The organism is Rhodanobacter sp. DHG33 (genome assembly GCF_014843005.1).
Classification (GTDB): Bacteria; Pseudomonadota; Gammaproteobacteria; order Xanthomonadales; family Rhodanobacteraceae; genus Rhodanobacter_A.
In genome coordinates, this window is the sequence record NZ_JACYXM010000007.1 from 57672 (window position 1) to 115342 (window position 57671).

General features: G+C 61.8%; 57 protein-coding genes and 1 pseudogene (2 of these 58 cut by a window edge). 19 read left to right on the forward strand and 39 right to left on the reverse strand.

All coding sequences use genetic code 11. The annotated features are described in order from the left end of the window. From IHE46_RS14350 to IHE46_RS14360, 3 genes are all read left to right on the forward strand, one after another. Nucleotides 1-1225, forward strand: partial view of a penicillin acylase family protein gene (locus tag IHE46_RS14350; protein WP_192165419.1) — the 3' portion only. Its footprint begins 980 nt before the window's first position; the window shows 1225 of its 2205 coding nt (coding positions 981-2205); its start codon lies off the left edge, out of view; it ends in the stop codon at nt 1223-1225. An 871-nt stretch (nt 1226-2096) separates the two neighbouring features. Then, nucleotides 2097-2948 carry an SPFH domain-containing protein gene (locus IHE46_RS14355; protein WP_192165344.1) on the forward strand — a complete coding sequence of 284 codons (852 nt, stop codon included), beginning with the start codon at nt 2097-2099 and terminating at the stop codon, nt 2946-2948. 6 nt (nt 2949-2954) lie between these two features. Next, complete coding sequence (locus IHE46_RS14360) at nt 2955-3140, forward strand: Arc family DNA binding domain-containing protein (RefSeq protein ID WP_192165345.1); 186 nt, start codon at nt 2955-2957, stop codon at nt 3138-3140. A gap of 134 nt (nt 3141-3274) precedes the next feature. Here the strand turns inward: IHE46_RS14360 and IHE46_RS14365 are convergent, their stop codons facing one another. From IHE46_RS14365 to IHE46_RS14385, 5 genes are all read right to left on the reverse strand, one after another. Next, nucleotides 3275-3703 carry a nuclear transport factor 2 family protein gene (locus tag IHE46_RS14365; RefSeq protein WP_192165346.1) on the reverse strand — a complete coding sequence of 143 codons (429 nt, stop codon included), beginning with the start codon at nt 3701-3703 and terminating at the stop codon, nt 3275-3277. A 123-nt stretch (nt 3704-3826) separates the two neighbouring features. Next, entirely contained in the window at nt 3827-4246 is a 420-nt protein-coding gene (locus tag IHE46_RS14370; protein ID WP_192165347.1) for a DUF6188 family protein, read from the reverse strand. Between the two features lie 142 nt (nt 4247-4388). Beyond that, complete coding sequence (bla, locus tag IHE46_RS14375) at nt 4389-5261, reverse strand: class A beta-lactamase (protein WP_192165348.1); 873 nt, start codon at nt 5259-5261, stop codon at nt 4389-4391. A gap of 102 nt (nt 5262-5363) precedes the next feature. Continuing rightward, nucleotides 5364-6197, reverse strand: coding sequence for a methyltransferase domain-containing protein (locus IHE46_RS14380; RefSeq protein ID WP_192165349.1), 834 nt, complete (start codon nt 6195-6197; stop codon nt 5364-5366). Between the two features lie 22 nt (nt 6198-6219). Continuing rightward, nucleotides 6220-6921 carry a glutathione binding-like protein gene (locus IHE46_RS14385; RefSeq protein WP_192165350.1) on the reverse strand — a complete coding sequence of 234 codons (702 nt, stop codon included), beginning with the start codon at nt 6919-6921 and terminating at the stop codon, nt 6220-6222. A 126-nt stretch (nt 6922-7047) separates the two neighbouring features. Here IHE46_RS14385 and IHE46_RS14390 point away from each other — a divergent pair, with 126 nt between their 5' ends. Next, nucleotides 7048-8115 (forward strand): NAD(P)-dependent alcohol dehydrogenase, encoded by a 1068-nt coding sequence (locus tag IHE46_RS14390; RefSeq protein ID WP_192165351.1) that lies wholly within the window; start codon nt 7048-7050, stop codon nt 8113-8115. Nucleotides 8116-8303: 188 nt separating this feature from the next. Then, nucleotides 8304-9173: pseudogene (locus tag IHE46_RS14395) on the forward strand (NAD-dependent protein deacetylase); the annotation flags it as partial. Between the two features lie 79 nt (nt 9174-9252). Here the strand turns inward: IHE46_RS14395 and IHE46_RS14400 are convergent. Further along, the gene (locus IHE46_RS14400) at nt 9253-10218 is read right to left on the reverse strand and encodes an alcohol dehydrogenase catalytic domain-containing protein (protein WP_192165353.1); all 966 of its coding nucleotides are present in this window, start codon (nt 10216-10218) and stop codon (nt 9253-9255) included. 275 nt (nt 10219-10493) lie between these two features. Then, nucleotides 10494-10883: a carboxypeptidase-like regulatory domain-containing protein gene (locus IHE46_RS14405; RefSeq protein ID WP_192165354.1), complete on the reverse strand. Its 390-nt coding sequence runs from the start codon at nt 10881-10883 to the stop codon at nt 10494-10496. Between the two features lie 653 nt (nt 10884-11536). Here IHE46_RS14405 and IHE46_RS14410 point away from each other — a divergent pair. The 8 genes from IHE46_RS14410 (at nt 11537) to IHE46_RS14445 (ending at nt 18154) form a co-directional block, all read left to right on the forward strand. Beyond that, nucleotides 11537-11980: an SRPBCC family protein gene (locus IHE46_RS14410; RefSeq protein WP_225563073.1), complete on the forward strand. Its 444-nt coding sequence runs from the start codon at nt 11537-11539 to the stop codon at nt 11978-11980. Nucleotides 11981-12072: 92 nt separating this feature from the next. After that, a complete protein-coding gene (locus IHE46_RS14415) occupies nt 12073-12552 on the forward strand; it encodes a VOC family protein (RefSeq protein WP_192165355.1) in 480 nt (159 codons plus the stop codon). A 182-nt stretch (nt 12553-12734) separates the two neighbouring features. Beyond that, the gene (locus IHE46_RS14420; RefSeq protein WP_192165356.1) at nt 12735-13454 is read left to right on the forward strand and encodes a hypothetical protein; all 720 of its coding nucleotides are present in this window, start codon (nt 12735-12737) and stop codon (nt 13452-13454) included. A gap of 202 nt (nt 13455-13656) precedes the next feature. Continuing rightward, nucleotides 13657-14061 (forward strand): GFA family protein, encoded by a 405-nt coding sequence (locus tag IHE46_RS14425; protein WP_192165357.1) that lies wholly within the window; start codon nt 13657-13659, stop codon nt 14059-14061. Nucleotides 14062-14220: 159 nt separating this feature from the next. Further along, nucleotides 14221-15051 carry an AraC family transcriptional regulator gene (locus tag IHE46_RS14430; RefSeq protein WP_192165358.1) on the forward strand — a complete coding sequence of 277 codons (831 nt, stop codon included), beginning with the start codon at nt 14221-14223 and terminating at the stop codon, nt 15049-15051. A gap of 31 nt (nt 15052-15082) precedes the next feature. Next, a complete protein-coding gene (locus IHE46_RS14435; RefSeq protein ID WP_225563074.1) occupies nt 15083-16174 on the forward strand; it encodes an alpha/beta hydrolase in 1092 nt (363 codons plus the stop codon). Nucleotides 16175-16344: 170 nt separating this feature from the next. Continuing rightward, a complete protein-coding gene (locus tag IHE46_RS14440) occupies nt 16345-16572 on the forward strand; it encodes a hypothetical protein (protein WP_192165359.1) in 228 nt (75 codons plus the stop codon). Between the two features lie 346 nt (nt 16573-16918). After that, nucleotides 16919-18154, forward strand: coding sequence for an amidohydrolase family protein (locus IHE46_RS14445; protein WP_343230039.1), 1236 nt, complete (start codon nt 16919-16921; stop codon nt 18152-18154). A 78-nt stretch (nt 18155-18232) separates the two neighbouring features. Here IHE46_RS14445 and IHE46_RS14450 read toward each other — a convergent pair whose 3' ends face one another. Then, complete coding sequence (locus IHE46_RS14450) at nt 18233-20443, reverse strand: prolyl oligopeptidase family serine peptidase (RefSeq protein WP_192165360.1); 2211 nt, start codon at nt 20441-20443, stop codon at nt 18233-18235. A gap of 302 nt (nt 20444-20745) precedes the next feature. Between IHE46_RS14450 and IHE46_RS14455 the strand changes: the two genes are divergently transcribed. Beyond that, nucleotides 20746-21498, forward strand: a complete 753-nt coding sequence (locus tag IHE46_RS14455) for a nuclear transport factor 2 family protein (protein WP_192165361.1) — start codon at nt 20746-20748, stop codon at nt 21496-21498. Nucleotides 21499-21681: 183 nt separating this feature from the next. After that, entirely contained in the window at nt 21682-22236 is a 555-nt protein-coding gene (locus IHE46_RS14460) for a YaeQ family protein (RefSeq protein WP_192165362.1), read from the forward strand. A 307-nt stretch (nt 22237-22543) separates the two neighbouring features. Here IHE46_RS14460 and IHE46_RS14465 read toward each other — a convergent pair whose 3' ends face one another. The 6 genes from IHE46_RS14465 to IHE46_RS14490 form a co-directional block, all read right to left on the reverse strand. Beyond that, nucleotides 22544-23323, reverse strand: coding sequence for an alpha/beta hydrolase (locus tag IHE46_RS14465; protein ID WP_343230040.1), 780 nt, complete (start codon nt 23321-23323; stop codon nt 22544-22546). A gap of 387 nt (nt 23324-23710) precedes the next feature. Next, nucleotides 23711-24676, reverse strand: coding sequence for a PD40 domain-containing protein (locus IHE46_RS14470; RefSeq protein ID WP_192165364.1), 966 nt, complete (start codon nt 24674-24676; stop codon nt 23711-23713). A 195-nt stretch (nt 24677-24871) separates the two neighbouring features. Continuing rightward, nucleotides 24872-26416, reverse strand: a complete 1545-nt coding sequence (locus tag IHE46_RS14475) for a serine hydrolase domain-containing protein (protein WP_192165365.1) — start codon at nt 26414-26416, stop codon at nt 24872-24874. A gap of 429 nt (nt 26417-26845) precedes the next feature. Beyond that, entirely contained in the window at nt 26846-27448 is a 603-nt protein-coding gene (locus IHE46_RS14480) for a peroxiredoxin (RefSeq protein ID WP_225563076.1), read from the reverse strand. 266 nt (nt 27449-27714) lie between these two features. Beyond that, complete coding sequence (locus tag IHE46_RS14485) at nt 27715-28785, reverse strand: alpha/beta hydrolase (protein WP_192165367.1); 1071 nt, start codon at nt 28783-28785, stop codon at nt 27715-27717. 178 nt (nt 28786-28963) lie between these two features. After that, entirely contained in the window at nt 28964-29653 is a 690-nt protein-coding gene (locus IHE46_RS14490) for a hypothetical protein (RefSeq protein ID WP_192165368.1), read from the reverse strand. 242 nt (nt 29654-29895) lie between these two features. On the opposite strand from IHE46_RS14490, the gene IHE46_RS14495 reads away from it, so the two are divergent. Next, nucleotides 29896-30255 carry a transcriptional regulator gene (locus tag IHE46_RS14495; RefSeq protein ID WP_192165369.1) on the forward strand — a complete coding sequence of 120 codons (360 nt, stop codon included), beginning with the start codon at nt 29896-29898 and terminating at the stop codon, nt 30253-30255. Nucleotides 30256-30398: 143 nt separating this feature from the next. Here the strand turns inward: IHE46_RS14495 and IHE46_RS14500 are convergent, their stop codons facing one another. The 18 genes from IHE46_RS14500 to IHE46_RS14585 all read right to left on the reverse strand — a co-directional run bounded on the left by IHE46_RS14500 (nt 30399) and on the right by IHE46_RS14585 (nt 47240). Further along, complete coding sequence (locus IHE46_RS14500) at nt 30399-31115, reverse strand: DUF4386 domain-containing protein (RefSeq protein WP_192165370.1); 717 nt, start codon at nt 31113-31115, stop codon at nt 30399-30401. Between the two features lie 37 nt (nt 31116-31152). Beyond that, nucleotides 31153-31602 carry a hypothetical protein gene (locus IHE46_RS14505; protein ID WP_192165371.1) on the reverse strand — a complete coding sequence of 150 codons (450 nt, stop codon included), beginning with the start codon at nt 31600-31602 and terminating at the stop codon, nt 31153-31155. A gap of 51 nt (nt 31603-31653) precedes the next feature. Then, on the reverse strand, nt 31654-32475 hold the full coding sequence (locus IHE46_RS14510) for a hypothetical protein (protein WP_192165372.1): 822 nt from the start codon (nt 32473-32475) through the stop codon (nt 31654-31656). Between the two features lie 353 nt (nt 32476-32828). Next, on the reverse strand, nt 32829-33878 hold the full coding sequence (locus IHE46_RS14515) for a serine hydrolase domain-containing protein (protein ID WP_192165373.1): 1050 nt from the start codon (nt 33876-33878) through the stop codon (nt 32829-32831). Nucleotides 33879-34199: 321 nt separating this feature from the next. Beyond that, nucleotides 34200-34640 carry a nuclear transport factor 2 family protein gene (locus tag IHE46_RS14520; RefSeq protein WP_192165374.1) on the reverse strand — a complete coding sequence of 147 codons (441 nt, stop codon included), beginning with the start codon at nt 34638-34640 and terminating at the stop codon, nt 34200-34202. Nucleotides 34641-35233: 593 nt separating this feature from the next. Continuing rightward, entirely contained in the window at nt 35234-35668 is a 435-nt protein-coding gene (locus IHE46_RS14525; RefSeq protein WP_192165375.1) for a VOC family protein, read from the reverse strand. A gap of 54 nt (nt 35669-35722) precedes the next feature. Next, entirely contained in the window at nt 35723-35929 is a 207-nt protein-coding gene (locus IHE46_RS14530) for a hypothetical protein (RefSeq protein ID WP_225563077.1), read from the reverse strand. A gap of 723 nt (nt 35930-36652) precedes the next feature. Beyond that, the gene (locus IHE46_RS14535) at nt 36653-37180 is read right to left on the reverse strand and encodes a Rossmann fold nucleotide-binding protein (protein WP_192165377.1); all 528 of its coding nucleotides are present in this window, start codon (nt 37178-37180) and stop codon (nt 36653-36655) included. Nucleotides 37181-37247: 67 nt separating this feature from the next. Continuing rightward, nucleotides 37248-37652, reverse strand: coding sequence for a hypothetical protein (locus IHE46_RS14540; protein WP_192165378.1), 405 nt, complete (start codon nt 37650-37652; stop codon nt 37248-37250). An 829-nt stretch (nt 37653-38481) separates the two neighbouring features. Beyond that, the gene (locus IHE46_RS14545) at nt 38482-38895 is read right to left on the reverse strand and encodes a hypothetical protein (RefSeq protein WP_192165379.1); all 414 of its coding nucleotides are present in this window, start codon (nt 38893-38895) and stop codon (nt 38482-38484) included. 654 nt (nt 38896-39549) lie between these two features. Further along, nucleotides 39550-40050, reverse strand: coding sequence for a hypothetical protein (locus IHE46_RS14550; protein WP_192165380.1), 501 nt, complete (start codon nt 40048-40050; stop codon nt 39550-39552). Between the two features lie 1211 nt (nt 40051-41261). Continuing rightward, nucleotides 41262-41618 carry a hypothetical protein gene (locus tag IHE46_RS14555; protein WP_192165381.1) on the reverse strand — a complete coding sequence of 119 codons (357 nt, stop codon included), beginning with the start codon at nt 41616-41618 and terminating at the stop codon, nt 41262-41264. Between the two features lie 89 nt (nt 41619-41707). Continuing rightward, nucleotides 41708-42091 carry a hypothetical protein gene (locus tag IHE46_RS14560; RefSeq protein WP_192165382.1) on the reverse strand — a complete coding sequence of 128 codons (384 nt, stop codon included), beginning with the start codon at nt 42089-42091 and terminating at the stop codon, nt 41708-41710. Nucleotides 42092-42141: 50 nt separating this feature from the next. Next, nucleotides 42142-42651: a hypothetical protein gene (locus IHE46_RS14565; RefSeq protein ID WP_192165383.1), complete on the reverse strand. Its 510-nt coding sequence runs from the start codon at nt 42649-42651 to the stop codon at nt 42142-42144. A 72-nt stretch (nt 42652-42723) separates the two neighbouring features. Continuing rightward, on the reverse strand, nt 42724-42897 hold the full coding sequence (locus IHE46_RS14570; RefSeq protein ID WP_192165384.1) for a hypothetical protein: 174 nt from the start codon (nt 42895-42897) through the stop codon (nt 42724-42726). 659 nt (nt 42898-43556) lie between these two features. Then, entirely contained in the window at nt 43557-44042 is a 486-nt protein-coding gene (locus IHE46_RS14575; protein ID WP_192165385.1) for a hypothetical protein, read from the reverse strand. A gap of 488 nt (nt 44043-44530) precedes the next feature. Next, entirely contained in the window at nt 44531-45844 is a 1314-nt protein-coding gene (locus IHE46_RS14580; protein ID WP_192165386.1) for a retropepsin-like aspartic protease, read from the reverse strand. Between the two features lie 658 nt (nt 45845-46502). After that, on the reverse strand, nt 46503-47240 hold the full coding sequence (locus tag IHE46_RS14585; protein WP_192165387.1) for a hypothetical protein: 738 nt from the start codon (nt 47238-47240) through the stop codon (nt 46503-46505). A 408-nt stretch (nt 47241-47648) separates the two neighbouring features. Here IHE46_RS14585 and IHE46_RS14590 point away from each other — a divergent pair, with 408 nt between their 5' ends. Further along, complete coding sequence (locus IHE46_RS14590) at nt 47649-47993, forward strand: hypothetical protein (protein ID WP_192165388.1); 345 nt, start codon at nt 47649-47651, stop codon at nt 47991-47993. A gap of 430 nt (nt 47994-48423) precedes the next feature. Here IHE46_RS14590 and IHE46_RS14595 read toward each other — a convergent pair whose 3' ends face one another. The 6 genes from IHE46_RS14595 to IHE46_RS14620 form a co-directional block, all read right to left on the reverse strand. Further along, nucleotides 48424-48909 (reverse strand): hypothetical protein, encoded by a 486-nt coding sequence (locus tag IHE46_RS14595; protein WP_192165389.1) that lies wholly within the window; start codon nt 48907-48909, stop codon nt 48424-48426. A 270-nt stretch (nt 48910-49179) separates the two neighbouring features. Further along, nucleotides 49180-49866, reverse strand: a complete 687-nt coding sequence (locus IHE46_RS14600; protein WP_192165390.1) for a hypothetical protein — start codon at nt 49864-49866, stop codon at nt 49180-49182. 193 nt (nt 49867-50059) lie between these two features. Then, nucleotides 50060-50695 (reverse strand): hypothetical protein, encoded by a 636-nt coding sequence (locus IHE46_RS14605; protein ID WP_192165391.1) that lies wholly within the window; start codon nt 50693-50695, stop codon nt 50060-50062. A gap of 114 nt (nt 50696-50809) precedes the next feature. Then, entirely contained in the window at nt 50810-52114 is a 1305-nt protein-coding gene (locus IHE46_RS17235; protein WP_192165392.1) for a DUF4325 domain-containing protein, read from the reverse strand. 84 nt (nt 52115-52198) lie between these two features. Beyond that, a complete protein-coding gene (gene hutU, locus IHE46_RS14615) occupies nt 52199-53869 on the reverse strand; it encodes a urocanate hydratase (protein WP_192165393.1) in 1671 nt (556 codons plus the stop codon). A 124-nt stretch (nt 53870-53993) separates the two neighbouring features. Continuing rightward, nucleotides 53994-55640 (reverse strand): DUF4034 domain-containing protein, encoded by a 1647-nt coding sequence (locus IHE46_RS14620; RefSeq protein ID WP_192165394.1) that lies wholly within the window; start codon nt 55638-55640, stop codon nt 53994-53996. A gap of 218 nt (nt 55641-55858) precedes the next feature. On the opposite strand from IHE46_RS14620, the gene IHE46_RS14625 reads away from it, so the two are divergent. Next, on the forward strand, nt 55859-56953 hold the full coding sequence (locus IHE46_RS14625; RefSeq protein ID WP_192165395.1) for a catalase family peroxidase: 1095 nt from the start codon (nt 55859-55861) through the stop codon (nt 56951-56953). Continuing rightward, complete coding sequence (locus IHE46_RS14630; RefSeq protein ID WP_192165396.1) at nt 56950-57495, forward strand: cytochrome b; 546 nt, start codon at nt 56950-56952, stop codon at nt 57493-57495. The genes IHE46_RS14625 and IHE46_RS14630 overlap by 4 nt, the downstream gene beginning before the upstream one ends. 37 nt (nt 57496-57532) lie before the next feature. Here the strand turns inward: IHE46_RS14630 and IHE46_RS17240 are convergent, their stop codons facing one another. Further along, nucleotides 57533-57671 carry the end of a S41 family peptidase gene (locus IHE46_RS17240; RefSeq protein ID WP_192165397.1) on the reverse strand. It continues 1223 nt past the right edge of the window, so 139 of the gene's 1362 nt are visible here — the last part of the coding sequence; its start codon lies off the right edge, out of view; the stop codon is at nt 57533-57535.

Below are 57671 nucleotides of genomic sequence, written 5' to 3' on the forward strand. Positions count from 1 at the left end.
CTTCACCCACCACGGCCCCATCGTGGAAAGCGACGGCGACAAGTGGATCGCCGAAGCGCTGATGGACAAACCCGTCGCCGCGCTCGAACAAAGCTGGCTGCGCACCAAGACGCACGACTACGCCAGCTACATGAAAGTGGCCGAGCTCAAGGCCAATTCTTCCAACAACACGCTATTCGCCGACGACAAGGGCGAGATCGCCTTCCTGATGCCGCAGTTCGTGCCGAAGCGCGACAACCGCTTCGACTACACCAAGCCCGTGGACGGTAGCGACCCGGCCACCGACTGGCACGGCCTCACGCCGCTGAGCGAACTGCCCCAGGCGGTGAACCCGCCGAACGGCTGGGCGATGAACACCAACGACTGGCCGTATTCCTCCGCCGGCGAATACAGCCCGAAGCAGGCCGATTTTCCGCGCTACATGGACACTGCCGGCGAGAATCCGCGCGGCATCCACGCCACCAGCATGCTCACCGGTGCCAGCGGCTTCAGTATGCCCAAGCTGATCAGCGACGCCTTCGACTCGTACCTTCCCGAGTTCGCCAAGCTCGTCCCGATCCTAGCGAAGGACTACGACGCCCTGCCCGCCAACGATCCGCTGAAAGCGAAACTCGCCGGCCCGGTCGAACTGCTGCGCCACTGGGACTACCGCTGGGGCATCGCCTCCATGCCCACCTCGCTGGCAGTGTTCTGGGGCGACACGCTATGGGACGAAAGCGTGGCCAAGGCGAAGGCCGCCGGCATCCCGACCTACGACTACATGGCGCGCGACGGCGGCACGCAGGAGCGCCTGCATGCACTGGACGAGGCGGTGGACCGCCTCGAAAGCGACTTCGGCAGCTGGGGCGTGGCCTGGGGCGCGATCAACCGCTTCCAGCGGCTGGACGATGCCATCGCGCCACACTTCGACGACGCCAGACCCAGCCTTCCGGTGCCCTTCGTATCCTCGCGTTGGGGTTCGTTGGCCTCGTTCGGTGCGCACCGCTGGCCGAGCACGAAGAAGTATTACGGCAGCAGCGGCAACAGTTTCGTGGCCGTGGTGGAATTCGGCCCGCGCGTGAGCGCGCGTGCCGTCACCGCTGGCGGCGAAAGCGGCCTTCCCGCTTCGAAACATTTCGACGACGAAGCCGAACGCTACGCCAGCGGCAATCTGCGCACGGTGTATTTCTGGCCCGACCAGCTCGAGGGGCACACCGAGCGTGTGTACCACCCCGGCGATGAATGAGTGCATGAAGCCGTTGCCTCATCCCGACTCCTCGTCGCCGGGCTTCTGGTGCCCCTCTCTTCCTCCTGCGACTTTCAGATCGGCGAGCCGAGCCTTGCTCGCTGCCTGTGTCACCGATCCGGAGCGCGCACGGCATGGCAGACCGTCCATGGTCTGCGAGCCAGCTTCGAGACTTTCGAGATATCCCTAGTGCTGCGGGTTCGCCCCGCTCCCGGCCGTCGCTGCCGACGCCGGCGCCGGGCTGGTCGCCGCAGCTTTCGGAGTGGCCGCTGGTGGCGGTGGTGTCGCAGCCGGTGCCTGCGTGCTCGCCGCACTATTGGGAGTCCCGGGAGCGGGTGTCATCTCGCCGCTCCTGCCGCACGCCGACATGGTCAGCGTAGCGGCAATCAACAGCCCTGCCGTGATTGAACCTTTCATATGGAGGTCTCCGTTGCGGGATTGAGTGCGAGCGCGGCTCTGTTGCAGCTTCACGTTTCACTTCCACGGCGAAACCATGACACCGCGCTCGCATCTCGACCCTACTCAAGCGTTTGTCGATATTTCAGAGTCGTCGCGTAAAGACCCGCTTAACATCCATGCGGTCGAGGCAACGGCAGACGCCATGCTCGCCAGCATGAGCGCGCTGTCCACTGGAGTCGTGGGCGAAGCACGAACCGTGTGCATGAAGCTTTCGACAGCGCCAGCCGTGCAAGCGAGGCTTTCGACACCCGGCAACCCCAGCCCGCCCAAGATCGCGGAACAGCCTGGCCACGGCCTTGCGCCACGGTTTGTCTGGCTTCAACCGATTGCAGCTGGTGTGGTGTCCTCGAGCATATGTTGAATTAGATATCATTTTGATATCTAATCCTCCCATTCGTAGGGAGGATGACCCATGAACGAACGCAAGGGTTTTTCGATCGCCGGCATTCCGTTTGTCGGCCTCTGTGTACCGGTGGCCATCGTCGGCCTCGTCCTGCTGCTCTCGCGCGGCCCGTACGCCTCGCTCGGCATCCTGCTGGAAGTGCTCGGGATCTTCCTGATCAAGGGCTTTTTCCAGGTCGCGCCCAATACCGGGCAGGTCATGCAGCTGTTCGGCAAGTACGCCGGCACCGTCCGCGACGAAGGCCTGCGCTGGACCAATCCGTTCTATGCCAAGCGCCTCGTCTCGCTGCGCGTGCGCAACTTCGAAAGCGGCAAGCTGAAGGTCAACGACAGCGACGGCAATCCGATCGAGATTGCCGCCGTCGTCGTGTGGCAGGTGGTGGATACCGCCGAGGCCGTGTTCTGCGTGGAGGACTACGAAAACTACGTGCACATCCAGAGCGAATCCGCGCTCCGGCAGATGGCGCAGAGCTATCCCTACGATGCGCACGACAACGGCCAGCCCTCGCTGCGCAGCCACGGCGACGACATCAACACGCACCTGCGCGACGAGATCCAGGCGCGGCTTGGCAAGGCCGGTGTCGAGGTCACCGAAGCGCGCATCAGCCACCTCGCCTATGCGCAGGAGATCGCCCAGGCCATGCTGCAGCGGCAGCAGGCCAGCGCCATCATCGCCGCACGTACGCGCATCGTGGAAGGCGCGGTAGGCATGGTCGGCATGGCGCTGGAGGAGCTGCGCAAACAAGGCGTGGTGGAGCTGGACGAAGAGCGCAAGGCCGCCATGGTCAGCAACCTTCTCGTGGTGCTGTGCGGCGAGCGCGGCACCCAGCCCGTGCTCAACACCGGCACGCTGTACAACTGACGGCAGATGGCCGGCGAGAAAAAAGCCTATCCGCTGCGCATCAGCGCTGCTGTCCTGGAGGCCATGCAGCGCTGGTCGGACGACGAGCTGCGCAGCCTGAACGCGCAGATCGAGTACGTGCTGCGCGATGCGCTGCGCAAGTCGGGACGGCTGAAGCCGGGCAAGTCCGCAGCGGTCGAAGACGACGACTGATTCATCGCGATTCGTCCAGCAGGGAATATCGGGAGCGCCGTCGACGCTCTCGCTCTGTTACATGGCGCCGCGTGAACTCGGGCGGCGCCACTGATCAATGGCTGGCGCCATCGCATCCCGCGCCCTTCGCCGGATCAATCGCGCGGCGGAAACCACACATGCTGGATCTTGCCGTCACGCACCTCGTACACCGCGATCGCCTCGGGCTGCCCCTTGTCCGCCGGAAGACCCATCACCCGCTCCTGGTCGACGACGATGGGGCCGTTGACGACACGTTGGACGATCGCCACGTGGAACTCCTTCGGCACAGTCGCAAGAAAGGCGTAACCGTGCTTCAGCGCCTCCACGCCGGCAATCACCGGGCGCTTGCCGCTCAGATCGGTGACGGTAACGTTGTCGGCATAGCAGGAAGCAAACGCGGCGACGTCGTGCGCGTTGTAGGCATCGACCTGGGCCTGGACGACTTCCGCCGGATCATTCGACTTGTTCGCGCATGCAGCCGCGGACAATGGATACAGCATGGCGAGCAGGGGTACCGAAAGAATCCGGGCAAGTGCAGGCATGTTCTTCTCCGATGTAGTCAAGATTGACCATCGCTTGCTAAGGATAGGCACGAGCCCATAAGTGGCTCAGCGTTACACAACGTTGGATCGAAAGCGCGCATCCCAAGCACGCGAAGCGATGGCTTACTTGTTCCAGACACAAAGCTCCCCACCACCCTGTGCGATCACTTGAATCCCGGATGGCCCGAAGATGTTCCAGCTCTCGTAGCCACTGGAAATAGGAAGGACCTCAAACTGAAGGCCGCCAGTGAGCCCAATAAGCAAATCCGTAGAGCCGTCGCAAATATCAACCCGCACGATCAAACTCGCGGCAAATAAATCACCAGCCACTGCGACAGCATCCAGAGGTTTTGGCAGTCCATATTTCTGCATATGATCCTCGCTGCTGATCGCTATGCGGCCGTCTTTACGAAGGCGCCATGGACATTCGACTCCGATGCCAATCTCAGCGCCAAGTCCAAAGCGCCACTGAGAAGGCTCGAAGAGCTCGACACGCTCAATACGGCGACCAACCATCCATGAAGCATCGTATGCATGGGTCATCGCTACTAGCCCGTCAATTCGATATCAACAATTATGGAATATGGCCGCCATAGGTAAGAATTTAGCTCAGCAGATCACCAACTCACCTGCAGCGGCAAGACAATAGCGCGGGCATAGCTAGCGAAACCCTGACCGCGCGGACTCAGACCGACGCGGCAATCCTCCCCACTTCGGCCAGCATGGCACTGCGCTGCGCCGCATCCACGGTCGAACCTGCCAGGTACGCCGTCACCAGCAACGGTTTGCGGTGCGGGGGCCAGAAGATCGCGACATCGTTGGTTTCGTTGTGGGCGCCGCTGCCGGTCTTGTCACCGGCCTGCCAGTCGGCCGGCACGCCGGCGCGTAGCTTGTCGAGGCCGGTGCTGCTAGCGCGCATCCAGGCCGCAAGTTGATCGCGCGATGCGGCGGAAAGCGCATCGCCGAGCAAGAGTGCGCGCAGGTCGCCGAGCATGGCGTTCGGCGTGGTGGTGTCGCGCATGTCGCCCGGGGCGCCGTCGTTCAACGTGGGTTCGGTGCGATCGAGCCGGGTCAGCGGATCGCCCAGCCGCCGCACCAAGGCCGTCACCGCCGACGGTCCGCCCATGCTGGCCAGCAGCAGGTTGGCCGCCGTGTTGTCGCTCACGGTGATCGCCGCCTGGCACAGCTCGGCCACGCTCATGCCCGGTGCGCCCACGTGGTGACCGGTCACTGGCGCCCAGGACAGCACCACGTCCTGGCCATACACCACGCGCCGGTCCAGTCGTTCGGCGCCCTGGTCCACGCGCGCCAATATCGCGCTCACCGCCAGTACCTTGAACGTACTGCACATCAGGAAGCGTTCGTCCGCACGGTGTCCGTAGCGGCGCCCGTTGCCGGTATCGAGGATGGCCGCGCCCAGCCGCACGCCGTGCTTCCGTTCCAGCGCGGCCAGCCGGGCTTCGACATCTGCCTCGAGAGAAGTGCGTGCAAAGACGGGGCGAAGGGCGAGCGCGGAGGCGCCCAGCATGGCTGTCTTCAACAGGGTTCTGCGGTCCATGGGATTCCTTATCGTGCAGAAGGGCGAGCATATCCGGCATCCCACCCTGCTCCCGTGTGCGGGCTTTTCGAGGCAACGCAGATGGCAAAACCGAGGCGCCGCTCACTCTCGCGTGCGGAAGATCGCGATGCGGTCGGGCGCGGGCGCACCCTCGCCCATCAGCCAGGGCTCGGCAGCCAGCACGGTCGTGCAAGGTCCGAAGCTGCATACGCGGAACGCGCGCCGCCCGGCCTCGGCGCGCAATGCGTCCAGCACGCTACGCAGAATGCTGCCGGTGAATGGCGTGTAGAGGTAGAACACGCTGCCGATGGCGAAATCCGTTTCGCGGGCATCGCCCTGCACGAAGTCCGCGTTTGTCAGTTGCAGCGCCTGTGCGCAGGCGCGTGCGCTCTGCACGTAGACCGGCTCGATCTCGACACCCATGCCGTGCGCTTTCGTGCAGATCGCCGCGAGCAGTGGCACATGGCCAAGGCCCGAGCCCAGGTCGACCAGTACGTCGCTCACGCCAAGCGCCAGGCGATCGAGCAGGTCGAAGACATGCCGCGCCGGCGTGGGCTGATAGAACACCATCTCCGGCGCCAGTGCGGCGACATCGTCCGGCTCTCCGAACGGCAGCACGCCGCTGACCAGTTCGTCGCGCCAGCCGTAGGCATCGCCAGCCTGGCTCGCGTCGTCGTCCGCGGACCATCCGTGCCACAGCAGGTCGCCACCCTCGCCCCGGCGTATCGCCTGGCGGATGGCTTCGAACTGCACGGCATTGGCCGCCTCCAGTCGCTGCCGCACCGCCTGTGCGCGCGACAGCAAAGCGCCGGCGTCCATGGCTGGCATCAATGCATCGAGGCGATCGAGCGCTTCGATGCGCTCGCGCAAGTCCTCGGTCTCCGGCGAATGCTCGTGCTCCAATGCCTCGATCAGTCGCTGCAGCGTGTCGCCCATCGGCCGCGACTCCGTGTGCGCGTCAACGCGAAGGAATCTTCAAGCCGCGCTGCACCGCCGGCCGCGCCAGGCCGCGTTGCAACCACGCATCGACATGCTTGAAGCGGTCGTACTCCACCAGCTCGCGCGCGTCGTACCAGGTGATCAGATTGTTCACCCAGCCCAGCGTGGCGATGTCGGCGATGGTGTACTCGTCGCCCATGATCCAGGTGCGTCCCGCGAGGCGCTCGTCCAGCACGCCGAGCAGGCGCTTCGATTCGTTGACGTAGCGCGCCAGCGGCCGCTTGTCCTCGTACTCGCGGCCGGCGTATTTGTGGAAGAACCCCACCTGGCCGAACATCGGTCCGATCGACGCCATCTGGAAGAACACCCACTGGATCGTCTCCCAGCGCTGCGCCATGTCGGCAGGCAGGAACTGGCCGCTCTTCTCCGCGAGATACATCAGGATCGCGCCCGACTCGAACAGGCCCAGCGGTTTTCCGCCCGGGCCGTGCGGGTCGATGATCGCGGGAATCTTGCCGTTCGGGTTCAGCGCCACGAATTCCGGCAGGTGGCTCTCGTCGTTGCCGATGTCGACCAGGTGCGCTTCGTAGGACAGACCGGTCTCCTCCAGCATGATCGACACCTTCACGCCGTTCGGCGTGTTGAGCGAATAGAGCTGGATGCGGTCGGGATGCTGCGCGGGCCAGCGGCGTTCGATCGGGAAGACGGACAGGTCGGACATGGCAACCTCGCAACGAAGACGATCCCCCGCATATGGGTATCGCGTTGCCGTTCTTCAATGGCTTTGTTTTCACATCGCGAAGCGTAGACTCATGGGCTTGCGTCACCCCATCCCCGGAGAATCCGCATGACCCAGACCCGCGCCTATGGAGCCACGTCCGCCAGCCAGCCGCTGGCACCGCTCAGCATCGAACGTCGCGAGCCCGGCCCGCACGACGTGAAGATCGACATCCTGTATTGCGGCGTCTGCCACTCCGACCTGCATACCGCGCGCAACGAATGGCAGAACACGCTCTACCCCTCCGTGCCCGGCCACGAGATCGTGGGCACCGTGTCCGCGGTCGGCGCGAAGGTGACCAAGTTCAAGCCCGGCGACACCGTGGGCGTGGGCTGCATGGTGGACAGCTGCCAGCACTGCGCCTCCTGCGCCGACGGCGAAGAGCAGTACTGCGAGAACGGCTTCACCGGCACCTACAACGGCCCCATGTTCGGCGGCGAGAACACCTGGGGCGGCTATTCCGAAAGCGTCGTGGTGAGCGAGAAGTTCGTGCTGAACATCGCCCATAAGGCGGACCAGCTCGCCGCCGTGGCGCCGCTGCTGTGCGCGGGCATCACCACGTATTCGCCGCTGCGCCACTGGAACGTCGGCCCCGGCAAGAAGGTGGGCATCGTCGGTCTGGGCGGCCTCGGCCACATGGGCGTGAAGCTGGCGCATGCGATGGGCGCGCACGTGGTGCTGTTCACCACCTCGCCCGGCAAGCAGGACGACGCCAAGCGCCTCGGCGCCGACGAGGTGGTGGTGTCGAAGGACCAGGCGCAGATGGCGCAGCACACCGGCAGCTTCGATTTCATCCTCAGCACCGTGGCCGCTTCGCACAACCTCGACCCCTTCCTCGCCCTGCTCAAGCGCGACGGCACGCTGTGCCTCGTCGGCGCGCCGGAGCATCCGCATCCGTCACCCACCGTGTTCAACCTGATCCTCAAGCGCCGCCAGCTCGCCGGCTCGCTGATCGGCGGCATCCGCGAGACGCAGGAGATGCTGGATTTCTGCGCCAAGCACGGCATCGTGTCCGACATCGAGATGATCGCAATGAAGGACATCAACGGCGCTTACGAGCGCATGCTCAAGGGCGACGTGAAGTACCGCTTCGTGATCGACATGGCCACGCTGAAGCAGGAGGCGAAAGCCGCCTGAGGCCGCGCAACCCCTCAAACGTGGAAAGGCGCCATGGATGGCGCCGTTTTTGAGCACAGGAAGGGCGGCGCGCAGTACCCGGCGAAGACGCACGGACAGCGGACTGCCTCGCCTAACCCGCATGGACATCACGACGACACGCGCTTCGTCCACTCACCTGCTTCGATCCCTTTCTCACCAGTAAGAGCGCAGCACAACCGCCCGCGATGAGCCCGCTGCAAGCCTTCATTGAAGCCCACCCGCGCCTGTTCGTGCTGACCGGCGCCGGTTGCAGCACTGCGTCCGGCATTCCCGATTACCGCGACCGCGACGGCCAGTGGAAGCGCACGCCGCCCGTCACCTTTGCGGCCTTCATGCAGGAACCGCACACCCGCCACCGCTACTGGGCGCGCAGCCTGGTCGGCTGGCGCCGCTTCGGACACGCGCAACCGAACGCCACGCACCGCGCGCTGGCCGAACTGGAGCGGCAGGGCCGGATCGAACTGCTGGTGACGCAGAACGTGGACGGCCTGCACCAGCGCGCCGGTCACGCCAGTGTCATCGACCTGCACGGCCGGCTCGACACCGTGCGCTGCATGACCTGCGACTGGCGCGGATCGCGCCACGACTTCCAGTCCGCGCTGGTCGAACGCAATCCCGCCTGGGCGCAGCTCGATGCCACCGACGCACCGGATGGCGACGCCGACCTCGACGGCCACGACTTCAGCCGTTTCGACGTGCCGGCCTGCCCGCACTGCCACGGCATCGTGAAACCCGACGTAGTGTTCTTCGGCGAAAACGTGCCGCGCGAACGCGTGACCGCCGCGATGAACGCCTGCCGCCATGCCGATGCGATGCTGGTGGTCGGCTCCTCGCTGATGGTGTACTCCGGCTACCGCTTCGCGCACGCCGCCGCGCAGGCCGGCAAGCCCGTCGCCGCCGTCACGCTGGGTCGCACCCGCGCCGACGCGCTGCTCGCGCTGAAAGTGGATGCACCCTGCGAGGAGGCGCTGGGTTTCCTTCTAGCACCTGCATCGCCGAACACAGCCAGTCACGGTATCGCGGCAACCATCGCCTGAGGGCCATTGGCGCGATTGCCGGCAACGATCTCGCCGCCGCGCTAAGGGAGCGACACGCATGGCGTGCCGCCCCTTCCCATCACATCAGCAGGACCTTGCCACCCTTGCCGGTACTCGCCGCCGCCAGCGCCGCGTCGAAATCGCGCAGGGGATAACGCGCGGCGACGGGAACCAGCTCGGGGTGGCGCGACAGCAGCTCCCAGCATTCGCGCTGCGCCCGCGCCAACGTCGCGGCTTCGCACTGGTTCAACCAGCCGTCGATGCCGAAGCCCTGCCAGGAAAGATTGCGGTACACCATCGTGGCCGCATGCATTTCGAACGGCCGGTCGTCGAGCACGCCGTAGGACAGCAGCCGCGCGCCAGGCACAGTCGCGGCGATCAGCGCAGGCACACCCGGGCCGCCCACTGCATCCAGCACGGCATCGTAGGGCGCGACGGCAGCCAGCGTCTGCGCCACGTCACCCGCCTGCGCCAGGGTCTGCACGCCCGAGGCATCCAGCAGGCGATAGCCGTCGCCTTCGCGCACCAGTCGCTCGGCCACCACTCCGTGCTGCAACGCGAGATGTCCCAGCAGGCCGGCGACCGCCGAACGTCCCGCCGTGACGAGCACACGGGCGCCCTGCGGCAAACGCGCCATATCGAGCAGGCCCCACGCGGTCAGCGGATTCAGGCCAAACTGGCACACCGCTCCATCGTCCAACTGCGCCGAAAGATCGTCGGGCACCGGATAGACGCGTGCCGCCGGTGCCACGGCAAAATCCGCCCAGGCGCCCGGATAGCGAAAGCCGACGCGCTGCCCCACGCGCATGTGCTTCACTTCCGCACCGACACTTTCGACCACACCGGCCGCATCGAAACCGGCCACTTGCGGAAAGCTCGGCTTCACGCGGTAGCGCCCGGCAACGAACATGCCGTCGGCCGGCTGGATCACGCGCGCGCGCACCGCAATCAGTACCTCATGGGGGCCCGGCTGCGGTTGCGGCACGTCTGCGAGACGAAGCACTTCGCGCGGCTCGCCGGCCCGGTCAAACACAAGTGCAAGCATGGTGATCCTTTCTTGAGCAGGGGAATGCGCATTTGCTGCTGCATGACTCGGCAGCCAACGGCTGCGCATCATGAAGCAAACGCCCCGGGAAAAGGCGTGTCCTGGCTCACGCAAAGATGGGCAGCGGCAAAGCGCCGAAAGCGGGTGTGCCGCGCAAGGAGGCGTTGGCCTTCCTGCGTGCCAATGTGCCTGCCGCTTCATCGCACGAAAAAGCCCGGCGGGTTTCCCCGCCGGGCTTTGTTCCACTCACAACATGCGCATCCATGCGCCACGGCTCACTTCGTGTTGGCAACCTCGTCGCACTTGACCTCGTCGCCGCACTTGAAGTCCACCTCGACGCCGCGACCCACCGTCACCGGCACGTTGAGATGCTTGGCAATGTCCTGATCGTTCTGTTTCAGCGTGACGGTGTAGGGCCCCATCGGCAGTGCGTGTGCGAAGTAACGGCCCGTGGAATCCACCGTTACCGTCCGGCCCGCGCCAGTCATGTCGCTACGCACGGTAACGCTGTCACCTGCCGGTGCCTTGCCGAAGATCGAGCCCGAAGTTTCCTGTGCACTGACAGTGGAAATACCGGCCACGGCGAACGCGCCGACGACCCCGGCCAGGACCAGGCCACGCGTGAGGCGGCGGGAGAAGGAACGGTTCGAGAGAATCTTGTTCATGAGTCGCTTCCTTGGTTTATCGATGTGGGGAAAAAGCGCGGGCCTGCCAGGGGTTTGGCGATTGGCCCGCACAACATGCACGGGCGATGCGCTCGGTGCCGGCGAGGCCCGGCAATCGATACACATCGTCCGCTGCCATCCGGCGAACAGCCCCACCGGATGGCGACGCTCAGGCTGAGAGCCTGTTCAAGATCTCCTCATGACTCCGGGAGACCTTGAACAGGCTCCTAGACCCGCAACATCTGCCCGCATAGGCAAGAAGTCATGCGGTCAGGCCAGCAGCATGCCGCCGATGCTCAGCGCGCAAATCAGCACGCACACGCCGAACAGGCTCTGCAACATCAGGGTTTCGACTTTGGATTTCATGACGGCTCTCCGTTGAGTGAGGAATGAAGCTTTCGAGGTATGTATGGCAAGGGCCGTGCCAACGCCCGCATGCCCTGCAAACCCGCATTCCCAAGCCGTTTCTCGCTGCCCTTCAAAAACCGGATATCCGTCCGCGGACACTCGCGGCGGACAACGGACGGTGCACGGACACGTCCGCATCGCGGACACCTGCGCGATCGGAAATAAACCTATGGCACTGTCGATCTGCGGGTTGTCCATTCGTCATCATCATGAGGACTCGCCTCGCCAACCCACGGAGACCCATCATGTCCGGCACCGTCCGCCTGCTTCGCGTGTTCACCGCACCGCCCGAACGCGTCTATCGCGCCTTCCTCGATCCCGCCGCACTGGCCAAGTGGCTGCCGCCGGACGGCTTCACCTGCACCGTGCACGAGCTCGACGCGCGCGTGGGCGGCCGTTACCGCATGAGCTTCACCAACTTCAGCGGCGGCAACGCGCACAGCTTCGGCGGCACCTATCTGGAGCTGGTGCCGGATCGGCGCATCGTCCACGACGACCGCTTCGACGATCCCAACCTGCCGGGCACCATGGTCACCACCATCACGCTGCGCGGCGTAAGTTGCGGCACCGAAGTGCAGATCGAACAGGCCGGCATCCCCGACATGATCCCCGCCGAACAGTGCCACCTCGGCTGGCAGGAATCGTTGACCCTGCTGGAACGATTGGTGGAACCGACGATTCCGGGCTGAGCCCGTGCGCGACATCCATGGCGACATCGCGCCAACCGCATTTCATCCGTTCCGAATGAAAGGGCCATGCTGCCCACACCAGGAGAATCCCTATGATGAGCAAGAACACGATCTGTCTCTGGTACGACGGCGCCGCGCTGGAAGCCGCCACCTTCTACGCCAAGACCTTTCCGGACAGCGCCGTGGGCGCCGTCTATCGCGCGCCCGGCGACTATCCCGCAGGCAAGCAGGGCGACGTGCTGACGGTGGAGTTCACGGTCATGGGCATCCCGTGCCTGGGCCTCAACGGCGGCTCCGGGGTCGCGCACACCCATGCGTTCTCGTTCCAGGTGGCCACCGACGATCAGGCCGAGACCGACCGCCTGTGGAACGCGATCATCGACAACGGCGGCCAGCCCAACGCCTGCGGCTGGTGCCAGGACAAGTGGGGGCTGTCGTGGCAGATCACGCCGCGCGCACTGAGCGCGGCGATCACCGACGCCGATACCGCCGCAGCCAAGCGCGCGTTCGAGGCGATGATGACGATGACGAAGATCGACATCGCGGCGATCGAGGCGGCAAGACGCGGGTAATCGCCACCGCGCCGATTCCCGCAGCAGATAGCCTCAGGGGCGGCGGCTTTGCCTCCGCCCCTTTCGCCGAATGGGTGACCGGGTTCGGAATTTTCCCTGCCGCCTTACTTATGTCCGTTTCGCCGTCGAGCGGCCCGTGTGACCATGCCGGGCATCCCGTCCGACAACGAAGAGGCAAGCCCATGAAACCCATCGGCCAGCGTTTCCTGACGATCTATGCCGGCGTGCTCACGCTGGTATTCGCCGCCACGGTGTTGAGCGGCTTTGCGCAGGCGCCAAAGAAACTGTCGCTCGACGAGCTGGACGTGCATCGCATCAACGTGCGCGAACCCGACGGCACGCTGCGGCTGGTGATCTCCGATGCCGCCACTGAGCCGGGCATCATCATCAAGGGCAAGGAATACCCGCACCCCAGCCGCAAGGCTGCGGGCATGATCTTCTACAACGCCGAAGGCACCGAGAACGGCGGCCTGATCTTCGGCGGCGAGAAGGACAAGGACGGCACCCATGAAACCTATGGCCACCTCTCCTTCGACGCCTACGAGCAGGACCAGACCATGGCGCTGGAATCCGAGCAGGAAAAGGACGGCCGCCACACCAAGCTGCAGTTCAACGACTATCCCGACTATTCGATCCTGGAGGAAGTCCAGCTCATGGACTCCATCAAGAACCTGCCGGTGGATCAGCAGAAGGTGCGGGTGAAGGCCTTCTTCGCCGAACACGGTGGCCCGACCAAGCGCATGGTGCTCGGCCGCGACACCGACGGCAGCGTGCAGCTCGCCATGGACGACCTGCAGGGCCATCCGCGCATCGTGATGAAGGTCGCGAAGGACGGCTCTCCGTCGCTGCAGATGCTGGACGCCAACGGCAAGGTGACCGGCGAATTGGTGCCCAAGCAGTAGCACTCCATGGCACAACCGCCGAAGCGATCGTGACGCCGCTCGCCTTTGGCGTGTGCCAGGGCATTCGGCGCGGCCTCGTGCGGCCGCGCCAGCCCAAGATGCCTTCCGGCCCTGTCGGCCGCGCAGTAGCAAAGCTATAAAGTGGCAGCCCCGCACCGTTCGCGGTGCATGGGGCATCCCGAAGCCGTCGCCGAGGTATCCCATGGAAAGCCGCACCGCATCCTGCTATTGCGGGCAACTGCGCATCGAGGTCCAGGGCCCGACTCTCGGCGCCGGCGTCTGCCATTGCCTGGCCTGCCAGCAACGCACCGGCAGCGTCTTCGCTGCGCTGGCCGGCTATGCGGCACCGTGGAAGGTCGAAGGCACGGCCACCGAGTTCGTACGCACCGGCGATCAGGGCGAGAGCTTCCGTTTCCGCTTCTGCCCGGTGTGCGGCAGCCCGGTGTTCCATACCGCCGAAGGCGACGATGCCTTCGTGATGGTGGCGGTGGGCGCCTTCGCCGATCCCAGCTTTCCGCCGCCCCAGGATTCGGTCTACGAATGTCGCCGGCACTCGTGGGTGCAGTTGCCCGAAGGCATCGCGCGCTACGACAAGAACCCGGACTGAGCTCGGCTTCGCCGCGGCGGAACACGGCAGCACCGCCGAATCGACGAAAACGTGACGCAGGCGGAAACTTCGGACCGAGTCCCCCGCAAGAACGATCAAACGCCGTCGCCGAAGCTGCAGTTACCCTGCACCACTCGATTCCATCGCCGGGTTTCAGAGATGGCCGCAGCCGAAAAAGCACTCTGGTTCATCGAAAGCCATTACAGCGAGGACCTGTCGCTGGGCCGCATCGCCGAGGTGGCCGGGGTCTCGCCCTTCCACCTGGCGCGGCTGTTCCCGGCGATGACCGGCTGCTCGGTGGTGCGCTACCTGCGCGGCCGCCGCATGACCGAAGCCGCGCGCCGCCTGGCCGGTGGCGCACCGGACATCCTCGAGGTGGCGATGGCCAGCGGCTACGGTTCGCACGAAGCCTTCACGCGCGCCTTCGGCGAACAGTTCGGCCTGAGCCCGGCCAGCGTACGCGAGCGCGGTTCGGTGGCCGGCCTGGCGCTGGTCGAACCCTGGCGCACTGCCGATGGCGTGCACGTGACGCTGAACGAACCGCGCCTTGCCCACGACGACACGCGCTTGATCGCCGGACTCGGCTGCCGCTACACATCCGACACCACCCAGGGCATTCCCGCGCAATGGCAGCGCTTGTCACTGCATTTCGCGGGCGCCCTGCCGAAGCGGCATACCGCGTTCGGCGTGTGCTGCAACAGCGACGACGAAGGCAACTTCGAGTACATCGCCGGCGTGGACGTACCGGGTTTCGGCGGTCTGGACCCAGCGCTCAGCACTTTGCGGTTGCCGGCGCGCGAGTACGTGGTGGCCACCCATCACGGCCATATTTCGGACATCCGCCGCACCTGGCAGACCTTCGTCAACGACTGGCTGCCGCGCTCCGGTCTGCAGGTCGCCGACGCGCCCGATTTCGAGAAATACGGCATCGATTTCGACGATATCACCGGCAGCGGCGACGTCGAGATCTGGCTGCCGCTGCAATCCTGACTTCCCCAACATCGCCATCGACGAGGACCGCATGACCGCACGCACTCTTTTCATTGCCCTGGCCACCGTATCGCTGGGCGTCTGCACCCTGGTCCGCGCCGGCACGGTGGGCGAAATCCACCGCGTGGCGCACACGCCGAGCGCCGCGCTGCGCGACGCGCAGCATCGCGACGAACTGCGCATCACCGTGTGGTATCCCGCCGCCGGCAACGTCGCCGAGACGCCGCTGCAGATCGGGCCGCCGGACCATCCGGTGTTCGACGCCGGCAGCGCTGCCGCCGATGCGCCCTTCGCGCCGGGGCGGCATCCGGTGATCCTGCTCTCGCACGGCTTCGGCGGCACCGCGCGGATCATGGCCTGGTTCGGCACTGCGCTGGCGCGCGCCGGCGACGTGGTGATCGCGGTGGACCACCCCGGCACCAACGGGCGCGACCCGATGACCATGACCGGCGGCCTGCTGGTATGGGATCGCGCGGTGGATCTGCGCGTGGCCCTCGACACGGCCAAGGACGACGCCCTCATCGGTCCGCATATCGATGCGCAGCGCGTGGGCGTGGCGGGCTTCTCGATGGGGGGCCTGGCAGCCCTGGTGAGCGCCGGCGCGCGGGTCGACATCGACCACTACATCCAGTTCTGCCGCTCCCATCCCACCGATGCCACGTGCGCTGCGCAGGCCGAGGCACCCGACCAGACCCTGGCCGCCCGCGAGCAGGCACTGAAGGCGCCGGCGATGGCGGCGCTGGCGAAACACGCCGGCGACGATTACGCGATCCCCGGTGTCCGCGCGGTATTCGCAATGGCGCCGGGCGGCATCGAGGCGCTGGCCCCCGCCAGCCTGCACACGCTGAACACCCCGGTGAGCATCCTGCTCGGCGAGGCCGACTCCGTAGCTCCGCCGGACAGCAACGGCAAGCTCGCCGCGACACTGCTGCCCCACGCCACCCTGAAAACCCTGCCCGGCGTCGGCCATTACGACTTCCTTGCCGACTGCACGACAGAGGGCCTGCAGCACGAGCCGATCTGCCAGCACATCCGCGTGCCGCAGCAACAGACCCATGCCGTCGCGATCGCCAGGGCGGAAGAGTTCTTCGCCAGCCATCTCACGCAGGCGCCGGCGAAATGAACCCCGCACCGGCAGGTTGCAACCGGCCAGCGTGCGGATCGGACCCGGAAGCCGCGCCTGGCACTTCCTCCGATCGGGGACGGGTGCGTTATCGATAGCATCACTGCCGGATAACGATCCCTGGCGCAGATTCGCTATTCCGGCTGTGACATGCAAAGAGGTCCCTGGCCATGAAACCCGAATCGCAACCCCCATCGCCGCAGCGCTTCCGCGCATGGGTCAACTACTTCACGCACATCGTGCATCCGTCGTCGTCGGCAACGCCGGACCGGACATCGCGGCCGTTGACGAAGCGGCAGCAATTGCTTGAAGCGCAAGAGCTCAAGCGACGCGCCCACCGGGAACATATGCTCGAGCTTCTTCGCGAGGTAAAGGAGAGGCATCGGCCCGGCGCTTGAGGCAGCCGCATGCAGCCGTCCAGAGGCCCGCAGCGATGCGGGCCTTTGCTTTTGCGAACCGAACTGGCGGCGGCGCCCGGCCGAGATTTCGTCCGCGCCGAGCCCAGCCTGCAAGAGCAAGCGAATTCGAGGCGCTCATCGCACCCCCTTCGACGCCCCATCCCGCGTCCAAGGCAAGCGATGGAAGATTGCCGTTATGCTCGCCGGCACAGGCGCCATTGGCGAACGATGAAACCGTAGCGAGGAGGCCCACGTGCCCGTGCATCGATTCCAGCGTGCAGCTATCGCTTTATTTGCAGCGACCCTCGGGTTCGCGAGCATCCCCCAGGCGTGCCGGGCCGACAGCGTGCCGAAGCCGGCCGATCATCCCTGGCTGATCAAGGCCGACCGCGTCTTCGACGCACGCGGCGAACAGACGCATGCCGGCTGGGTGGTGCTGGTGCAAGGCGACAAGATCGCCGCGGTGGGGCCGGCTTCCCAAGTAAGCGTACCCGCCGGCACGCAAACGATCGCCCTGCCGGGCACCACCCTGATGCCCGGCCTGATCGACGCGCATTCGCACATCTTCCTGCACCCGTACAACGAAACCCTGTGGAACGACCAGGTGCTGAAGGAAACGCTGCCCTACCGCACCATCGAAGCCGTGCAGCACGTGCATGACACGCTGATGGCCGGTTTCACCGCCTTGCGCGACCTGGGCACAGAGGGTGCCGGCTACGCGGACGTCGACGTGCAGCGCGCGATCGACCAGGGCCTGATTCCGGGCCCGCACCTGTTTGTCGCCACGCGCGCGACCATCGCCACGCATTGCTACGGGCCTGGCCCCTTGGGTTTCCGCGCCGACCTGGATCTTCCGCAAGGCGGCATACCGGTCAGCGGCGTCGAGCAGATGATCGACGCGGTGCGAGACCAGGCCGGTCACGGCGCCGACTGGATCAAGCTCTACGCCGACTATCACTGCGGCAAGAGCAAAGGCGCCGTGCCCACGTTCACCCAGGAAGAATTGGACGCCGCGGTGAAAACCGCGCACTCGATGAACCTGCCGATCGCGGTGCATTCCACCACGCCCGAAGGCATGCGCCGGTCGGTGCTTGCCGGCGTCGACACCATCGAGCATGCCTACGGCGGCACACGCGAAGTGTTCGAGCTCATGAAGCAGCACGGCGTCGCCTATATGCCCACGCTCGAGGCGGAAGCCGCCTATGCCGAATACTTCCACGGCTGGAAGCCCGGCCTGCCTCCCACCGCGGACATGCAACAGGCGGCCAGCGCCTTCAAGCTGGCCATGCAGGCGGGCGTCACCATTGGCTCGGGCAGCGACGTGGGCGTGTTCGCACACGGCACCAACTACAAGGAACTGGAGTGGATGGTGCGCGACGGCATGTCACCGGCGCGCGCGCTGCTTGCCGCCACCGCAGTGGACGCGAAGGTCCTGCGTCAACAGGATCAATTCGGGCAACTGAAGGCGGGGCTAGCCGCCGACATCATCGCTGTCCAGGGCGATCCGACGACGGACATAAGCGCCATCGAACACGTGCCGTTCGTGATGAAGGGCGGCGCCATCTACAAACAGCCGCTATAGAAAGGCGCCAGGGACTATTCCGCAGAGGGCCATGCGCCACCTGGTACTTGTCCCTGGCACCTTCCCGCAGCCCGTTGCTCACTGCACCGGAAGCTGCGCATCCAGGAAGGCATAGATGTCGGCAAACTCCGCGGCCTCGGCGCCCAGCGAGGTCTGCATGCCGTGGCCACCGTTGGCGTCGGTGCGGATCCACACCGGCCGCCCGCTGGTGTCGGCGGTGCGCAAGCGCGCCGCGAACTTGCCGGTCTGCCAGGTGGACACGCGGTTGTCGTTGAGGCCCACGCTCAGCAGCACCGCGGGGTATGCCGTGTGCGGCTTGATCTGCTGGTAGGGGTCCATCGCCAGCATCCACGGGAAGTCCGAGGCCTTGCGCGGGTCGCCCATCTCGACGATCTGGTTGGCGCCGTTGCGCGCGTGCAGCAGGCGAATCGGGTTGAGTTCGCCCACCATGCACACGGCCGCACCGAACTTGCCCGGGTCCTGCACGATCGCGCCGCCGACCACCAGGCCGCCGGCGCTGCCGGAGATCAGCGCGGTGCGCTGCGGGCGGCTGTAGCCGAGGTCGCTCAGGCGCTGCACGGCGGCGACGAAATCCTCCACGCCCTTGTGCTTGTTCGGCCCCCTGCCCGCCTGGTGCCAGGCCTCGCCCTTCTCGCCACCGCCGCGTATGTGCACGTAGGCAAAGATGTTGCCCTGCTTCACCCATTCCAGCCGGGTGGGCTTGAACGAAGGCAGCACGGAGATGCCGTAGCTGCCGTACGCGAACACGATGGCGCGGTGCGAGCCGTCCAGCGCGGCATCCTTGCGGTGCAGGATGGTGAGCGGCACATGGGTGCCGTCCGCACTCACCACCTCGGTCTCGGTGGCCTCGACCATACCGTAGTCGGCAGGACTGGCTTCGTCCTGGCCCAGGCTGTGCAAGGTGTGGTCCGCGGGCTCGTAGCGCCAGGACTTCGGCGGCGTGGTCCAGCCGCGCAACTCCAGCAGGAAACCGTCCTGGTCGGTGTCGGCGAAGAACAGCGAGGCCACGCCGGACAACGGCATCGGCACCGCGTCCACCTTGCCGGTGCGGTAGTCCACGCGGCGGATGTCGTCGATGCCATTGCGCGACACCTTCACGTACAGCGCATCGCGCGCCGGCGCCATCTGCTCGGTGTCGTACAGACTGGTGCCGGCCACCATGTCGTCGCCCTGCAGCGGCAGCACGGAGCGGGCCTGCGCGATCGACGCGTCCGGATGCGACAGGTCCAGCGCCAGCACTTCGCCGTTGGAGCGTGCATGGGTGGACATCAGGTACAGCGTGTCGCCGTGGATCGCTGCGGACTGCACGTGATCGTCCAGATCGGCAATGCAATGCCACGTCGCGCCGGGCTTCATCGCATCCGCCTGCGGCGCCACGCAGTAGCGCTGGTCGGCCTGCGCACCCAGCGACTGGCCCAGCGCCCAGCGCGAGCCGGCAGGAAACGAGATCACCGGGAAGGTGCGCGAGGGCATCGCGAACGACGCATTGACGCCTTCGCCCTCACCGGCGCGCAGCAGGATCGGATCCTGCGACACGGACGTGCCCAGTTTGTGCAACCGTGCGCGCATGTCCTGCACGGGGTCGCCGCCGGTACGCTGCGCGGGCGGCGCCATCGCCGTGTACTCGAAGCCGCTGCCGTCGGGCAGCCACTCGGCGCCGAACTCGCCCCACACCGGTTCCACTGCATCGCCGGTGGGCTTGCCGGTCTTCACGTCCAGCACTTCGAGGCGGGTGACCTCGCTGCCGCCGTGGTCGACATTCACCGCCACCTTGCTGCCGTCGGGCGACGGCACGAACAGCGTGATCGAGGCATGGCCGCCATCACCCTGGATGGTGGCCGGATCGAGCAGCGCACGCTCGGTGCCGTCCGCGTCGCGCACCATCAGCGTGCCGCTACCGTCCGCACCCTGGCGGATGAAGAACAGCTTACCCCCGGCGTAGCGCTGGCCACGGTGTATTACGGTGGTGCCATCGACCCTGGCCAGCACCTGCTGCCAGCGCTGCAGGGTAGGCAACGCGTCCAGCTTGCCGCGCGTGTATTGGCCCTGCGCATCCAGCCAGCGCTGGAACTCGGCATTGTTGTCGCCTTCCATCCAACGGTAGGGATCGTGCACGGTGTGGCCGAACCATTGCTCGACCACATCGGCCGTGCGCGCCGGCGGCGGTGCGCCGTTCTGCGTGGCGAAGGCGAACAGGGTGGCCGGTGCGAGCAGGCAAGCGGCCGTAGCAAGGGTCAGTGGAGCGGACCAACGATGCAGTCGGGGCATGAGGATGTCCTTGGCGTCCAAAGGAATCACGCAACACCCATCCTCGCGCATGTCGAGGTGCTGGGACACTCCCATCTGTCATACAGCGCGTGAGGTGTGAACGCCGTCGCAAGCGCGCGCTTCTGCGGAGCGAGTCGCGTTCAGTGACTGCGAGTGGCTAAGGAAACCTCATATGGCCATTCCCCATGATCTTGATGGCGTGATTGGTTATGCGTTGCCTCATGCCCGTCGCTCGATGACTTCATGCACATCCCCCTTCGCCATGCCATCGCTAGGCTGCGAAGCGACACGGGAGAATCGCTATGCGCGGAACTCGGTACGGATGGATGTTCGGCCTGGCGCTGGTGTGCGCGCACGGCACCGTGCAAGCGGCACCAGCTCCGGATGCGCTGCGCGACCAGCTGCTGCGGATCACGCAGCAACTGGTCGATGCGATACCGCAGGGCGATCGCGGCCCCTGGCAACACTGGCTCGCCGACGACGCCGTGCTGATCGACGAATTCGGTCGCATTGCCCACAAAGCCGACACCATCGCCTCACTGCATCCGTTCCCGACCGGTTTCTCCGGCAGCATCGAGCTGCGCGACGCGCACGTGCACCAATACGGCGACAGCGCAGTAATGCAGGTCGAGGAGTACGAACGCGAGACCGTGTTCGGCCAGCAACTGGTGGTGCGCTACGAAAGCCTGCTCACCTTCGTGCGACAGGCCGATGGATGGAAGCTGGCCGGTTACGAGGACGTCACCCTGCCCACGGCACCACCAGAGTTGCACGTCGCGGGGCTGACACTTTCCGACTACGCCGGCACCTACCGCTATGCGCCCGGGCGCGCCTGGATCGTGGCCGACCGGCATGGCGTGCTGAGCTACACCACGCATGCCGGCGGCACGGCGAACGTGCTGCAGCCGATCGCGAAGGACGTGTTCATGGGCAGCGACGACGAACGGAACCTCCTGATCTTCCGTCGCGATGCCCACGGCCACGTCGACGCCCTGATCGAGCGGCGCAAGTTCAACGACCTGCGATTGACCAGGGATCCCACGTCGGCGGGTTGATCGGAGCGTGGCGGATTCGGCGGAGGCAACGAAGCAAACCCGACCCTGCATCGATTGACGACATCCATGACTAACCTTCAGTAGGGTGACAAGGCCTGTGGCCTAAGCATGGTGCTTGGCGTCTTATCGCCTCCGGGGCAACACCGCGTAAAATGCCCGCTTTATGCCCACTGAAGCGCCCCCATGGCCCTCACCGCCACCATCCACAAAGCCGAACTGTCGATCAGCGACATGGACCGGCACTACTACGCCACCCATGCCCTGACCCTCGCCCGGCATCCGTCGGAAACCGAGGAGCGGCTGATGGTGCGCCTGCTCGCGTTCGCGCTGTATGCCGACGAGCGGCTGGAGTTTGGCAAGGGGCTCAGCGACACCGACGAACCGGCCCTGTGGCGCAAGGCCTATACCGGCGAGATCGAGCTGTGGATCGACGTCGGCCTGCCGGATGAAACCCGCTTGCGCAAAGCCTGCAACCAGTCGCGGCATGTGGTGGTGCTGGCCTACGGCGGCCACGCCGCCGACATCTGGTGGAGCAAGATCGCCGGCACGCTCGCGCGCCACGACAACCTCAGCGTGCTCGCCGTCGACCACGCCGACCTGCAGCAGCTGGCCGCCCTGTGCGAGCGCACTCTGCGCCTGCAATGTCTGATTCAGGACGGCGAACTACAACTCATCGCCGGCGACCTCACGCTGCCGATCCGCCCCGCTGTCCGCAAGGGCGAGTACGTCGTCGCGTAACCCCGGCCTATCCAGCCCGCGGAACGCACCTGGGGTAGAAAAGTATCGGGAGCAATTAGAGCGCTCAAACGGCTCTCTAAAAATTCCCTCCGATACCTTTCCCACAACTGGCCATCTCGCTGCAGGTAGATGGGCAGCCGCCGCATCATGCGCTTGGCATAGTCCCATCCAGACAGCCGTCAAACCTCGCCTTTCAATCCGCGAAATCCATCAGGGCCATTGACCATCCTTTGCATGGTCCGCCAAGGATCGGAAGTCGGCTCGCGGGCTCGCATGACGGCGATCAAGCCATTTCAACGAACCGAACCTACACACCCCAAAGCTTGCGTGCCTCTTCCGCAATGACATCGGGAAACTCCTCCGGAAAGAACAGCTTCGCCCCGTCAATCCGGCGCACGCCCTGCGAACGCGGCAGTGTGCGGTCGAGGTAAGCCGCATCGTCCTGCGAAAAAATGGTGTCTCCAGTGCCCCACACGATGCGCACAGGCACCTGGCTCTGCTTGAGCAGCGACTCCGTGCCGGCGAGCGGATTCGGCGCAAGGCCGATGGCGTAGGCGTTGGTGAGCGCCTTGCGCTGCGGCGATTCGACCAAGGGCCCGAGATACATATCGATGGTTTCGTCGGCGAGCCTTTCCGGGTACGTGAAGGTCATGCCGCCGAGGCCTTTGTCCGAGCGCGCCAGGTTCTTGTCGGCGACCCATGGCGCCAGCCATTCGTCGGCAAACCGACCCTTTTTGGCCAACTCGATGACCGGGACCACGGCCGGCGGCGGGCAGTTGTTTTCCACGTCGCAGTTGGTGAGCAGCAAGGTGCGCACACGATCCGGATGATGCGTCAGGAAGAGCTGCGCCACCGCACCGCCGCTGTCGTTGGCGACGATATCCACGTCGCGGATGGAAAACGTGTCCAGCAAGGCCGCAAGCATCTGCACCTGGGTGGCCGGCGTGATGTCGACGCCTGCGGCTACCTGGGTGTACCCAAGGCCCAGCCAATCGGGTGCGATGCAACGCCGATAGGGCGACAAGCGCGCGATCGCGCCGCGCCACTGATAACTGTTGAGCGGAAAGCCATGCAGGAACAGCACCACCGGACCGCTGCCGCGATCTGCATAGGCGATATTGCCGAAGCGCGTGCCGACAAAACGCCGCGACGCATTCCAATCTTTCGCCTCGTTCACCGAGGCGCTCGGTCCAGCGCCAGTCTTGCTACGCGTTACCGCGCGAGATGTACAACCGGCGACCAGGCCCGCGGCCGCTGCACTCATGCCCAAACCGAGAAACTGCCTACGCTGCATTTCAATATCCTTGTGGGTAAAGCGATGCTTGATCGATGTTAGTGGTTGGCTTCCACGGCGGCCTCGAGCCTCAAATGCCCGCGCCTGATGACGCTGAAAGGATCCCCGGCGCCATGCCCCCTTGCTTGCCTCCGTGCAGTGTCCGCCTTGGATCGGGAGCAGACGTCTCGACGCGATCAGTTATGGCGCACTCATCACGGCGATGCTCTGCGCATGCGCCCCTAGGAGCTTTGGGGTTCGCTCCGAAAACGCAATCCACTTTCCGTCCGGTGAGAAGACCGGGTGCTGGGTGTTTCGTTCGAACGGCGTGAGCTGCTTGAGTCCACTGCCATCGCTGTTCACTACGAAGATGGCATAGAACGCTGGGTTTGGACTGCCTTCGTTGCTCTCAAACACAACCTTGGCCCCATCAGGCGACCACGAAGGTGCACGCCCCTGGTGCGGGCTTTCGATCAGCAGGTGGGCATGCCCGCCGCCATCGATGAGCCAAATCTGGTTTTTGCGCTGGTCATAAGGGCGCCCCTGCCGCGGCTGGGCTGCGACAGCGATCCATTTTCCGTCAGGGGATACCGAGGCCATGCCGACCATCAAGGCTGGCGTTGTATCGATTTTGACCACGTCACCCAACCAGGTATCGACCGAGCGCAACGTGTTGTCATCACCAACCGTCTCCAAAATATGTCGGCCGTCCGGATACCAGCTCGGATAAAAGGCGCTGCCTTGCCGTGGAGTGGGTGCGCGGCGTATGTGGGAGCCGTCGCTATCCATCAGCCAAGTCGCCGCTACGCCACCCGGCCCTAGCCCGGTGAAGGCGATGAGATCGCCCTTGGGTGACCATCGGGTGCGCGCTTGCTGCACGGGGACTTCACCCGTGGACAGAGGTTTTGGAGTGCCCCCTTCAAAAGGGACGATGTAGGTCATCCATCGTCCGCCGCCGATCAGCATCCTATGGTCAAAGATCAAGAACCGGCCATCGGGGGAGAAATGCGGGCCGTAGTCGACGCCTGTGGGATCGTCAGTGACGTTTCGGATCGAGCGTTCGGTTGCATGCAATGGTGATGCACATGCCAGAACAACAAACAGCGCCAAACCGAACGTGGTGACTTTCTTGGATGACGATCTTCTAAGTATCGAAGGACGGTTCACGGGGTTTGCTCAACGAGAAGCCGGGGCATTTATCCTTTCGCTCCGAAGTCGGCGATCAATCGAAAGCAGGCATGCGGCAGCGAAACGCGATCCTAGCGCTCCGGCCGAATCAAATCTCCCCTGCACCCAAATCCAGGAAACTTGGAGCACTTGCCGGATGCGTCGGCAACCGTCTGGTTGGTTCCCACATGATCCTTACTGCCGCCGGTAGTACGCACGAGAATCGCCGCTTTCCACGCTGACGGCCCGCACCTTTCCGTGCGCATCCCGATGAAATTCCAACTGCATGAGAGGCATGGAATCGGAATCCGGATCGACGAAGCGCGTCGGCGACAAGGCCTCCAGCTGGTGCACGTTGTCATCGCCCGGCACGCGCATCGATGCCTTGCCGTGGGACATCGTGATCTGGAACGCATTGGCATCGAAGTCATCGGCGAGCCGGCCGCGCACATCCATGGGCACGCTGTCATCCAGGCGATACGTACCCTGATAGTCCGCATAAGTAGGGTTCGCAGGATCGAGGGCGACCGCGCGCAACACCGGATCGACACCCTGCCCGATCATGTCGGAAAGCGCATGCCGGATTTCCAGCCGCAAACGTGCACCGTTCGGGCTGTTGGTAAGGATCACGAAGCCGTCGCCCGTCTCCAGGTAGCCCTCCATCCAGGCGCGGTAATTGTCGTTGGAGCCGCTGTGGAAGAAGACCCGTGCGTTGCCCGATCCCATCAGCTCCGGCCCCAAGCCCTGGGGGCTGGGCGAGACGGCGCTCATCATCTGCGTCACCAGGTCGCGCGACAGGAACCCGTTATGCCCCTGATAGCTTTCGATCAGCATGGCGACCATGCCGCCGAGCTCGTTCGCGCTCGTCCACAGCCCCGAAGCGGCCTGCTCGGGAAACGACTGCCAGCCGCGCGGCAATGCGATGAGCTTGCCTTGCTCGTCGTGGGCCTTGGCGATATTGCCGCGTGAGGCAGAGAGCGGACTCTCGAACGTGCTGCGCCGCATATGCAGCGGATCGAGCAACCAGGTGCGGGCTATCGTCGCAAAATCGGTGTGGGTCACGTCTTCGAGCAACTGCTGCTCCACCTCGATGCCACCGCCGGAATAGGCATAGCGCGAGCCTGGCGGGTAGATGAGTCGAACGGCATGGTGTTTCGCGGGCGGCAGGCCATCCAACGTCTGCAGCAAGGTCGGCACCTGTTCCTGCGGCATGAAATCGGGGAAGCCGCCCACGTTGAACCCGGAGGTATGCGACATCAGCATGCGCAGGGTGACGTCGGGGTGCGGCGTGTCCTTGGTGGGCGGAACGTGCCAGCTCGTCAGGTAGGTATCGATGTTGCGGTCAAGGTCCAGCTTGCCTGCCTGCACCATGCGCAGGATCATCACGGCCGTTGCCACCTTGCTGATCGAGCCCGCTGAAAACAGCGTATCGCCATCGACCTTGTCGTTCGTGCCGGCTTCCCGGAGCCCGTACCCCTTCACCTGCCAGACCTTGCCATGGCGCAGCACCGCAACGGCCACGCCGGGGATGTGGTAGTACGCCATCCGGTCACGCAGCGACCAGTGCGGAACGGGCTGACCGGGCTCCACGATGGCCGGGCGCAGGTTGTTCTCCCAGGAAGAACCATCCGCAGTTGTCTGGGCAACCGAAGCGAGCGGCACCGAAAAAGCAACGAACGCGAGGACCGTCAGCCGACCGAAGAAACGAGGTGTCCGGCGTGACACGAACTTGATCGACATGTGGCAACTCTCCACTCATCCATGAACGCCGACGCAGCCCGCCGACAGGTCGCCACCTCGGGAGGGGGCAGATGGATCGTCTCAAGAAACGCGCTGCCAGGCAGCGCTATGGAGCATGGATCGCAAGGCTGCCTACAAAATCAGATTAGCTTATGCGCTCCCGATAATTGGACTTGTCGGCAAGCTGCAAAGTGGACATAAAAGCTGACGCGCAGTCACGAAAGCCGAGCGCCTCGGCTTCTCTTCGAAGCAGCTTGGCCGGCTAAACCTAGCGGCCATTTCTGGCGGAATGATGTCCGCTTCGGGGCGGAAACGGACATCGGCTTCACACCGGCAACGCCAGACACGCATGCCCGGGCGAACCCGCGCTTCACATCGCGAAATTCACCCGGACATCTGCCCTCGTTCCGGCGCCGCAGACTGGCCTGCTCAGTGCCCGCCCGTCATGGGCATCTTGCCCGACTGCATGCCCTGCACGATGGCCAGCGACCGTGCCACGTGCTGGTCGGGGCGCAAGTGATCCGCCTCCGACGACAGCGTGGCGACGATCCGTCCGTCGCTCGCAATCACGAAGGTGGTGCGCGAGATGAAGCCATGATCGATGGCCACCCCGCGCACATCGTTGATGCCGGCCTGCGCCGCCGTCATCTTGAGATCGTATAAACCCGCCACCTTGCCATGGGGGTCGGAGGCTACCGGGAACTTGCCGGCGCAGTACTGCGGGTCCGACGAGAAGGCATTCAGCCGCTCGATGCTGTCGGCGGACACACCGATGATGGTGGCGCCGGCGGCGTCGAACTTGGCCTTCTCAGTGGCGAAGCTATGCGCTTCCAGATCGCAGCCACCGGTGTACGCCGACGGATAGAAATACACCACTACCGGCCCCTTCTTGAGGGCCTCCTTGAGCGAGAAGCTGAAATCCTTGCCGGCGCGACTGGCCTCGGCAGTGAAATCCGGCGCCGTGGCACCGGGCTTGAGCGCGGCGAACGCCGGCATGGCCACCAGCGACGCCAGCAGGGCGGCCGTGACCATCGATCCCGTAATACGTGTTTTCATTTGCGACCCTCTCGTGTGTGCATCGACTCGGCACGAATTGCCCCGCGCCAAGTTCTTGCGGGTTGAACCACTACAGTGGTTCGTCGGACACGGCCCTAAAGTTACCTTGCCCATCGACACTGGCATCACGCATCCGTCACGGACAGCAAAGGCAACCCTGCCAGCACCAATGCGATCAACAACATACGCGCCCCGGGCCCTTGCGTTGAAGTGGCTGCTTCGGGTGGAAAGCGGACTTTAGTTCACCTCCCGGCCATGCGCCCCCTGACCTCCCCAATCACTCCCTTCACCGCCTGCACGACTGCCTCCGGGTGAGATATCTGGATGTATTCCGTGCCGCTGTTCACCAGGATCTGTCTGCCTTGTGTCGAGTGCGCAGCCAATGCTGCCTGATTCGCCAGCATGGCCTTGCTCACCTTCACCCGTTCCTTAGTGGGGAGCGCACCTAGCTCGCTCGTTCCGCTCAGTACGACGAGAGGCTTGTCGCCAAAGCTGAAATGCATGCGCTGAAAGGCCACTTCGGCTTTCGACAGGCCGCCGTCGGGTGCCGGATAGGTATCCAGGTCTTCCGTCAGCATGGCCTCCTGCTCGGAGGGACGTGCAAGCTGTGCGTTGAGCAATCGGTGAAGCGCAGGATCGGCGTTCGAGGGATCGTCCAAGCACTTCGGATTGTGCACGGGATCGCGCGCCAGTTCGCCGTGCTGCGCCAGGTCGAAACAGAGGCGTGCCTGTTTGATGTCGTCCTGATTGCCCTTGCGCCAGCCATCAAGCCAAGGCTGATCGAGCACACTGGTTGCCGCCCTATTGAGACCCGGACTATCCGGATCGATCAGGACCAGACCAGCAACATCGTTTGGATAGTTAGCCGCATAGAACGTGGCGTACAAGCCGCCGTCGGAGTGCCCGACCAAAATGATCGGCAAGGGTATGTCTGCACTCCTGATCAACGCATGGAGATCGCCGACGATATGGGTTGCCGTGGTTGGCGCATCCGAAGGATCGCTGAACCCCATACCCGCGCGGTCGTAGCTGCAGACACGCGTGACGGAGGCCAAACGTCCCTGCACGCGCCGAAAAGCCAGGCTGTCATCGCCGCCTCCCGCCTCAAAGAAGATCGTCGGCGTCCCCTTCCCCATGCAGAACAGATTCAATCGGCGACCATCGGGCAAAGCAACCAAAGTCTGCGCATGTTCGTAGGCTGTCGCTGGAATGTCGTTCGACGGCATGCCGGGCTTTTCGGCTTCGACGCCCGGCGCAGAAAGTGGCAGCCCGACCGCCAAACCGATCAGCATCACCAACAGCGGTTTCTTCATGGGCTGCGCCTAGGCCGATTGCACTGGAACTGACCTGTGGACGTCTTCGTTGAAGTGTCCGTTTCGGGTCGAAAGCAGACCTACTCTAGCTCCTCATGCGCCAAGACAGTCATGGCATGCGCGGGCACACTTTCGAGAAGTGACGGCTTTAATTCCCTCCGCCCTGCTGCCCATCCCGCTACTGATAGGTGGTCACCTGCCCCGCGATGCGCCACGCGCCTGGCATGGGAAAACGCACAGGCCGCGCACAGTAAGCGGCCGGCTCCTCGCGTACGCCGGTACACATGCTGCGTGCCGGCCCAAGCCACTGCGCATTCACGTCGCTGATGATGTCGCGCAGCTTCTGCGCGTCGCAGAAGATGGCGTGCCCTATCAGCGACAGCGTGTGGTCGGCGAACTCGGCGTCATCGCTGGCGATCACCACATCGCCATGGGCTCGGATCATGTCGAGCAGCAGGTTGATCGCATCGATCTGGTCCAGGGTGACCCCAAAGAGGTAGCGGGCCCCGGTGTCGTCCGCCTCCTCTTCCAGCGCCTCCGGCTCCATGGCTTCCGGCTTCGCGCTTTCGACCTCTGCAGCGGCCGGCTCCGTATCACCCGTTTGGGTTGCCGCCCGCGGGCCGCGCGCTGCCGGCCACGCGAGTTCGTCCAGCACCTGTCCGATCTGCTCCGCCAGCAACTCCAGGCAGATCACCGCTTCGTCCACGCGAATCCCCGCCGCGCCTTGCTGTGCCTTGTCCGATGTGCGCGATCGCGCCAGATTGGCCAGGAAAGCCACGTGTTCGCGAAGCTTCTTCAACCGCAGCCGGCCGTCCCCCGGCAGGAAATAACCCGTCGCTTCCAGATCACCCGAATCGATCGTCGACATGCTCGCCTCCTTGTTCCGTGGAGTACCCATCTGTAGGGATCAGAGTCGGCTTCCATGACCCTTCTTTGCGGAAGCGCACCCTGACTTTCGTTTTACTCGCAAAGCAGCAATTATGCAATCCAAAATTGCATATCTCAACAATCGTAAATTGCATTCATGCAGGTGCGTGCGCAACAATGGAACGCACGGGTCAAACATCGCCAGGCACAGGCACCGGAGACGGTGCAACAACAGGAGTGGGTATGGACGCACCCTACGAAGACTTCGCGGAGCGCTTGCGAAAGGCGCTGGATCGCACCGGTTTCGTACCGGGGCGCGGACGAACGAGCGCCTTGGCGTATCGCTGCGGCGTGTCGCGGGAGGCCGCCCGCAAATGGCTCACGGGCCACGCCCTGCCCGAGCTGCCTCGCATCATCGAACTGGCCAAGGATCTGGGCATCAACCTCGAATGGCTTACCACCGGACGAGGCCCCATGTCGCCAGGCGTCAGAGAAACCGGCGCCGTCTATCGGCGACTCACCGACAACGAGGGGCGCCTGCTCGACGCGTTCCATAAACTGCCCGAACCCAAGCGGCAGTTGCTGGTGAAGTTCCTTTCCTAGAAAAGAAACCAGGGGAAATCACAGCGGATGGGTGGCCTTCGTCCCGTCTACATGTGCTAGCCGGAAGTGATCAGTGTTCCAGCGAGCCACGATCACCTTGCTGTTCGAAATGCATCGCCATTCTACGATCCCGCCGAGCTTGGTTACCGAACTTCGGACATGCCTGGATCCGTGATCGCCTGCGACCACGGATGGGAAGAGAACAACAGCCACAGGGCCAGCGACAGCTCTGCCACGAGACAGGGCAGAAGGATGGTCGGATAGAGCGAGCCCGCGAATGACGGCGCGAGGAACCACGCCAGGCTGTTGACCAAGTAGCAAAGGCCTGCGAGAACCAACACGACGCCAAGTGGCTTGCTTAGACCCGGGAGCTTGGCGATCAGGAAGCCAACCAGGGCGCAATGAACACCAAAGAACACGAGCCCTGCCATGTTGCCGAAGTCCCGAAGCTGCAATGCGAAATGCACCAGCCCTTGAAGGACCTCCGGCGCTGTCGTGCGCAGCGATCCGTGGTGGGTTGTGAGAAGCAGCAACGGAGCGAGATGAAACGTGGCGCACGTCGCCTGGATGGCATCCGTGACCAGGCTGAATGCAGCCGCGACTAGGGCAAGGTGCCGATGAACCGGTCTGAGAATCGCATACAGCGCGAGGGTCACTACGACATCGCAGACCAACATGGCGAGGTCCGCTACAAATCCGGCACGCCAGAGACCTTGCGACAGCAGAATATGTGCCGAGGTCGCCGCCGCATCACTAGAATCAACGAGCTTTCCACGCACAAAAGCCTCTGCGAATATGCCCAGAGCTATCTCAACGAGATAGAGGGCGCCGCCTATCCTGGCAATCCGAGCAAGGCTCATGGGCCGGTCCTCGTATCCGACAAGGGTTGACTTGGCTTTACGCCTCGAACCCTATCAACACATCGGCGCGGACTGAATAGGCCTTCCGACACCTCCTTGCCATGCCCAGCGTCTCGACGCTGCTTCCGATCCACTTGTTGACCGATGCCTGCTGGCATGACTGCTCGGGCGATCCCACCATCATCGATGTAGCGATGTGTCGTATCTGAACAGCCGCACGGATGCGTCCACGAGACTGTGTGCAAACCTTGCGGGCCGGATACCTACCGAAAGCAACGGCCAGCATCACGACGCGTCCCAAACGGAAGAACACAAAGTTCCAGATGACCATCTCAAAAATGAATCTGGCGATGGCTTTTACGGCATCGATGATGGTTTCGCGCACCACTCCCCTTGGAGCCTCCCAGGCTGAGCCGTCTGCTTCGGGTCGAAAACAAACCCAATCTGGCTTCTCGCGCGCCAAGGCAGCCATCGCATGCTTGGCCACACCTTCGAGCGATGACGGCTTCCATTCCCTCCGTGCCTTTTGGCCAGCGCCCTACATCGACGGCATCGCCGCAGGCGTCCCGTCCGACCAGGTGGCAACACCGACCAGCAGCACCGACAGCGGCGGCAGCTTGGCAGCGTCCGCTTGATGGTCCGGCATGTAGAACCAATAGTTGCCGCCGAAGACGGGGGAGCCGGACGCGTTGGCGCCCCAGTCGGCACCATCCTTGAGCGGCACATAGAACATGACGTGGGCCATGTCGTGGCCGCCGGCATCGGAAAGATAGGACGTCTTCGACATCATGTAGCACATGGCGCCCGCTCCCACCGGCGGAATTTCCCCGGTGCGCAGGGCGGCCTTGATGCGGTCGAGAATGTCGGCGTCCGAGCGACCGGCAAGCGTCATCGCCGTGCGGAGCTTGGCGATCGGCGTCACGCTGCGCGCGGCCTGCGGGTTGTCGCAGCCGGCGGCGCGGATCTTCGGGTTCCACCGCTCGGGCCAGTCCGTCGCACCGCTGAAACCCCTGGCCACCCAGCAGACGAATCCGTTGGTGCCGGTGACGGCGGTTTCGTAACCGGTGGGGGTCAGCACCCAGACTGTCGCGTCCTTGGCAATGGACGCGGGCGCGGCACTCTTGGCCAGGGCGATTTCCTGGGCGCGGTCCATGAGGTAGGCCTTGACCGGGGCCATGTGGGGATAGGATTCGGCCGCCTGCGCCGCGGCCCCGAGCCCAGCCAAAGCCACCAGCGCGGCGCACGCCATCCGCCTGACGGCAAGCCTGCCCGCAAGGCCCCTGCTTGCCGGCCTCCGCGTTACCCGGAGAAAGCCGCGCTCATTGCTTCCAGACATCCCCGCGATCGTTGTCGTCACCATTGCGTTGCCCTCCAGGTAGTGCCGGCTGTGCGGCTTGGGTCCACGGTCTTTGCTGCGCGGCCTCCCCCGGCCGCTTAGCAAGACGACGAAACAGACCTTTCGAAATCGACACCGTTGATCTCGAATTATTCACCCCCGCAGCCATGCGGCCCAACGCGCCGGCCATGCCGACCTGCAGCCATCGATCATCTTTGTGCAAGGGCGCTGTGTCTGCAGGGCCCGACCAGCACGTCAGACGGCCATTCGCCGGCGACCTGGCGCCGGCGATCCACCCGGTTATCCCCATAGGCGACTATGCCGCCGCCGATCCATCCAACGAAACCCACCGAAGAAAGCGCTACCGCCCGAGACAATCAATCCTTGACCTCGCTCAACGGAACATAGGGCTTGCCATCCAGGATGGCATTCACCGCGTCCGCCATGGCGTAGACATCTTCGACGTTCTTGTTCGTAACCAGGATGATGGTGCGGCCTTTGGTGCCGTCGCTCAAAAGAAGCGCCTCAAAGTTGTGGTCGTTGCCGTCATGACGGTGATGCGCGAGCTGATCGCCAACCATATCGCCATGCCCCAGGCCCGTTTGCCACTTGGGGTTCGGAGTGGCCACCATCTGACGGGTGCTTGCCGGAGAAATCAGGCAGAACGTGTTGATGCAGTTCGACCAGCGGAAAAAGTCGTCCACCGCCAGCTGCGTCCAGCCCGACAGATACAGCTTCATCGAGTCCTGCTTGAAGTTCGCGTCAAAACTCCTCGCGACGCGCGGCGTGGCCTCCGTGGGATCGATGACGGCATCGCGGATGCCCGCTTTCGGAAAAACGTACTTTTCGAGGAACGCGGCAAACGTCATCCCACTCGCCTTCTCCACAATCTTCTTGCGCAAGACCGTGTTGTTGTTGCCATAGGCGTAGTGCGTGCCGGCAGGGAAATCCAGCGTTTTGAGCGCGCGAAGATTTCTCAAGGCATCCTCGTCGGTGGTCACCGTATTCCAGTCGATGTCCGGCAACCCACTGGTGTAGTGCATGAGCTGGTCCACCGTGACCGCATCGGCCCAGGACGGCAGGCCGGGAACAAACTTGGACACGGGGTCGCTCAGTTTGAGCTTGCCTTCTTGCGCGAGAATCATGATCCCGACCGCATCGAACTCTTTGGAAATCGACCCGATGTCGAACCGGTCCGAAAGCGTCAACGGAACCTTGCGAGAACCATCCGCGTAGCCGAAGGCACCCCGGAAAACGACCTTGCCGCCATCGGCGACGAGGACGTTCCCATTCATTTTCCCCGCTTTGTAAGCCTGCTCGAAATAGGTATGGAGCTGTTGGGCCGTGCCCGGCTCCGCTCGTACCGCACAGAACCCCATGGCCAACCAAGCCACCACGGCCACCACCCCTTGCCGGACAAACGTCATACATCACTCCTGGTCGTCAGCGACACATCTGCATGAGCTTCTTGGATGCAGAAAGGCCGAGGAGCGTTTAAGCGGTGCAGCAACCCTGCCGCGATGTCGCGATGTCGCTGGGGCGCGATCGCGCGGAGGCACATCGACACCGCGCCCAGGCATGCGCGACATCCACACGACGATGAACAGCAATAGCGGCACACCCGAAATAGCCGATGCAGCAGCTCGTGTATCCGCCATGGATCGAAGGCGAACCCAACAGGCACATTCAGTCGACCTGCCCGCATGCTCGCCTATGCGGCGACGCGGCCGTCCGCCCAGAACGAAAAGTTAGTCGCCGCTTGAATACTGCAGAATGGCTTTCAAAGATTCGGGATCAACGGGCGCCGACGTGTGCTCGTGGATGACTTTCCATGCGCCGCTGGTGCGCTTCAAGGCCGCGGTTATGCGGTTGCTGAGTGATCGAAGCTCTTTTCCTTCGGCAGACACCGCGGTGTATGTAAGGAATGCGTGCCCAACGGCCAGATCCCCAGCCAGCGTGGATTGGGCGTCTTTGACTTCGACGATAACGCGCTCGCTGCCGAGGGAAGAAAACCACCCGCTCGCCATGTTCCGCCACGGCTCGACGCCACGAAGCGACCACGCGCCCCACATGTCGAAGACATGCACGTCATCGTCATAGAGCGCTACGAACGCGTCGACGTCTTTGGCAAGGACAGCCGCCTTGTAAGCATCCAGCATCTTTACAAAGGGATCGGTCAGTTCATTCATGCGATATGTCCCGCCAAAGCTAACGTTTGGGTTTAGCGGCGCGCACGGTGCGTCCGCTGGAGCGAGCTGTTAGGCGCGATTGTAGCCATGGTGAACAACAAGCCGAGAAACCAGACGCGCAGAGTGCTGGTGGACCTTGCCGCCACCAACAGCAACCTGATCGGCCAAATAGGTCTCTGCCTCCCGCGGGGAAGCAAAGCTGCCGCGAGTGCCCGCAAACAACTCCGGAGCTCCTGGAGTGCGCCAGACCCTCCAGGCCTCGAATTTGGTTGGCTTGACTGCCTTGGAGCCGGAGTTGAAGCGCAACTTGAATTCCACCCACTCAGACTCCTCGTTAAAGCTAACGAAGACGTGCTTCTGGGAATGTTCTCGAACCTTTGGCATCGTGCCTAACGCTTGAGTTAAGTGACACCGGAGGCGTCCGCCTTTAATTCGCGATTCTGGCGCTTGCCGCGCCACAACTCAAAGTGCTCGCTATGGGACGGAAGCGGGTACTCGCAGCATGGCCATATCGATGTCCACAACAAGGCATACGATATCGGCTGATGCTTTCTGCGTACTGGCTGGCTTGTGCACTAGCGGGCGTCCCACTCTCATTCGAGTTGCTCGGCAAGCCCGACAATGATGCCTTCAGGCCCGCGGATGTAGGCGAGCCGGTACGAGTTCTCGTACTTCATTTGGCCAATGAGTTCGGCGCCATGGCCAAGCATGTGCGCCACGACGGCATCGATACCCTCGACAGAAAACATGATGCGCCGCAGGCCCAGCATGTTCACCGGCACATCCACGGGCCCAAACCGGACTGCATCGGGCGTGTGGAACTTATCCAGCTCGATGCCTTGCCCATCGGGGGTGCGCATCATCGCGAGGGTGGCCCGGACATCCTTGAGCCCGATCAGGTCCCCTATCGCAGGCCCTTCAACCGTCGTTTGGCCCTCCAGCTCAAGGCCCAGCTCGGTGAAGAACGACTTCATGGCTTCGAGATCATCGACAACGATGAGGATGTTGTCCATCCGTTTGAGCGTCATGTCATTGAGCCCCTCTTTCAGCGATATCGGTTGGGTCGAAAGCAGACGTCACGGTCAGCAATGACGATCCCCGACAAGGGTAATGAAGCCCTCGGTCCAATGATCCTCGTCCAACTCGTACTCGCCTATGTAGAAGCCATCTACCTGATTTGTGTCCGGGTCGACGACGACGGGGGACTCCGCGAAGCCGGGTCTCGTACTCAGACGATCGACGGCCGCCTTGGCAGCATCCAGAGTGCGATAGACACCGATCATCTTCACATCTTCGGCTCCGCCTGGAAGAGTGTGGCTATGTTGGACGAGAAATACCCTTTCCACCCTGGCCTATCCTCATGATGGTTGGTCCAAAGCGGACATTCGACGCAGCCCGCTAAGAGCCTTTCCCTAGCGAAAATAGTCCACGTCGCCCACGTAACTGGAACACATCATTCTGCCCCCCAAAGGATGAGGTGCCGATGGACAATACTCCGCGCGTGAGTGAGTAGGTGAAGACGCGCCTCAGTTGATCCCAACGGGATTGACACGTTATGCGGAAGATGACGCCTCTCGGCTGAGCGACACTCTTGCAAGTCAGGCCATGATATTGCCAGCGGGGCATGGGCATCGACTTGGGGATGACGATCGTCAACGAGCCTGTGATGCAAAAGAAAATCCCGTTCCCACAGTCGTCGTACGGGCCACTAAACTCGCTAGTGACACCAACCTGCGCGCTTGCCTTGTCCTGGAAACTGATCAACCGATCACCGAGATCAATCACCAGAGCCCTACCATCGGCTGCACTCTTCGCATCATAGATATAGCCCCTGTTCTTCTCGGAGCCTTGTGCAACTAGAGCCGTGCTTGTGGCGAAACAAAGCACCAGGCATGCGATCAGCGACCGGCAAGAGATGTTCAGTGCCAAAGGTAGCTCTCCAACCAGTCCACTGCCTTGTCGTCAGGTCCGCAATGGGTCGAAAGCGAACATATTCATTTAGCCGCGGCAGCCTACCCTTTGTCAGGCCTCACCAGGCCAAGCGCATTGAGTTGATGCTCAAGCGCCTCCACAGAGCCCCACGGCAGGATGGGCGAATTCTGCCTTTCGTCTGGCGGATTCCGCAGCAGCCCGTCGGACCAGCCACCGCAACCCGTGAGGGGCAACAAGGGCCGGTGATGAAGCCACGCGAGGCAAACCTCCGAGATCGTGCCGGCACGGCCTCCGATGACAATGCACGCATCACCGGCGAGCGCCATGATCAGATTTCTTGCGTCGCCCATTCCACACGGTATGACGACGGTTGCCGGCCAGTCCGGCGGCGGCATGTCGGCCTCCGTGACTACGCTGACGACCAACCCGCCCGCAGCCTGGGCGCGCTGCGCCGCTATGCGGGTCGCAGGGCTACCGCATCCGCTGACTACGGTAATTCCCAACCGTGCGAGCAGTTGCCCCGCGTCTCCTGCCAGGTCGTATGCCCTGGATCCAGGCTCCGCACTTCCCAACACACAAACCTGAGGCCTACGGATGCCAGTAGTCATAAGTGTCCTTGTGTTTGCACATGTCGGCGATGGTCGCTTTGAGTTCGGAAGCGGATGTTTCAGACGATCACTTAGCTTCAAAAACGACGTTCTTGATTGCGTGCATATCAATGGCAGGCATGGGGTACGGAAGAACGAGTGCTTTCGCGTGAAACTGCCCAATCACAATGGCTACTGCCCGCATGCCATATTTCCGGACGTCGTGCTCGAATGCGCGAATGTCCTTGCGGCGATAGGCCTCATCGCTCACGGATAACTGGATCGCTACGCCTGGACAACCCGGATCGCTGATGTTCGTTGCATCCATGCCGACGTGGATAGTTCCACGAACCAACACCTCGACACCTTCAAACCTTTCAGGTTCAGCGTTGATGTCGCATACGCGTGTAGGGACGGGCTCAGTTCCGAACGCCGATGTTGCGGAAGTGGCAAGTAACATGAGTAGCAGAATCGCATAGACCATCGGGCGCATATCCACTCCAATACTTTGCTGGGTACAACGGCCGAAGAGTCCGCTTGGGGTCGGAAGCGAATCTCGCTGATCACCGCCCTATCGCACTTTGGATTTGCGTAACCTGAGTAAGAAGAATGCAAGCATGCACACCAACGTGCATGCAGCCGCTACCAAGCTCACCAAGCCAACCAGCATCGCAAAGTAGCCACCCACCGTAGCTGGTCCACAAGGCCCCATTCCACCAAGGGCCAGCAGTGCTCCCGCCAAGGCGGCTATGCCAACGAACATCACAAACAGTTTGAAGGCAATCCTCAAGCTGGAATTTCTCTTTCCCAAGGCTGTTCGATATAAGGCTGGCCAGCAGTCCAAGGTCCGCTATGGGTCGGAAGCGGGCCTTATGGCCCCCAATAATCAAATCTAAAAACCACCCCACGTGGGATTTCGAACGTGATCCATCCACCACACTCAATCGTGTGCTTACCCGGGGCAATGGAAGCCGTCTCTCCAATACCGTGGTGCCAGACTTGGCCGTCCACCTTCACCGGACCGCAGTCGCCTCCATTGTCATCAACGATGGCCAGATAGGTCTTTCCATCGGGCGATGGGTTGGCGGTTCCTCGAAGTGTGCGCTGCGAACAGGCAGCCAGAACCGTCACTGCGGCGACCAATAGCGCTGCATTTCGCATCGTCCCACCTCCCTGTTGTGCTGGTATCGGCTTTGAGTCGGAAGCGGACGTTAGCGAGCTCGCCTCCAACTAAGCAGTTGCCCATACGACAAGAGTGAGCAACCGCCAAAGGCCAATGCTTGAGTTAAGCAGCGGCAAAGCCGTCCGCCTTAAACGAACTGTCAGGATGCCGGCCGTAGCGCCACACCCTCCATGTTGTTGATGACGGTCTCTTGCTTGCATGCCAACTGTGCGGCCGTTTTGCCATGGATCGTAACAATGATCCCCGAGCGCACCTGCTGGCTGACCTTGTCCGCGTCCTGAAAAACCTCATACACGATGTCGCCACGAGGAATTTGAACGCTGTAGATCATGTCTTTGCCAATACCGTCCCACTGGTATGTGGATGCGGCTGAACGCGGCACAGAGAACGCCAGTTCGTCCATACCCTTTCTATCGAGCAATCGGTACGACACTGCGTCGCCCGAGTCATGAACCTCCACCTTCTTTCCAGTCGTTGTAGTGCAGGAAAAAATGATGTCGGGGTGCGCGTAAGCAACTGCTGGCAGGGAGGCAAGCAACGCGAAGCCAAACATGACGCGGATTGCTGCATTAGATCCATGAGGCATAGGTAGCTCCTGACTGATTCATCTTGCCCCCTAACTACCGGACCCCGACGTCCGGTTTTATCGACCAAGCTTTTCCAACCGTAGCCTAGCGCCCTGAGCGCCTCTTCGGCGTAGGGATGGCCCGCAGCGACCTCCGCCCGAACCGATTCCCGCAGTGAATCAGCTGACGGACCGAGCATCCTGACGGTGACTAGGGCGCAATCAACCGGCATACCAAGGCGCCGATACGGCACCCCGTGCCGGTTGACTGCCTTGAACGATGTTAGGTGCCTAGCCTAGAAGCACGATAAATGGCCACACAAGACCAAGCAGCGAAAACACGGAAAAGAAGACGGCTTGAAGCGAGTTCTTAGCGCCGCCAACGCACATGAGGCCCCATGGCAAGAAGAAGAGTGGCCCAGCCAGTACAAACCCCAATACAGAACGTGCAAGAAAGATGAGAGCAACCGAGAAAGCTAGTCCAGTCATGGACGCGGCAAAGAGTTTCCAGCGATAGGGAAACAAAGTGGCTGAGAGCTGCTGTAGGCCTGCCATGAGCAACCGTACCCTATGCCTGGTTCCGCGATTCTGGCGCGCATCGCGCCGCAACTGAAAGTATCCGCTTTGGGTCGAAAGCGGACATCAGCCGAACTTTGTTTCAGGGTGTTTTCGCTCGAGCATCTTGTCGATGTCGACATAAGCGGCCATTGGAGGCCACAGCACTTCGCCTTCGAGCCCGCGCGCTGCAAGGACATCCTTCTGTATTCCGAGAAGCTTTTCCCTGGATACCACGATGCTCGAGATCGTGATGAATCGTCGTGACTTGCCGTACACGATGCTCAATATGGTCTGCCCACGTGCGCCGCCCCAGCGAAGCGTCGTGATGTCGTGTATTGGCACCACCTTGCGACCAAGCAACCACGTCCGAACGATCGAATCGTCGCTCATGTCGATGCGCATCGTTAGCATGAACGCGATCCAGATACTCAAGAATACGGCCACAAGGACAAAGATCAGGCCAACCAAGATGTTCTGCCGGCTTGCGATTTCAAAGCCCACCCAGAAGAACAAGCCGACGCAAGGCGCGACGAACAGAAGCACACAGAGCCGCGAGCCCCAGGAAGCTTGAAAACTCTTGTCCATATGAATCCTTGTCTGTCCTTTCCTGCAAGGTGAAGCGGCATGTCCGCTTTGGGTCGAAAGCAGACCTTTCCAGAGCGTTCCACCCTCACTCGTAATATGCATCGATCTCTCTAAAGTGCCGAAAGCCCGAGCAGACCTCGCGTGCGTTTGACCGTGTCCATGACCTCGGCCTCAAATCCAGCCCCCATCTCCAGGCAGCGCATGAACTCGGCGGACCGCCGCCTGATTTCAGTCGCCCAAAGTCGCTCTTCTGGGTCAGACATCACTGCAGCGAAGGACCGCCTGCTCTGATCCGTTGCCCCAGCCAGTCCAGCCGACACGGCTAGATGGTAGTGATCCCATATTGAGGTAGGTGGTTGGGCAGTGAGCCAAATCTGCACATGCGAAGGAGATTGAAAGCGCTCACGTAGAGCGATTACCTCTTGGCTCGCCCGTTCCGCCAGCTTTTCGGCTACCAACACAAATTCTTCATCACCGGTGAATGACTGAAAACTCTCAACCCTGCCTCCGGCATCAAATGACAAGTAGTCCTTCTCACACCAAAGCCAGCATGCCCCGACGTTCAGATAGCTTCCCCTAGCCCAGGAAGACGGCTGGAACTCAACAACCCCGACCCACCAAGATCGATCATCAAGCCAGGTTCTAGAGCGCCCCTTCTGCACACAGCCAAGAGGGCGAAGGACTGCTTTGGCAGCCGCATTGATCAAACGGGAATGCTGAGGTGTCGACATTGACGGCTTCCTTGCTCTGGTAATACTGATCGTGAAGTGTCCGCTTTGGGTCGAAAGCGGACAGATCGTCTATTTCCTTACCCTAAATTTTGGCTCGCCCTTCTCGCAGAACATCTCGTAAGTAAGGCCGCCTTCGAACTTGTGCCAAACATCAGGTGGGTTGTCGACAAAGATGTAGCCAGGACAGCTGTAGCCGATGTCTCGATTCCCTGGGGCCAAATCGACCTTCAACGAAGGCTCGTGAGGCAAAGCATAGTCACCAACCGTATAGATGCCTCCAAGTATGTCCAATGGCCGGTCGCCCTGGACAAAGACTAGGGTAGCGGCCAACTCTTCCGCCCTAGGTGATGTCGACGCGCACGAAGCGAGCGCCAAGCTCACTAAACAAACCAGTATTTTGCCGATCACAAATCCCCCAAGGTCAATTTGTCGGACAGTCGCCTTCTTAGGTCCGCTTTGGATCGATAGCGGACCTTGGCCTCATGACCCGAACTCTCGTATGACCTCGATCAGACCAACAATGTTGTCGTTCAGATCCTCCAGATCTTCAGCCGGCACCCACCATTCCGTGTGATGAGACCCACCGACACGCTGGACCTGGTACTTGCTCATGAATGACGTGCGCACCTGAAATCGAGTGACCGCGCCATAGCCGCTATCACGCACGTTCCAGTTGCCCGCTATCTCGACCGCGTACTGTTCGTTGGTTACCGGGTAGAAGATTGGCTGCTCCGGCAGGCGCGGAGGCCACCGCTTAAAATCTGCCTGCCGCAACAACTCCAACTCTTCTGGGCCGACTGGCCGGTACATCACCGTCAGTTCTTCAGGCGTCGCCATATCAGCTTCCGTTCGTTCGAGGGTACTTCAATCCGCACTGTCCGCTTTGGGTCGGAAGCGGACATTCTTCTCGCTCATGACGTCAGCATTTACGGAGGCGTTTCTGGAAATAAGAGCTCGCCTTCCCCAGCGCTGACATCAAAGAAGCCGACATTATGTTTGATGGCAAGCTCGCGCATCTTGGCATGCGCCTTTTCCGCGACCGACCATGCGAAAGCCGAATAGATGACATCCTTCCCAATGCAATGATCCGTAACCTCAGAGGCATCCGAGTCCGACGCAAAAGGCCCGTTCATCGCCGGGAAGAACTGGACCATCTCCTGAAACCAGAGCTGTAACCGAGGCGAAGCGATCTTGGGGTCAAGGTAGTTATGCCCCTCGCCCCACTCAGTTTGCTTCTCATACCAACCCATGAATGACCCCCGATCTCTCGGTGCGGCAGTTGGCTCGAATACCATCAAGTCGTAGCTCACCTCGCCCTCCAATTGACTAGGTCCGCTTTGGGTCGAAAGCAGACCTTAGCCTAACGGTTGCGCAACCATTCCAGAAATTGCTTGGCAGTTGCTGCATCAAGCTCCATGGCGGCCTCCGCAACGACAGCTGCCCCCTTTGCAGCAGCGAGAGCCGCGAGAGCACATTGCATGAATTCCTCGTCCCAAGGACGCCTGCTCGCATCGGCGATCAGCTGTGGAAGGCGGGACAAGGCGCGACGGTAGGGCATGACAAGATCGTCGGGCATTACGACATTGTTGCGAGCACGACAGCACTCGACCCACGCTGGAAACTGGAAATAGGTGGAATCGGCTTTTAACGGATCTGTTGCGAGAGCTGCGACAACGTGCGGGACCGCAGCAAACGAGGCGGAATACACGTCGCCTTGATGAGCGAGCGCGCTCCAGAGCGTCGCCCATGGCTCCTTCTCCAGATCGCATGGCGGCAACGTAGAGAGTTGACGTAGCAGCTCCGGGATATCCGATGCATTTCCGTAGGCATGAACCAGGCCACCCCACCTTGGGCTGTCGAGATCGAGCATGAGATCCCCTGTAGTTTCCATGCAATCTGTTCTTCGGACGTTTGCTATGGGTCGAAAGCGGACCTTTCGCCTTTACTCCAACCCTCGAGCAACCAAACGCCCCAGCGGCTTGGAAAAAACGATCATCAACGCTCCAAAAGCCACATACCCAGCGTTACCAATGATTGTGTGCGCTGGGTAGCGCTGCACCTCGACACCAAGGGCAACCTCCATGAAGTAGAGGCTCCAGATGAAGGCGAAGAACATGACCCAAGCCGTTCCAGCGAGCCGGAAAACCAGCGTCGCAATCCGTTGATAGCTCGTCATAAGTCCCCTAGTCGATGACTTCCCGTGACGCCATCCAGTATGCCCGCTTCGAGTCGGAAGCAGGCATCATTCTCGCGGTCACTCGGAACTATATTCGTACCGCGAAACCAACTTCCCATCGACCGAGTACCCGAAGGCGAAAGCGTGCAGGAAGAAGTTGTAACGAACCCATTTATGGCACCTCCCATCGTTTTTGGGAGGGTTGACTTGATCGCCATTCCACCAAAGGTAGGCACCGCAGGGGAGCGTTTCGTCCGGCTGGCCTAGCCGGGCCAATATTTCATCTTCCGCCTCGCCAAGCGTGGCGTCTTGGAAAACTGAATCTGCGCGGTGCTCACGAAACAGGTAGGGACCAGTGACTGCAGCGACCGCACAAAGCACTAAAAAGACGAGATACCCGGAAATTTTGAGAGTCATAAGGTCCGCGGCTCAGGCACATATCTTGTGCCGCATATGTTGCAGATCTAAATGCGGAAGGTATGGCAACTCGATGCTCAGAAATGTCCACCTTGGGTCGAAAGCGGACCTTACCCTGGCGCAATTTTGATCCACGCCATGTCTGTCATGTAACGCTAAAATCAAGAGCAAACCAATTTTGATTATTCCCTGTTCGTAAAGAACGCACATATGATCAGAACATACAAAACAACAATCACAAATGGAAGCATCAACGATTGCAGGCGACTTCCAAACCACCAATTATTCAAAGATTCTTCCGGTGGCTCCGCATATATTTCCTTGCCATTAAATCTTACACTGTTTGCGTATAAAATAACCCCGTCACTCGTTTTTATCGGCGACGCCGAAACAGAAATCCGGCTATTTTCTGGAACATTCGCTAGTGGCACCATGCATGATGCACCGGCGCCACTATAATTCACTCCACAATATATTCCTTTATCACCCACTCGTGTCCAAGACCCCCTTCCTTGCGCTTCATACGAGTAGATTCCAGATATTTCTATAGGATGACTGAAATCATCTAGGCTTGGCGCTATCCTTTTAAGCTTTCCATTCTGATACACCATCGCCACTAAAAAAATGATCAATCCAATGATGATTTTGAAAAAGCGCGAACCAATCATGATTTCGACTCCACCCCAAGGATTCGAGCATTGTTCTCAATTTCGACTCTGAAATACTTCATGACCACCTGCATCGCTGCCTGCTTGTATTTTTATTTGGGCCCGCTTCGGGCCGATAGCGAACCCGCTCCAGTCTCTCATGTGCAAAGACGATCATGGCATGCTCAGCCGCACCTTCGAGAGATGACAGCTTTAATTCCCTCCGTCCCCTTTGGCGCCGGATCAGATAGGGGACCGCATCGTAGCCAAGCGACTCAAGATCGCTGAATGCCTGCTCCTCAGTCGCCCTCTGGGTGGTGGCGTCAACAAGGGAGGTCACCCGCCGCGCCATCGGATCCTGCGCACTCGTACTAGTCGTCGCACAGCCTGGCAGCAAAGCCACGAGAAGAACAACGCGCGCCCATCCGATGATTCCCTGCATCTGATCGACCTTCACCCTTGAATTTGCGCAAGCGTCTGCCTCGGGTCGAAAGCAGGCATCGGGAGGCTCAGTGACCCAGTGGCTCAAGACAGGCCTTCCCGTGTCCGAAATCAAAAAACACATTGAAGTCCATCAGCGCCTTTACGCCAAGTACGTACCTATACGCTGCCTTGTAGCTCGGGAACACCTTGATGTCTTCGGTGTGCGTCGATGGGCCTGTTCCAAAGGTGGCGCGAACCGGCACATAGCTGCCCTCGTAGACTCCGGCGATATCGCCACGCCTTTCCGCGACATCAGGGCCCGTTCGGTTGGTTGTTGGAGCCAATGCTGTTCCTGTCAGGTAAGACATCGACCCACTGTCGAAAGCGACCAGTTGCGCGCCTCCATCAACGGTGTACCTCAATACAGGGATATATCCCCCTGCCAGTTCAGATGCGATCGTCAACGGCGCATCACAGGCAATAGGCGGTCGTTTAGCATTCATCACTACGTGCGTCGAGGTGATGTACAGCGAGTTCATCCGCGACAGAATATTCATGCCAAGCACGTCGAAGTTTCCGCCTATGCCAACAGGAACGTCCTCCAGCAGGATGGCGTTGCCTCCAGCTCCGATGCGCATCTGGTGAACGACAGCGAGCCTCGCATCTTCCAGGCCAGCAGTGTCCTTTTCCGGCCTCATCAGTAAGGTTCCGTCGCCGGCGAAGTGCATGAGTGGCGAAGGGTTGGCCTGTATGCCTAGGGCATGCGCGGTTGAAGGTCGAAGCATGGTGATGCTGCTCCCCGTATCCAGCGCTATGGTCCTGTCCACGCCATTGATCTTTACCGTAACCAGGTAAGCGTTTGCGATGGAGGAATGCTTGGATTCGAGAGCTGTCACGCCCCGCATACTGCCTGGATCAACGCGAGAAACATTCACGTCGCTCGACAAGAACACGCGATTGGCAGCCACGGCGCCAGTGAATGGCTCGGCAGGTACGCCTGCGAATCCGTCGGGGATGACATCGGAGCGACCCATGAGCTTTTGGAACACGGGAACCACGGCCTGTTTAATTTCGACGTCAATCTTGGCCCAATTCGCGACGTCTCCCTCGATGATGAAGTTGCCAGCGAGAAGCTGGCCACACGCTGCGGCTATGACGGGATTTTTTTCCAAGACACTGGGCTGCATGCCGTAGTCGTAGCACTTTTGAGCGTATCCAGACGATGTCTTCAAGTGGAAAAGCGTACGGAAGTACGCAGCGTTTGCGAAATCCTGCAGCGGCGGCGGGAGGGGTTCCTTGCGGATGGCATCCAAGCGTTCCGCATCTCCTGCGCGCATGGCTTGCTGAATGCCATGACCGTCGTCGAGAGCGATGGTCTTGGGTGGTTGCTGCGTCTGCAACAGTTGCGCACTGGCGATAGGACAGTTACTCAGCACCACCAGTAAACAGAATACGGCGCCACATGCTGCGCCTCGCTCGAATCTAGTCCGCGCCTCGACCACATGTCCCTCCTTGTCTATGACAACATCGACGAGCCCCCATCCGCTTCGGGTCGAAAGTGGACACTTAGGCCGGTTGGTGGCGAACCTTCAGCCATACCCGTCGGGCGACCCGCACGGCGGAGATCGAGCCAAAAATGGCAATAATTGTTCTCACCCAATGAGGTTGAAGCAATTTCGCGCTAACGACCCATAGAAGAATGGATAGTGCCATCACCGAAACGAAGGCGATTGCTGCAATTAGCCAAGCATGGGTCGTTTTCAATTTTCGTCCTCGTCCGGTCAGTGGTGTCTAACTGCCATGTTCGCTTTGGGCCGAAAGCGGAGCTCGCGACTCCGACGATAGCAGGCCATTTGCCGCAAGCAAACGCGCTGGAACGTAATGGCCGAAGGCGGCTAACTCTTCCTCTGAAACCCAGGGCAGAGTGGACGGTATCAACGCATCGACACCAACAGAGAGTGCACCCTGCCCCCTGTTTCCCTGATCGCTGTTCCACTGCCCCTTATCATGAGCAAGGTTCCAGCCGACCCAGCAAGTACGCCCTGACTTCTGCTCCTGTCACGCAGACTCCGGCATTGGAACCACCACCGACCTCCGCGAGAGAATCAAGTAGGCGGTAGCAAGAACCGCAATCAGGGCGCTCAGCTTCGCTGCCGTCGAACAGAACATGGGGAGCACGCGGTACCAATGGACGGCCGCAGCGAAGACCGCCAGCGAAAGCACGGGAACTGCCTTGAGATACCAGGCAATCCACTTTTTCGGAAACAGCAACGCGATCATGGCGGGGATCAACAGGAGATCAGCGGCGAGGCCGACCTCGAGAAAATGCAGTCCCATGTGAAAACACTTCACCTCCGGGCCGGAGTCGCAAAAGACATTCGCGACCACAAAAAACCCCATGCCGAACAGGCTGGCCAGTTGCGCCGCCCACAGGCACACAGCAAGCAGGCCAAACCGGGCAACCTGCGCCCAAGTTTCCCGACGAAAGGGTTCTTCCTTGACCTGCAAAGCAATGGCTATCGACTTTTGCTTGAGCCCGCGCCACCCGACCGGAGGCGGCCCTCCCGCCTTCATCGAAATCGAAGGTGACGCAGCCGTCTCGTCAACGTACAGCGTGGCAATCCCATCCGCGCCCTTGCCTCCCAGCGCTTCCACGTCACAGCCGCGGTCCGCGAGCACCTCACGCAAGGCGGCTTCGGCTTCCGGCAACAACCCGCCGCTGCGGTAGCGAGCCAGCAGGACGCGTGTGTCCATCGCCCGGTAGTGATGAAAAAAGTCCTGCGTCTGTTCAGTCACAAGAAATTCCCCTCTAGATCCTTCTATACCTGCCCGCTTCCAGACCACCGCTGGGCCAAATTAGCGCACGCAGCAGAACCGCTCAAGCGCACCCACGGAAAAGAAGCACAGGACATTTTCGACGTAATTCCCTCAACCCCTTATCGCCATGCCACATCCATTTCAATGCGACGCAATTAATGTCACCTGCCATTAATCGCGAAACGACAGCTGACAAAATAAAATCCCATCCCTACATATTTATTCCATTACCTGACAGATTTTCTCCCCCTCCCCACCTAGTATAAAAACCGCCAAGGCACCCTCGCCTCTGGCCAGAGAAAACCCGCACCCCCAAAACCAACGCGGGCCGCATGGGCAGCCACCCATACGACCCGCTAACCACCACCAACTTCAAAGGAGTTGACCATGGCTAACCCCGATCATACGGCAGCCGCACACGCCACTGCGCCCCGCCCCACCAACCCGCTCTCTCGCCCCTACTGGACCCGCGCCGAGGCCAACCCCGACGAACACGACGCCGCCACCCTGGCCGGCCTCGCCATCGCCATCCACGCCCTCGCCCGCGTGCTGACCAACAGCGAAGCCTTCCGCGACCTGCACGCCAACAACCAAAGCCACACCCTCGACCCCGGCTGCCGCCCCCTCGACATCCCCACCACCGAAGGCCTCTTCGCCGCCTTGTACTTCCTCAGCGAACAAGCCGAACAGCTCAGCCAGCTCCCACCCGACCCCAGCCACCCATCGTACTGAACCGCGTCGCTGGCCCCCACCAGCCAGCCTCCAAACTCGGGCCGTCGAGCAAAAAGCTCGTCGGCCCGAGCAAAAAGCCCGGCACGCCGAGTTCACCAACTCGGGCGCCCGAGAAAAAAGCTCGGGCCGCCAAGCTCAGCGCTCGGCCAGCCGAGCAAAAAGCTCGACCCGCCGAGTCCAGCGCTCCACCGGCCGAGCAAAGTGCTCGGCGCGCCGAGCCCAGAGCTGCACGCGCCGAGCAAATAACTCGGGCCGCCGAGCTTTTTTCTCCACCGGCCGAGCTTTTTGCTCGGCCGCCCGAGCTCAAAGCTCGGCCGCGGCAGCTCGGCACCCGGCACACCCCGCCTTGCACGTACCGCAGGCACAAAAAAGCCCGGCGCATGCGGCGGTTGCCTACATGCGCCGGGCGGCAGGGCCTACATGTCAGGGCTTACGCCGGCGTGTTGCCCTGCACCGGCTCGGGCACACCGCGCGCCGCCCCGCGGGCAAAGCGGGCACTGAGGTCACGGCGCAGGTCTTCCAGCCCCTGGTTCTTGCCGCTCACCCGCAGCAGGCCGTAACCCTCCAGCGCAAAACTCATCAGGTCGCTGCCCAGCGCCGTGGAGGTGTCCTCCGCACGCTCGCTGAGCCGGGTCAGGCGCATCAAGAAAGTGCCGACCTGGTCAAACGCCATCAGGTCCGCCGCCGCCTCGGTCAGGTTGAGGCTGGGCGGCACCACCTGCGGATTCTGCTGCAGCAGCTTCAACGTCTGCCGGCAGAACACCTCCGACTTGTCGCCCATCTTGGCCAACGCCCGGCGCTGCCCCGGCTGCAGGGCAATCAACCCACCCAGGTTCTGCTCCAACGTGGTCAAGGCGCCCTCCACCGCCGCCAGCTGCCCATCGGTCAAGGCCAACGAAATCAGGTTCTGGGACATCACGATCTCCGTATCGGTGAGGCCGCCTGCGTTCCATGCAAGCTCCGTGGGACAGTCAGGCGACCCGTAGCACCCGCGACACCCTGCGGCGCACATGGCCGGGAGTGGGGGTGCAGGCACGATGGCAGAGGTGCTAGCGCGTGGCTGTCGGTGCAGGGAGAAGGTGGTGTAGAGGTTAGATGACGTAGGGTCGGGTAAGGCTGATGTCTAGCCTTCTTTTCAAAAGGTGCCACCTTTAATCCTTCGCGTCCTCTGGCCAAATCTTCGCCTCTATTTCTTTTCGCCCAAAGCAGCGAACTTCTCCATACGCACGTTCAGTAAGTCGTTTGCGAACCCACGCACTAATAGAGCTTCGAGACTGTTGATCATTTCCCGATCAACTTCGTACACACTTACGTAAGCAGCCAAGTCACTCAAACGAAGTTGTGTAGATCTAGGCTGACGCTGCTTTTCGTAAGCAGGTTTGAACGCCTGCCTGCGTTCCGGGTGACTAACTCGATAGACCTTCTGTGTATCGCGATCCCGATTGAACACGCTCTTCATCTCGCCCCATAACGACTGTTCTTTAGCTTTTCCAGCATAAATGGCGCGACCTCGGGTATCATAAAAAATGTATATGCCCCTGGCTCCGCTCAACGCATTGCGCAATTGAACATGCAGGGGGTTATCGTCTTTTCCAGTTGGAAAAAGCTCGTACTTCATTCCGCCAGCCGACCTCACAGCATCAATAGGAAAGAACTCCACGATTGGCCTGAGGGTTGAACGTTGTGATTTTTCGACAGCGACACGCGAAGCCTTTTGAATTGCGTTAGCAATCTGCCGAGGAGTCAGGTCCTTATTCGACCGCTTCCAACCGCCAAGCGCGATCTCCGTCATGCCAAGATGCAGCGCGATCGCACGATCCGTTTTGACAGATAGCTTACGTTTCAATTCTGCTATCAATTCAGCGCCAGTCATATCACGGGCCTCCATAACATGTGAAGTCATAAAGAAATTGGGGCCAGAGTAGAATTTTCAGAGAGATCTCATCAATAGAAAGTACACTCTGACCCTAATTTCGACGCCAAACTGCAGAATGTAGAAACGCGAGTCAAAGTGAAATTTCCAAAGCGTCGATATCAACAAAAGGACACTCTGACCTCATTTCTTCTTAGGTCGACCGTTTTCGGCTTTGACGCCCGCGCTCAGCAGCTGCGTTCTTTTGATCCCTCACAAGCTCCATCGCAAGCCTCATTACATTCGGCTGGAGCTCCATATCAATCGCGTGCATATCTTCTTTCATCTTCGTCAATCCTTTGATCGTGAAAATATCGTACTTATCCTTGTACTTGCGATCCTTCAGAGGAATCGGTGACATGCCGTGGCGGTGAGCCATCGTGTTTCTAAGTTGATTGATACCGCGAACCGCATTCACGGTTTCCTTCGAAACTCTCTGGAACGTCGCCACCGTATCGAGCTTATGCAAAAGGTGCATACCATCGATCATGACACGCACCACCTTTCCATTGATCGCTCGGCGACCTTTTGGAACAAGCCGCCTGTAGATGATCATCCCTAGAGCATCGTCGATTTCCACGTAATGGGAAAGAACAATGATGCGAACGGCGCGCACCTTGAGCGCCTTTAGTCCGTGAACCACCCCGTCACGATCCCCCTGCCAAAAATCTGTGATTGTTCGCGGGGACAGGTAGTTTTGGTAGAGGATGCGATCTACTTCAGCATAGAGCTTCCGCTCGTATGTCGAGAACCCTTCTTCTACATTTACATCCATGCTGATCTTAGTCATTGCCATTGCATCCCTCGATCAGATTACGCCGCAAACCCGGATCAGAGTGGAATTCTCAAAGCTTCAACATCAACAAAAATATACTCTGGACTCTAATTTCTGTGAAATTATTGCTCACACATCATCAAGCCCCTGAGAAACCCTTTCCTTTATGGCTGAATTTATTATCTGCTTGCACGTACCGTTCACCTCTTTGTATCGAATCCTCGATCCAAATTCAAGCGGCCCAAGAATAAGAAAAAGTTTGCCGAACACCTCATCCGCGAACGATGAAGCAATTATTTTCACTCCCGAGAAGTCAATCTCAAGATCCGCAGATTGATCACTTTTTAAGAGATTGGCGATCAGATTACGCACTTTTTCACCAGTAACTCTGTTACCGAATGTTGGCGCGCACTCTGTTAGAGATAAGCGCAACGTATTTGCATCACCTGAAAATTTTTCTTCAATATAGCTAGACGGCGAATGCCCCCAAAGGGCTGTCGGCAAATCTATCTCTTCTGAAATTGGCAGCTGAAGTTCGACAACGGTACCAACAAGAGGAGGAAAGAAATCACGAACAGCCACTTTCCCATCAATAACAGTCACTCGAGCGCCACCTGAGGTCAAAGCAAATTGACCTTTCGACGCCAGAGTAATAGCGACGCAACCAGCCAAACCATTTCCTTGACCGAAATTCGGTTTACTGGTGACGCCCTTTTGAATCGCCTGCTCTAGCGCAACCCTATCATTTCGAAGATCGGGAAATCTTGCCATCATCGACCCAGGAACCCCCACCCCCGCATCGACAACAATCAGCGAAAGATTTCCGCTTGCTTTAAATGTGTTTACTTGAAGTAATCCATCGCTCGTCTCAGCATGATGCAAAACGTTGCCCGCAAGTTCATTTAGCGACCACTCCAGTGCCGCCGGAACATTTTTCGCCATCGACAAATTGCGTATAGCGACCTCAATCGCCTCATTGACTGAAAAGTTTAGCTCATCGTCATTGGTATACTGACGAAGTGGAAGGCTGTTGTACCCATTAACCGCTGGCCCATTGAATCGCGTGGGATCAATTGCATGAAACCACCCCTCAAACCGTATCAGCCTGTTGAGATCAACAGAAAAAGGTGGCGTAATGACGAAGTCAACACCCATACCCTGATAGGTTCGAACAAGTGCAATAAGCGGAACTATCCCATTCGGATAAATAATATCGGACTTCTTAAAGTCCAGAATGATCCTCTTTTTATTTTCACGATGAACTAGATACCAGATGGCTTTTCTTACGCGGTCAAATTCATCCCAATTAAACCGCTTCCCCATGTATATGGTGTCTTTTGAGGCGGAAATCCTGCCTTTGTTCGATTGACCATACTTATTTGGAGCCGAGCCACTATCCATTTCCCCTCCAAAGCTAACGGGGGTCGGATTCACTTACCCCTTCCAGAGAAGCCCCCTCACTCTAGAAAGAAGTCCACCGCCAAAAGAGGCCAGGCTTCAAGCCTGGCCTTTCGATGCTCAGAGCATCGGCAACTTCAACCCCTGCTCCTTCGCACACTCCACAGCAATCTCATACCCCGCATCCGCATGCCGCATCACCCCGGTACCCGGGTCATTCCACAACACCCGCGCAATCCGCTTGTCCGCCTCGGCGCTGCCGTCGCACACGATCACTACACCGGAGTGCTGGCTGTAACCCATACCCACGCCGCCGCCATGGTGCAGCGACACCCATGTGGCGCCGCCGGCAGTGTTGAGCAGCGCGTTGAGCAGCGGCCAGTCGGACACGGCGTCGCTGCCGTCCTTCATGGCTTCCGTCTCGCGGTTGGGGCTGGCCACGGAGCCGGAGTCGAGGTGGTCGCGGCCGATCACCACCGGCGCCTTGAGCTCGCCGTTGCGCACCATCTCGTTGAAGGCCAGGCCCAGCTTGTGGCGCTGGCCCAGGCCCACCCAGCAGATGCGCGCGGGCAGGCCCTGGAAATTGATGCGCTCCCTGGCCATGTCCAGCCAGTTGTGCAGGTGCTGGTCGTCGGGGATCAGCTCTTTCACTTTCTGGTCGGTCTTGTAGATGTCCTCCGGGTCGCCGGACAGCGCCACCCAGCGGAACGGGCCCACGCCGCGGCAGAACAGCGGGCGCACGTAGGCGGGCACAAAGCCGGGGAAGGCGAAGGCGTTGGCGCAGCCTTCGTCCTTGGCCATCTGGCGGATGTTGTTGCCGTAGTCGAAGGTGGGGATGCCTTGCGCGTGGAAGGCCAGCATGGCCTCCACGTGCTTTTTCATGGATTGCTTGGCGGCCTTGGCGGTGCCGGCGGGGTCACTCTTGCGGCGCTCGGCCCACTGCTCCAGCGTCCAGCCCTGCGGCAGGTAGCCGTTGACGGGGTCGTGCGCGCTGGTCTGGTCGGTCACGGCGTCGGGCTTCACGCCGCGGCGCACGAGTTCCGGCAGCACATCGGCGGCGTTGCCCAGCAGCGCGATGGATTTGGCCTGGCCGGCGGCGGTGTACTTGGCGATGCGCGCCAGCGCATCGTCGAGGTCGGTGGCCTGCTCGTCCACGTAGCGAGTCTTGAGGCGGAAGTCGATGCTCTTCTGCTGGCACTCGATGTTCAGCGAGCACGCGCCGGCCAGCGTCGCCGCCAGCGGCTGCGCGCCGCCCATGCCGCCGAGGCCGGCGGTAAGTATCCACTTGCCCTTGAGGCTGCCGCCGTAGCTCTGGCGGCCCATCTCCACAAAGGTTTCGTAGGTGCCCTGCACGATGCCCTGCGAGCCGATGTAGATCCACGAGCCGGCCGTCATCTGGCCGTACATCATCAGGCCTTTCTTATCGAGCTCGTTGAAGTGCTCCCAGTTGGCCCAGGCCGGCACCAGGTTGGAGTTGGCGATGAGCACGCGCGGCGCGTCCTTGTGCGTGGGGAACACGCCCACCGGCTTGCCGGACTGCACCAGCAGGGTTTCGTCGTCGCCCAGCTCGCGCAGGCTGCGCAGAATGGCGTCGAAGCACTCCCAGTTGCGCGCGGCGCGGCCAATGCCGCCGTACACCACCAGCTCCGCCGGGTTCTCCGCCACCTCGGGGTCGAGGTTGTTCTGCAGCATGCGGAACGGCGCCTCGGTGAGCCAGCTCTTGCAGCTCAGCTCGGTGCCGCGCGGCGCGCGGATGGTGCGGGTGGTGTCGATGCGGGTGGGGGCGTTCATGGCAATCTCGCAAAACCAGAGAAAACCCGATTGTGGCGAGCCACCCGGCGCGTGAAAAGGCGCGCTGCGGCATAGCGGCGGAAAAACCTGCGGGGAGCGTGGGTCGCGCCCGCGGGTACCCCGTCTAGTGGCTTTTTGGCGCCGGCCCTGCAACCACCTTTTGCGGCGACTTGGCGAGAAGTTCGCGCATATGGTTGATCTGCCATTGCATGGAGGGGTCGTTGCCGAATTGCCTCACAAAATACTGGTAGGTGTCCTCCAGGCCGGCGCGCGGCTGGGTCTCCTGAATGGTCGCCCGCATCACCCACCCTGCCGGGCTGCCGGGATATTTGCGGATGATGCGGTCGGTGATGTCCCAGGCTTTGTCCCACTCGTGCGTCTGGTCCATGTAGAGGCTTCCTAGCGGGCCGAGCACATCGATGTTGTCGGGATCCATCGCCAGTGCGTGCTCAAGGTCCTTTTCGGCGTTCGGGCTGTCCCCCCGCATCATGTAGACGGTGCCGCGCAGCTGGTAGTTGGACGGGTCCATGGGATTGGCGGCGATGAGGCGATTGGCATCGTCGAGCGCCATCTGGGATTCGTCCACGCTGACGAGGTTGCTATCCCGCTGCCTGCGCGTATCTAGTGCGCCCGGCAGAAAGCGCATCACCTCGGACAGGTAGACCACCGCAAGGTCGGGGTGTCCGTTCTCACTGGCGGTCTTGCCGGCGCTGCCAAGGAGAGCCGTGCTGGCCACATTGTCGAATACCGTGGGGTACGCCGACCAATCAACCGACGACTCGCAATTGCACACGTCATATCGGTAGGCCGGCCCTGCGGCGAGCACGATGGCCAGCAACGGGTTCTGCTTTATATGCGCCTGCGCTTGCTGGGCGACGCGATCCATGGCGGCCAGCGAACCACCCCAGCGCGGTTCGGCGGCGTGGCTCAACATGCCGTAAATGGCATAGTTGTCGGGCGCCGCTGCAAGACCAAGGCGCGCTGCACGACGCATATAGCCGCTGCCCAGACTCATCGAACCGGCATAGATCATCGCGACATAAGTTGGCGTGATCTGGGGGTTCAAGGCCATCGCGCGCTGCAGATCCGTGTCGGCCCGCTCCAGCAAGCGATCCATGGCGTCGATGTTGCTTTGCGGCGTCTCGCTTATATAGTCGGCGCCACGCGCCTTCCAGGCCATGGCCACATACGCCGTACCACTGGCGGCATAGGCAAAAGCGCTGGAGGGCGATGCACGCTTCCAGGCATCGAGTGTTTCACGGACGTCTAAAGAACCGTCTTCGAACGCGGCGAAATACGTGTGATCCAAGAACCCATGCGAGTCGGGGCGGGTAAGCTGGGCCTGGAGAACCTGCGCAAGCTGGCGATCGAGTTCGGCGGCATGTCCGCTCTGGATGAGCGCCCGTGCCTCGTCGAACGAGAGCGTCTTATGCAGGTGGTACTGGCAATAAGCCTCGACCGCCGCCGGCGACCAGTGGCTGCGCGGCGGATCGGGGTAGCTGAGGCAGCGCTGCAAGGGGTCGGCGACGGTCTCGGCACTGCGGACCTTGGCGAGAAAGGCGTGCACTTCGTCGGGAGTGAAGGCGGGCCCGGCATGCCTGCGCAGCATGATGGGATGCTGTATGCGTGAGCCGGCGGGTTGCGCTTCCTTGGCGGCCGTCGTCAGGAATAACGGCATCTCGCTGCTGACAAACCAGCAGAAGGCACTAAGGCCTGCGATGCCCACCAAGGCCAGCGCAACGATCAGTGCGGTGCGTCCATGCGTCGACATGATTCGCCTCTCCCCCCAAGGCACGAAGGGCATGACAGTAGCACCGCGATGCGAAGGTTGTCAGTGACGCGCGCCGACTGCGCACTCCGCGTAGCGACATGTTTTGATAATGCGGGTAACCCCGGACGAAGACCGGACGAATATCCCGGAAGCAGCCGTGGTCGGCGCACCACGCGCCAGCCACACCCGCCGCTATTTCAATTGTTCCGGAGCACCTGATGCCAGAGTCACCGACGTCCCAAAAACGACCGCGCCACCTGGGTGCCTGGGTGCTGATCGTCGCCGTTATCGCCGTAACAGTGACGGCCTTCGGCTACGTCGGCGGCTGGCTCGCGCCGCAGCGGCTCACGCCGAAGCGCCTCGTCGACCAGTTCGAGACCAATGCCGGCGTGCATCCCGGCTACCGGCGCAACCACGCCAAGGGCGTGTGCGTGGCCGGGTACTTCGAAAGCAACGGACAGGCCGCGCCGTACTCGGTGGCGCAGGTGTTCGCACCGGGGCAGCGCACGCCGGTGGTGGGCCGCTTTGCGATACCGGGCAGCAACCCGTATGCGCCGGACAGCAGCATCCCCATCCGCAGCATGGCGTTGCGCTTTGCGCTGGCGAACGGCCAGCAGTGGCGCACCGGCATGAACAGCATGCCGGTGTTTCCGGTGGCGACGCCGCAGGCGTTCTACGCACAGCTGCAGGCGCAGCAGCCTGACCCGGCCACCGGCAAGCCCGATCCGCAGAAGGTGGCGGCGTTCTTCGCCGCGCACCCGGAAACGGCGGCCTTTCGCGCCTGGGCGAAAACCGCGAAACCCTCGGCCAGCTTCGCCACCGAAAGCTATTGGAGCCTCGATGCCTTCGTGTTCACTGGGCCGGATGGCCAGCGCCATGCGGTGCGCTGGCAGATGGTGCCGCAGTCTGCGAGTGACGACGCTGCCGCACCGGCAAGCGACGTCGACTATCTCGCGGCCGATCTGCACCAGCGCCTTGCGCATGGTCCGCTGCAGTGGAAGCTGCTGGTGACGCTGGCCAACCCGGGCGACCCCACGGATGACGCCACCAAGACCTGGCCGGCCGATCGCCAGATCATCGACGCCGGCACGCTGGTCGTCGACAGCGAGCAAGCGCAGGACAGCGGCCCGTGCCGCGACATCAACTACGACCCGACGGTGCTGCCGAACGGCATCGCACCCTCCGACGACCCGCTATTGCCTGCGCGCTCGGCGGCCTATGCCGACTCCTACTTGCGCCGCACCAGCGAGGAAGCGCACCTGCCGGGCAGCGCCCGCCCCTCGGCGACCACGCCGCCGGAGACGCAGCGATGAAAAACACCACCGGTCTGTTCGCCCTGCCCGCCCGCATCCTGCATTGGCTGATGGCGGCGATGATTCTTGCCATGCTGTTCATTGGTGTCGGCATGGTGGCGTCGGTATCCGAGCGCCACGCGTGGCTGTTGCGCATCCACAAACCGCTGGGCATCGCGATCCTGCTGCTGGCGGTGGTACGGCTGGCCGTGCGCCTGCGCTATCCGCCACCGCCGCTGCCGGCGGATCTGCCCGTGCTGCAGAAACTGGCGGCGCACGCTTCGCACTGGCTGCTCTACGCGTTGATGATCGCGATGCCGCTGGTGGGCTGGGCAATGCTCTCGGCCGGCGGTTATCCGGTGATGCTGAGCGATGCGCTGCGACTGCCGCCGATCTTCCCCACCAGCCCGACGGCCTTCGCCATCCTGCGTCACCTGCACAGCTGGCTGGCGATGCTGCTGTTCCTCACCTTCCTCGCGCATATGGCGGCGGCGCTGTACCACGGGCTGATCCGGCGCGACGGGGTGTTGGCGAGCATGGTGGGGAGAAGGCGCGGCGCGTGACGCGACACGCGCCACGGATCATGTGACCCGTGCCGGCTCAGCGATGGCAACCCGGCTTTTGCTGCAGCCATGCCTGGGCTACCGCAAGCGTCGCATCTCCCTCGGCATCGGAGGTGGTTACCGGCACGTCCGGCTGCAGCTTGCCGCCATAGACCTGCCCCGTGCGATCCACGTCG

Coding starts and splice junctions, on each gene's coding strand:
- IHE46_RS14355 (WP_192165344.1), top strand. CDS start 2,097: ATGAACGAACGCAAGGGTTTTTCGATCGCCGGCATTCCGTTTGTCGGC.
- IHE46_RS14360 (WP_192165345.1), top strand. CDS start 2,955: ATGGCCGGCGAGAAAAAAGCCTATCCGCTGCGCATCAGCGCTGCTGTC.
- IHE46_RS14365 (WP_192165346.1), bottom strand. CDS start 3,703: ATGCCTGCACTTGCCCGGATTCTTTCGGTACCCCTGCTCGCCATGCTG.
- IHE46_RS14370 (WP_192165347.1), bottom strand. CDS start 4,246: ATGACCCATGCATACGATGCTTCATGGATGGTTGGTCGCCGTATTGAG.
- bla (WP_192165348.1), bottom strand. CDS start 5,261: ATGGACCGCAGAACCCTGTTGAAGACAGCCATGCTGGGCGCCTCCGCG.
- IHE46_RS14380 (WP_192165349.1), bottom strand. CDS start 6,197: ATGGGCGACACGCTGCAGCGACTGATCGAGGCATTGGAGCACGAGCAT.
- IHE46_RS14385 (WP_192165350.1), bottom strand. CDS start 6,921: ATGTCCGACCTGTCCGTCTTCCCGATCGAACGCCGCTGGCCCGCGCAG.
- IHE46_RS14390 (WP_192165351.1), top strand. CDS start 7,048: ATGACCCAGACCCGCGCCTATGGAGCCACGTCCGCCAGCCAGCCGCTG.
- IHE46_RS14400 (WP_192165353.1), bottom strand. CDS start 10,218: ATGCTTGCACTTGTGTTTGACCGGGCCGGCGAGCCGCGCGAAGTGCTT.
- IHE46_RS14405 (WP_192165354.1), bottom strand. CDS start 10,883: ATGAACAAGATTCTCTCGAACCGTTCCTTCTCCCGCCGCCTCACGCGT.
- IHE46_RS14410 (WP_225563073.1), top strand. CDS start 11,537: ATGTCCGGCACCGTCCGCCTGCTTCGCGTGTTCACCGCACCGCCCGAA.
- IHE46_RS14415 (WP_192165355.1), top strand. CDS start 12,073: ATGATGAGCAAGAACACGATCTGTCTCTGGTACGACGGCGCCGCGCTG.
- IHE46_RS14420 (WP_192165356.1), top strand. CDS start 12,735: ATGAAACCCATCGGCCAGCGTTTCCTGACGATCTATGCCGGCGTGCTC.
- IHE46_RS14425 (WP_192165357.1), top strand. CDS start 13,657: ATGGAAAGCCGCACCGCATCCTGCTATTGCGGGCAACTGCGCATCGAG.
- IHE46_RS14430 (WP_192165358.1), top strand. CDS start 14,221: ATGGCCGCAGCCGAAAAAGCACTCTGGTTCATCGAAAGCCATTACAGC.
- IHE46_RS14435 (WP_225563074.1), top strand. CDS start 15,083: ATGACCGCACGCACTCTTTTCATTGCCCTGGCCACCGTATCGCTGGGC.
- IHE46_RS14440 (WP_192165359.1), top strand. CDS start 16,345: ATGAAACCCGAATCGCAACCCCCATCGCCGCAGCGCTTCCGCGCATGG.
- IHE46_RS14450 (WP_192165360.1), bottom strand. CDS start 20,443: ATGCCCCGACTGCATCGTTGGTCCGCTCCACTGACCCTTGCTACGGCC.
- IHE46_RS14455 (WP_192165361.1), top strand. CDS start 20,746: ATGCGCGGAACTCGGTACGGATGGATGTTCGGCCTGGCGCTGGTGTGC.
- IHE46_RS14460 (WP_192165362.1), top strand. CDS start 21,682: ATGGCCCTCACCGCCACCATCCACAAAGCCGAACTGTCGATCAGCGAC.
- IHE46_RS14475 (WP_192165365.1), bottom strand. CDS start 26,416: ATGTCGATCAAGTTCGTGTCACGCCGGACACCTCGTTTCTTCGGTCGG.
- IHE46_RS14480 (WP_225563076.1), bottom strand. CDS start 27,448: ATGGTCACGGCCGCCCTGCTGGCGTCGCTGGTGGCCATGCCGGCGTTC.
- IHE46_RS14485 (WP_192165367.1), bottom strand. CDS start 28,785: ATGAAGAAACCGCTGTTGGTGATGCTGATCGGTTTGGCGGTCGGGCTG.
- IHE46_RS14490 (WP_192165368.1), bottom strand. CDS start 29,653: ATGTCGACGATCGATTCGGGTGATCTGGAAGCGACGGGTTATTTCCTG.
- IHE46_RS14495 (WP_192165369.1), top strand. CDS start 29,896: ATGGACGCACCCTACGAAGACTTCGCGGAGCGCTTGCGAAAGGCGCTG.
- IHE46_RS14500 (WP_192165370.1), bottom strand. CDS start 31,115: ATGAGCCTTGCTCGGATTGCCAGGATAGGCGGCGCCCTCTATCTCGTT.
- IHE46_RS14510 (WP_192165372.1), bottom strand. CDS start 32,475: ATGGTGACGACAACGATCGCGGGGATGTCTGGAAGCAATGAGCGCGGC.
- IHE46_RS14515 (WP_192165373.1), bottom strand. CDS start 33,878: ATGACGTTTGTCCGGCAAGGGGTGGTGGCCGTGGTGGCTTGGTTGGCC.
- IHE46_RS14520 (WP_192165374.1), bottom strand. CDS start 34,640: ATGAATGAACTGACCGATCCCTTTGTAAAGATGCTGGATGCTTACAAG.
- IHE46_RS14525 (WP_192165375.1), bottom strand. CDS start 35,668: ATGACGCTCAAACGGATGGACAACATCCTCATCGTTGTCGATGATCTC.
- IHE46_RS14535 (WP_192165377.1), bottom strand. CDS start 37,180: ATGACTACTGGCATCCGTAGGCCTCAGGTTTGTGTGTTGGGAAGTGCG.
- IHE46_RS14540 (WP_192165378.1), bottom strand. CDS start 37,652: ATGCGCCCGATGGTCTATGCGATTCTGCTACTCATGTTACTTGCCACT.
- IHE46_RS14545 (WP_192165379.1), bottom strand. CDS start 38,895: ATGTTTGGCTTCGCGTTGCTTGCCTCCCTGCCAGCAGTTGCTTACGCG.
- IHE46_RS14550 (WP_192165380.1), bottom strand. CDS start 40,050: ATGGACAAGAGTTTTCAAGCTTCCTGGGGCTCGCGGCTCTGTGTGCTT.
- IHE46_RS14555 (WP_192165381.1), bottom strand. CDS start 41,618: ATGGCGACGCCTGAAGAACTGACGGTGATGTACCGGCCAGTCGGCCCA.
- IHE46_RS14565 (WP_192165383.1), bottom strand. CDS start 42,651: ATGCTCGATCTCGACAGCCCAAGGTGGGGTGGCCTGGTTCATGCCTAC.
- IHE46_RS14570 (WP_192165384.1), bottom strand. CDS start 42,897: ATGTTCTTCGCCTTCATCTGGAGCCTCTACTTCATGGAGGTTGCCCTT.
- IHE46_RS14575 (WP_192165385.1), bottom strand. CDS start 44,042: ATGATTGGTTCGCGCTTTTTCAAAATCATCATTGGATTGATCATTTTT.
- IHE46_RS14590 (WP_192165388.1), top strand. CDS start 47,649: ATGGCTAACCCCGATCATACGGCAGCCGCACACGCCACTGCGCCCCGC.
- IHE46_RS14595 (WP_192165389.1), bottom strand. CDS start 48,909: ATGTCCCAGAACCTGATTTCGTTGGCCTTGACCGATGGGCAGCTGGCG.
- IHE46_RS14600 (WP_192165390.1), bottom strand. CDS start 49,866: ATGACTGGCGCTGAATTGATAGCAGAATTGAAACGTAAGCTATCTGTC.
- IHE46_RS14605 (WP_192165391.1), bottom strand. CDS start 50,695: ATGACTAAGATCAGCATGGATGTAAATGTAGAAGAAGGGTTCTCGACA.
- hutU (WP_192165393.1), bottom strand. CDS start 53,869: ATGAACGCCCCCACCCGCATCGACACCACCCGCACCATCCGCGCGCCG.
- IHE46_RS14620 (WP_192165394.1), bottom strand. CDS start 55,640: ATGTCGACGCATGGACGCACCGCACTGATCGTTGCGCTGGCCTTGGTG.
- IHE46_RS14625 (WP_192165395.1), top strand. CDS start 55,859: ATGCCAGAGTCACCGACGTCCCAAAAACGACCGCGCCACCTGGGTGCC.
- IHE46_RS14630 (WP_192165396.1), top strand. CDS start 56,950: ATGAAAAACACCACCGGTCTGTTCGCCCTGCCCGCCCGCATCCTGCAT.